The organism is Arthrobacter sp. NPDC093125 (assembly GCF_044754225.1).
In the GTDB taxonomy this organism is placed as follows: Bacteria; Actinomycetota; Actinomycetes; order Actinomycetales; family Micrococcaceae; genus Arthrobacter.
This window is the reverse complement of sequence record NZ_JBIVOQ010000003.1, coordinates 57,395-113,456: the sequence shown is the minus strand read 5'-3', so window position 1 is coordinate 113,456 and position 56,062 is coordinate 57,395. Positions and strand designations below refer to the sequence as shown.

Annotated in this window: 52 protein-coding genes and 1 pseudogene (2 of these 53 cut by a window edge); 23 read left to right on the top strand and 30 right to left on the bottom strand. The window is 65.9% G+C overall.

Going from position 1 to position 56,062, the window contains the following annotated elements:
* Positions 1-156 carry the start of a metal ABC transporter substrate-binding protein gene (locus ACIP9X_RS07780; RefSeq protein WP_400479489.1) on the bottom strand. It extends 726 nt beyond the left edge of the window, so only the first 156 of its 882 coding nucleotides appear in the window; its start codon is at positions 154-156; the stop codon falls past the left edge of the window.
* 317 nt (positions 157-473) lie between these two features.
* Between ACIP9X_RS07780 and ACIP9X_RS07775 the strand changes: the two genes are divergently transcribed.
* The 5 genes from ACIP9X_RS07775 (at position 474) to ACIP9X_RS07755 (ending at position 4,953) form a co-directional block, all read left to right on the top strand.
* Positions 474-1,235, top strand: coding sequence for a lysostaphin resistance A-like protein (locus ACIP9X_RS07775; RefSeq protein WP_400479148.1), 762 nt, complete (start codon positions 474-476; stop codon positions 1,233-1,235).
* Positions 1,236-1,301: 66 nt separating this feature from the next.
* Entirely contained in the window at positions 1,302-1,742 is a 441-nt protein-coding gene (locus ACIP9X_RS07770) for a VOC family protein (RefSeq protein WP_400479147.1), read from the top strand.
* Between the two features lie 22 nt (positions 1,743-1,764).
* Positions 1,765-2,718, top strand: coding sequence for a 1,4-dihydroxy-2-naphthoyl-CoA synthase (locus ACIP9X_RS07765; protein ID WP_400479146.1), 954 nt, complete (start codon positions 1,765-1,767; stop codon positions 2,716-2,718).
* A 45-nt stretch (positions 2,719-2,763) separates the two neighbouring features.
* Positions 2,764-3,966, top strand: coding sequence for an AMP-binding protein (locus ACIP9X_RS07760; RefSeq protein ID WP_400479145.1), 1,203 nt, complete (start codon positions 2,764-2,766; stop codon positions 3,964-3,966).
* 105 nt (positions 3,967-4,071) lie between these two features.
* Positions 4,072-4,953 (top strand): 1,4-dihydroxy-2-naphthoate polyprenyltransferase, encoded by an 882-nt coding sequence (locus tag ACIP9X_RS07755; RefSeq protein WP_400479144.1) that lies wholly within the window; start codon positions 4,072-4,074, stop codon positions 4,951-4,953.
* Positions 4,954-4,977: 24 nt separating this feature from the next.
* On the opposite strand, the gene ACIP9X_RS07750 is transcribed toward ACIP9X_RS07755, so the two are convergent.
* On the bottom strand, positions 4,978-5,346 hold the full coding sequence (locus ACIP9X_RS07750) for a DUF4229 domain-containing protein (RefSeq protein WP_400479143.1): 369 nt from the start codon (positions 5,344-5,346) through the stop codon (positions 4,978-4,980).
* 205 nt (positions 5,347-5,551) lie between these two features.
* On the opposite strand from ACIP9X_RS07750, the gene ACIP9X_RS07745 reads away from it, so the two are divergent.
* Together ACIP9X_RS07745 and ACIP9X_RS07740 are read left to right on the top strand one after the other, a co-directional pair.
* Positions 5,552-5,974 carry a PLD nuclease N-terminal domain-containing protein gene (locus ACIP9X_RS07745; protein WP_400479142.1) on the top strand — a complete coding sequence of 141 codons (423 nt, stop codon included), beginning with the start codon at positions 5,552-5,554 and terminating at the stop codon, positions 5,972-5,974.
* A 670-nt stretch (positions 5,975-6,644) separates the two neighbouring features.
* The gene (locus ACIP9X_RS07740) at positions 6,645-6,872 is read left to right on the top strand and encodes a hypothetical protein (protein WP_400479141.1); all 228 of its coding nucleotides are present in this window, start codon (positions 6,645-6,647) and stop codon (positions 6,870-6,872) included.
* Between the two features lie 170 nt (positions 6,873-7,042).
* Here ACIP9X_RS07740 and ccsB read toward each other — a convergent pair whose 3' ends face one another.
* Genes ccsB through ACIP9X_RS07715 form a run of 5 tightly spaced genes read right to left on the bottom strand, consistent with a single transcriptional unit; the run spans position 7,043 to position 11,983 of the window.
* The gene (gene ccsB / locus ACIP9X_RS07735; RefSeq protein ID WP_400479140.1) at positions 7,043-8,161 is read right to left on the bottom strand and encodes a c-type cytochrome biogenesis protein CcsB; all 1,119 of its coding nucleotides are present in this window, start codon (positions 8,159-8,161) and stop codon (positions 7,043-7,045) included.
* Positions 8,161-9,933 carry a cytochrome c biogenesis protein ResB gene (locus ACIP9X_RS07730; protein WP_400479139.1) on the bottom strand — a complete coding sequence of 591 codons (1,773 nt, stop codon included), beginning with the start codon at positions 9,931-9,933 and terminating at the stop codon, positions 8,161-8,163. Before ACIP9X_RS07730 ends, ccsB begins: the two co-directional genes overlap by 1 nt.
* Positions 9,933-10,688, bottom strand: a complete 756-nt coding sequence (locus tag ACIP9X_RS07725) for a cytochrome c biogenesis CcdA family protein (protein WP_400479138.1) — start codon at positions 10,686-10,688, stop codon at positions 9,933-9,935. Before ACIP9X_RS07725 ends, ACIP9X_RS07730 begins: the two co-directional genes overlap by 1 nt.
* A gap of 15 nt (positions 10,689-10,703) precedes the next feature.
* The gene (locus tag ACIP9X_RS07720) at positions 10,704-11,315 is read right to left on the bottom strand and encodes a TlpA family protein disulfide reductase (RefSeq protein ID WP_400479137.1); all 612 of its coding nucleotides are present in this window, start codon (positions 11,313-11,315) and stop codon (positions 10,704-10,706) included.
* A 2-nt stretch (positions 11,316-11,317) separates the two neighbouring features.
* Positions 11,318-11,983, bottom strand: coding sequence for a histidine phosphatase family protein (locus ACIP9X_RS07715; protein WP_400479136.1), 666 nt, complete (start codon positions 11,981-11,983; stop codon positions 11,318-11,320).
* 202 nt (positions 11,984-12,185) lie between these two features.
* On the opposite strand from ACIP9X_RS07715, the gene ACIP9X_RS07710 reads away from it, so the two are divergent.
* From ACIP9X_RS07710 to ACIP9X_RS07700, 3 genes are all read left to right on the top strand, one after another.
* Positions 12,186-12,734, top strand: coding sequence for a YceI family protein (locus ACIP9X_RS07710; protein WP_400479135.1), 549 nt, complete (start codon positions 12,186-12,188; stop codon positions 12,732-12,734).
* 235 nt (positions 12,735-12,969) lie between these two features.
* Positions 12,970-13,542, top strand: coding sequence for a hypothetical protein (locus ACIP9X_RS07705; protein ID WP_400479134.1), 573 nt, complete (start codon positions 12,970-12,972; stop codon positions 13,540-13,542).
* A 148-nt stretch (positions 13,543-13,690) separates the two neighbouring features.
* Positions 13,691-14,554 carry a hypothetical protein gene (locus ACIP9X_RS07700; RefSeq protein ID WP_400479133.1) on the top strand — a complete coding sequence of 288 codons (864 nt, stop codon included), beginning with the start codon at positions 13,691-13,693 and terminating at the stop codon, positions 14,552-14,554.
* Positions 14,555-14,653: 99 nt separating this feature from the next.
* Here the strand turns inward: ACIP9X_RS07700 and ACIP9X_RS07695 are convergent, their stop codons facing one another.
* Positions 14,654-15,349 (bottom strand): redox-sensing transcriptional repressor Rex, encoded by a 696-nt coding sequence (locus ACIP9X_RS07695; protein WP_400479132.1) that lies wholly within the window; start codon positions 15,347-15,349, stop codon positions 14,654-14,656.
* Between the two features lie 98 nt (positions 15,350-15,447).
* The gene (locus ACIP9X_RS07690; protein ID WP_400479131.1) at positions 15,448-15,702 is read right to left on the bottom strand and encodes a glutaredoxin family protein; all 255 of its coding nucleotides are present in this window, start codon (positions 15,700-15,702) and stop codon (positions 15,448-15,450) included.
* 119 nt (positions 15,703-15,821) lie between these two features.
* Between ACIP9X_RS07690 and ACIP9X_RS07685 the strand changes: the two genes are divergently transcribed.
* Entirely contained in the window at positions 15,822-16,661 is an 840-nt protein-coding gene (locus ACIP9X_RS07685; protein ID WP_400479130.1) for an HAD family hydrolase, read from the top strand.
* A 197-nt stretch (positions 16,662-16,858) separates the two neighbouring features.
* Here ACIP9X_RS07685 and ACIP9X_RS07680 read toward each other — a convergent pair whose 3' ends face one another.
* The 9 genes and pseudogenes from ACIP9X_RS07680 to ACIP9X_RS07640 all read right to left on the bottom strand — a co-directional run bounded on the left by ACIP9X_RS07680 (position 16,859) and on the right by ACIP9X_RS07640 (position 26,516).
* Positions 16,859-16,957: a 30S ribosomal protein bS22 gene (locus ACIP9X_RS07680; protein ID WP_003792170.1), complete on the bottom strand. Its 99-nt coding sequence runs from the start codon at positions 16,955-16,957 to the stop codon at positions 16,859-16,861.
* Between the two features lie 227 nt (positions 16,958-17,184).
* Positions 17,185-17,397 carry a helix-turn-helix domain-containing protein gene (locus ACIP9X_RS07675; protein ID WP_400479129.1) on the bottom strand — a complete coding sequence of 71 codons (213 nt, stop codon included), beginning with the start codon at positions 17,395-17,397 and terminating at the stop codon, positions 17,185-17,187.
* A 101-nt stretch (positions 17,398-17,498) separates the two neighbouring features.
* Positions 17,499-18,638, bottom strand: a complete 1,140-nt coding sequence (locus ACIP9X_RS07670; RefSeq protein ID WP_400479488.1) for a 3-deoxy-7-phosphoheptulonate synthase — start codon at positions 18,636-18,638, stop codon at positions 17,499-17,501.
* A 342-nt stretch (positions 18,639-18,980) separates the two neighbouring features.
* Positions 18,981-20,306 carry a glycoside-pentoside-hexuronide (GPH):cation symporter gene (locus ACIP9X_RS07665; RefSeq protein ID WP_400479128.1) on the bottom strand — a complete coding sequence of 442 codons (1,326 nt, stop codon included), beginning with the start codon at positions 20,304-20,306 and terminating at the stop codon, positions 18,981-18,983.
* Positions 20,307-20,362: 56 nt separating this feature from the next.
* Positions 20,363-21,372 (bottom strand): annotated as a pseudogene (locus ACIP9X_RS07660) (acetylxylan esterase).
* Positions 21,373-21,411: 39 nt separating this feature from the next.
* Entirely contained in the window at positions 21,412-22,866 is a 1,455-nt protein-coding gene (locus tag ACIP9X_RS07655; protein ID WP_400479127.1) for a rhamnulokinase family protein, read from the bottom strand.
* Positions 22,863-24,938 (bottom strand): bifunctional aldolase/short-chain dehydrogenase, encoded by a 2,076-nt coding sequence (locus tag ACIP9X_RS07650; RefSeq protein WP_400479126.1) that lies wholly within the window; start codon positions 24,936-24,938, stop codon positions 22,863-22,865. The genes ACIP9X_RS07655 and ACIP9X_RS07650 overlap by 4 nt, the downstream gene beginning before the upstream one ends.
* Before the next feature lie 4 nt (positions 24,939-24,942).
* Positions 24,943-26,109 carry an L-rhamnose isomerase gene (rhaI, locus tag ACIP9X_RS07645; RefSeq protein ID WP_400479125.1) on the bottom strand — a complete coding sequence of 389 codons (1,167 nt, stop codon included), beginning with the start codon at positions 26,107-26,109 and terminating at the stop codon, positions 24,943-24,945.
* A gap of 59 nt (positions 26,110-26,168) precedes the next feature.
* Positions 26,169-26,516, bottom strand: coding sequence for an L-rhamnose mutarotase (locus tag ACIP9X_RS07640; protein ID WP_400479124.1), 348 nt, complete (start codon positions 26,514-26,516; stop codon positions 26,169-26,171).
* Positions 26,517-26,685: 169 nt separating this feature from the next.
* Here ACIP9X_RS07640 and ACIP9X_RS07635 point away from each other — a divergent pair, with 169 nt between their 5' ends.
* From ACIP9X_RS07635 to ACIP9X_RS07625, 3 genes are all read left to right on the top strand, one after another.
* Positions 26,686-27,741, top strand: a complete 1,056-nt coding sequence (locus tag ACIP9X_RS07635; RefSeq protein WP_400479123.1) for a LacI family DNA-binding transcriptional regulator — start codon at positions 26,686-26,688, stop codon at positions 27,739-27,741.
* 192 nt (positions 27,742-27,933) lie between these two features.
* Positions 27,934-30,072, top strand: coding sequence for a DUF6807 family protein (locus ACIP9X_RS07630; RefSeq protein WP_400479122.1), 2,139 nt, complete (start codon positions 27,934-27,936; stop codon positions 30,070-30,072).
* A 59-nt stretch (positions 30,073-30,131) separates the two neighbouring features.
* Positions 30,132-32,150: a beta-galactosidase gene (locus ACIP9X_RS07625; RefSeq protein WP_400479121.1), complete on the top strand. Its 2,019-nt coding sequence runs from the start codon at positions 30,132-30,134 to the stop codon at positions 32,148-32,150.
* Positions 32,151-32,162: 12 nt separating this feature from the next.
* On the opposite strand, the gene ACIP9X_RS07620 is transcribed toward ACIP9X_RS07625, so the two are convergent.
* On the bottom strand, positions 32,163-33,149 hold the full coding sequence (locus ACIP9X_RS07620) for an EamA family transporter (RefSeq protein WP_400479120.1): 987 nt from the start codon (positions 33,147-33,149) through the stop codon (positions 32,163-32,165).
* A gap of 70 nt (positions 33,150-33,219) precedes the next feature.
* On the opposite strand from ACIP9X_RS07620, the gene ACIP9X_RS07615 reads away from it, so the two are divergent.
* Positions 33,220-34,110 (top strand): LysR family transcriptional regulator, encoded by an 891-nt coding sequence (locus ACIP9X_RS07615; RefSeq protein ID WP_400479119.1) that lies wholly within the window; start codon positions 33,220-33,222, stop codon positions 34,108-34,110.
* A gap of 161 nt (positions 34,111-34,271) precedes the next feature.
* Here ACIP9X_RS07615 and ACIP9X_RS07610 read toward each other — a convergent pair whose 3' ends face one another.
* The 4 genes from ACIP9X_RS07610 to ACIP9X_RS07595 form a co-directional block, all read right to left on the bottom strand.
* Positions 34,272-35,555, bottom strand: a complete 1,284-nt coding sequence (locus ACIP9X_RS07610) for an ABC transporter substrate-binding protein (RefSeq protein ID WP_400479118.1) — start codon at positions 35,553-35,555, stop codon at positions 34,272-34,274.
* 323 nt (positions 35,556-35,878) lie between these two features.
* A complete protein-coding gene (locus tag ACIP9X_RS07605) occupies positions 35,879-36,826 on the bottom strand; it encodes a carbohydrate ABC transporter permease (RefSeq protein ID WP_400479117.1) in 948 nt (315 codons plus the stop codon).
* Positions 36,816-37,760, bottom strand: a complete 945-nt coding sequence (locus tag ACIP9X_RS07600; protein WP_400479116.1) for a carbohydrate ABC transporter permease — start codon at positions 37,758-37,760, stop codon at positions 36,816-36,818. The genes ACIP9X_RS07605 and ACIP9X_RS07600 overlap by 11 nt, the downstream gene beginning before the upstream one ends.
* A 370-nt stretch (positions 37,761-38,130) precedes the next feature.
* Positions 38,131-38,355, bottom strand: a complete 225-nt coding sequence (locus ACIP9X_RS07595) for a hypothetical protein (RefSeq protein ID WP_400479115.1) — start codon at positions 38,353-38,355, stop codon at positions 38,131-38,133.
* Between the two features lie 270 nt (positions 38,356-38,625).
* Between ACIP9X_RS07595 and ACIP9X_RS07590 the strand changes: the two genes are divergently transcribed.
* The 4 genes from ACIP9X_RS07590 (at position 38,626) to ACIP9X_RS07575 (ending at position 44,504) form a co-directional block, all read left to right on the top strand.
* On the top strand, positions 38,626-39,231 hold the full coding sequence (locus ACIP9X_RS07590; RefSeq protein WP_400479114.1) for an acetylxylan esterase: 606 nt from the start codon (positions 38,626-38,628) through the stop codon (positions 39,229-39,231).
* Positions 39,232-39,334: 103 nt separating this feature from the next.
* Complete coding sequence (locus ACIP9X_RS07585; protein ID WP_400479113.1) at positions 39,335-41,383, top strand: DUF6807 family protein; 2,049 nt, start codon at positions 39,335-39,337, stop codon at positions 41,381-41,383.
* The gene (locus tag ACIP9X_RS07580; protein ID WP_400479112.1) at positions 41,380-42,522 is read left to right on the top strand and encodes a M24 family metallopeptidase; all 1,143 of its coding nucleotides are present in this window, start codon (positions 41,380-41,382) and stop codon (positions 42,520-42,522) included. The genes ACIP9X_RS07585 and ACIP9X_RS07580 overlap by 4 nt, the downstream gene beginning before the upstream one ends.
* Before the next feature lie 407 nt (positions 42,523-42,929).
* Positions 42,930-44,504 carry a SulP family inorganic anion transporter gene (locus ACIP9X_RS07575; protein ID WP_400479111.1) on the top strand — a complete coding sequence of 525 codons (1,575 nt, stop codon included), beginning with the start codon at positions 42,930-42,932 and terminating at the stop codon, positions 44,502-44,504.
* Positions 44,505-44,567: 63 nt separating this feature from the next.
* Here the strand turns inward: ACIP9X_RS07575 and ACIP9X_RS07570 are convergent, their stop codons facing one another.
* The 4 genes from ACIP9X_RS07570 to ACIP9X_RS07555 are packed head-to-tail and all read right to left on the bottom strand — an operon-like array spanning position 44,568 to position 49,035.
* A complete protein-coding gene (locus ACIP9X_RS07570; protein WP_400479110.1) occupies positions 44,568-45,695 on the bottom strand; it encodes a mandelate racemase/muconate lactonizing enzyme family protein in 1,128 nt (375 codons plus the stop codon).
* Positions 45,695-46,600, bottom strand: coding sequence for a 5-dehydro-4-deoxyglucarate dehydratase (locus tag ACIP9X_RS07565; protein WP_400479109.1), 906 nt, complete (start codon positions 46,598-46,600; stop codon positions 45,695-45,697). Before ACIP9X_RS07565 ends, ACIP9X_RS07570 begins: the two co-directional genes overlap by 1 nt.
* A complete protein-coding gene (locus tag ACIP9X_RS07560; protein ID WP_400479108.1) occupies positions 46,597-47,568 on the bottom strand; it encodes an NAD-dependent epimerase/dehydratase family protein in 972 nt (323 codons plus the stop codon). Before ACIP9X_RS07560 ends, ACIP9X_RS07565 begins: the two co-directional genes overlap by 4 nt.
* Positions 47,569-47,595: 27 nt before the next feature.
* Positions 47,596-49,035, bottom strand: coding sequence for a Gfo/Idh/MocA family protein (locus ACIP9X_RS07555; protein ID WP_400479107.1), 1,440 nt, complete (start codon positions 49,033-49,035; stop codon positions 47,596-47,598).
* Between the two features lie 182 nt (positions 49,036-49,217).
* Between ACIP9X_RS07555 and ACIP9X_RS07550 the strand changes: the two genes are divergently transcribed.
* Positions 49,218-50,231: a LacI family DNA-binding transcriptional regulator gene (locus ACIP9X_RS07550; protein ID WP_400479106.1), complete on the top strand. Its 1,014-nt coding sequence runs from the start codon at positions 49,218-49,220 to the stop codon at positions 50,229-50,231.
* A gap of 24 nt (positions 50,232-50,255) precedes the next feature.
* Here the strand turns inward: ACIP9X_RS07550 and ACIP9X_RS07545 are convergent, their stop codons facing one another.
* Positions 50,256-50,951 (bottom strand): FadR/GntR family transcriptional regulator, encoded by a 696-nt coding sequence (locus ACIP9X_RS07545; protein WP_400479105.1) that lies wholly within the window; start codon positions 50,949-50,951, stop codon positions 50,256-50,258.
* An 80-nt stretch (positions 50,952-51,031) separates the two neighbouring features.
* Here ACIP9X_RS07545 and ACIP9X_RS07540 point away from each other — a divergent pair, with 80 nt between their 5' ends.
* Positions 51,032-52,360, top strand: coding sequence for an alpha-hydroxy-acid oxidizing protein (locus ACIP9X_RS07540; protein ID WP_400479104.1), 1,329 nt, complete (start codon positions 51,032-51,034; stop codon positions 52,358-52,360).
* A gap of 80 nt (positions 52,361-52,440) precedes the next feature.
* On the opposite strand, the gene ACIP9X_RS07535 is transcribed toward ACIP9X_RS07540, so the two are convergent.
* The gene (locus ACIP9X_RS07535; RefSeq protein WP_400479103.1) at positions 52,441-53,112 is read right to left on the bottom strand and encodes an ArsR/SmtB family transcription factor; all 672 of its coding nucleotides are present in this window, start codon (positions 53,110-53,112) and stop codon (positions 52,441-52,443) included.
* Between the two features lie 56 nt (positions 53,113-53,168).
* A complete protein-coding gene (locus ACIP9X_RS07530; RefSeq protein WP_400479102.1) occupies positions 53,169-54,380 on the bottom strand; it encodes an acetoin utilization protein AcuC in 1,212 nt (403 codons plus the stop codon).
* Between the two features lie 117 nt (positions 54,381-54,497).
* Between ACIP9X_RS07530 and ACIP9X_RS07525 the strand changes: the two genes are divergently transcribed.
* Together ACIP9X_RS07525 and ACIP9X_RS07520 are read left to right on the top strand one after the other, a co-directional pair.
* The gene (locus ACIP9X_RS07525) at positions 54,498-55,931 is read left to right on the top strand and encodes a TrkH family potassium uptake protein (protein WP_400479101.1); all 1,434 of its coding nucleotides are present in this window, start codon (positions 54,498-54,500) and stop codon (positions 55,929-55,931) included.
* On the top strand, positions 55,924-56,062 hold the 5' portion of the coding sequence (locus ACIP9X_RS07520) for a potassium channel family protein (protein ID WP_400479100.1). Its footprint extends 548 nt past the window's final position; only the first 139 of its 687 coding nucleotides appear in the window; it begins with the start codon at positions 55,924-55,926; the stop codon falls past the right edge of the window. The genes ACIP9X_RS07525 and ACIP9X_RS07520 overlap by 8 nt, the downstream gene beginning before the upstream one ends.

The window sequence follows — 56,062 nt, the reverse complement described above, 5'->3', positions numbered from 1 at the left end:
TCCCGCCTTGGTGATCGACTCGACCCGCAGCTTGTCCCCGGCAACATTTTTCGCCACGTCGGCCAGCACCGTGAACGTGGTTAGCACCACCGGCCGCTCGTCGCCTCCGCCGCTGGCGGTGTTGCCCCCGCACCCCACCAGCGCCAAGCAAAAAATTACGACGGCGGCCGCCGCAGTTACGCTCCGGGGGCGCCCGGCGCTGTCGGTTGCCGCACCGGTGCCCGCGAAAGTACGCGCGCTGGAAGCAGGGGGACGGGCGGCATCGGAGTTGCGGCGCAAGGTTGCGCCTCGAAACAGAGTGGATCGGCGGACACCTTTGGCACACCGAAACAGAAAGTTAGGCATACCGAAGATCTTACCCAACGCATTTCAGAGGCTGCAACGACGGCGACCCCTGGTTACAGAGCATTGCCGGCATGGGCCGGTCACCGGTAACCTGTCCGCGGTCCCGCCTGCCGGACTAGGCTGGAGGCATGGTGACAACGCGACGCCCTCTCCCCGCTCAGCGCCCGGACCTCTACCAATTTTCGCCGCTCGACTTCACCACGGTGGCGCTGTACGTGGCGATCGCTGCATTTTTCGCGGTAGCCGGGCAACTGCTCCTGCCGCTGCTCAGGCTGCTCGCGCCCACACCTGCCGCAGCCTCCTATGCCGTGAACCTCGTGTTCTACGGCTGCGTCGGCATCCTGGCGGTGCTTGCGGCCCGTCAGGTTGTGGCGCGCGACCTGAAAGTGCTGGCCACGAGGCCTTGGTTCACGCTTGCCATGATCCCGGCGGCCGTCGTCGCCATGATGATCTTCACCGCGATCCTCGTAGTCGTTGCGGGGACGACGGAAACCTCCGCAAACCAGGCAGGACTGCAGGAACTCATCCAGCAGGTTCCGGCATGGCTCATGGTGCCCCTCATCGTGGTGGTGGGCCCCTTTGTGGAGGAGTACATCTTCCGGCACCTGATGATCGGCAAGCTCAGCCGCCGCTGGAATATCTGGGTCTGCTGTGCCCTGTCCGTGGTGCTCTTCGCCGCCCTGCACATCGTGGGCCAGGAGGCGATCACGCTGCCAGCCCTGATGCCGTACCTCGCCATGGGAGCAACGCTGGTTTTCGTCTACGTATGGACCGGCAACAACCTGATGTTCTCCTACTTCGTCCACGCCGCCAAGAACCTGGTCGCCGCCATCTTCCTGTACACCATCCCGCCGGAGCTGCTTGACCAGATGCAGCAGGTCCAGGGATAACGAGGCCCCGGAAACCGGGCCTGCCCCCTATCCGGTGCGCCCGCCGTCGTCGTAGGGTTTTGTCCCATGGGACTGAACATTCAGATCGCAGTGGACTGCAAGAATCCGCACGACCTCGCCGACTGGTGGGCTGAGACGCTGGACTGGGCCGTGGAGCCGCAGGACGAGGCGTTCATCCGCTCCATGATCGAGAAGGGCTACGCCACCGAGGCGGAAACCACCACCCACCACGGCAAGCTCGTGTGGAAGGCGGGCGCGGCCATCAGGCCCAAGGAGGAACTCGACGTCAAGGCACCCGCCCGGCGACTGCTGTTCCAGACCGTTCCCGAGCAGAAGACCCTTAAGAACAGGGTGCACTGGGATGTGCGCCTCGACGGCCGGGACAAGGACGAGGTCCGCGCCGAACTCGAGGCCCGCGGCGCCACCTTCCTCTGGACCGCCAACCAGGGGCCGCACGAATGGCACACCATGGCGGACCCCGAAGGCAACGAGTTCTGCATCAGCTGACGCCATTACTAGACTTGGGACGGTGAGCAACGAAATCCCCGCCAAGGTATCCGACGTCTTTGACCCGTCGCGTTGGCGCACCGTGTCAGGCTTCGACGACTTCCAGGACATGACCTACCACCGGCAGGTGGAACGGGATGCGTCCGGCGCGGTGATACGGGATCTGCCCACCGTGCGCATCGCTTTCAACCGCCCCGAGGTCCGCAACGCGTTCCGCCCCGGCACGGTCGATGAGCTCTACCGAGCCATGGACCATGCCCGGATGACGCCGGATGTGGCCACCCTACTGCTCACCGGCAACGGCCCCTCCCCCAAGGACGGCGGACACTCCTTCTGCTCCGGCGGGGACCAGCGGATCCGGGGGCGGGACGGGTACCGGTATGCGGACGGCGAGACCAAGGAAACCATCGACCCCGCACGTGCCGGCCGCCTCCACATCCTGGAAGTCCAGCGGCTCATGAGGACCATGCCCAAGGTGGTCATCGCCGTCGTCAACGGCTGGGCCGCCGGCGGAGGCCACTCGCTGCACGTGGTCTCCGACCTGACCATCGCTTCGCGCCAGTACGGCAAGTTCAAGCAGACCGACGCCACCGTGGGCAGCTTCGACGCCGGCTATGGCTCCGCGCTGCTGGCCCGCCAGATCGGCCAGAAGGCTGCCCGCGAAATCTTCTTCCTGGCCCGCGAGTACTCCGCCGAGGACATGGTCCGGGTGGGCGCGGTGAACGAGGCCGTGGACCACGAGCGCCTCGAGGAGGTGGCTCTCGAATACGCCGCGGACATCGCCCGGCAGTCCCCGCAGGCCATCCGCATGCTGAAATTCGCCTTCAACCTCGCCGACGACGGCCTGGCCGGCCAGCAGGTCTTCGCCGGCGAAGCCACCCGCCTGGCCTATATGACCGACGAAGCCGTTGAGGGCAAAGAGGCGTTCCTCGAGAAGCGCGACCCGGACTGGTCCAGGTTCCCGTACTACTTCTAGGCTGCTCCCCATCCAGGCAGCCCCACCACCCCTAAGGCGGACAGCGTGAACATCGAACCAGCCCTGAAGGCCCTGGCAGCCGCCCTCCACGGTGAGGGCCCCGCCGTCGAGCTTTCCGCCGGCCCCAACGGCGAGCCCGTGGTGTCCTTCGTGGAGACGCCCGGGATCGAGGACGCTGCGGTGGTGGTCCGGACGTCGGGCTCCACCGGCACGCCCAAGGCCACCGTCCTCACCGTGGACGCCCTCGCCGCATCGTCCATGGCCACAGCGTTCGCGCTCAAGGGTGAGGGCCAGTGGCTGCTGGCGCTCCCCCTGCAGTACGTCGCAGGCGTCCAGGTGCTGGTGCGGTCGCTCTTCGCCGGCACGCGCCCGTGGGCCATGGACCTCTCCAACGGGTTCACTACCGAAGGGTTCACCGCCGCGGCCCTGGAACTGACCGACAAGATCCGTTTCACGTCCCTGGTCCCGGCACAGCTGAAGCGGCTGCTGGATGACCCCTCGGCGGACACCCTCGCGGTGCTGCGCCGCTTCAACGGCATCCTGCTCGGCGGCGGGCCCGTTTCCCAGGCGCTCCTCGGCGCTGCCCGCGACGCCGGTCTGCGGGTGGTCACCACCTACGGCGCGGCGGAAACCGCCGGCGGCTGCGTGTACGACGGTTTTCCCCTCGAAGGCGTGGCGGTCCGCGTGGCCGAGGACGGCCGGATCCACCTCGGCGGCGCCACCCTCGCGGCGGGTTACCTCGACGCTCCCCGGCTGACCGCCGAGGCCTTCACCGACGACGACGGCATCCGCTGGTACCGCACCAATGACCTCGGAACGCTGGACTCCGACGGCAGGCTGACAGTGCTGGGCCGGGCCGACGACGTGATCATCACCGGGGGCGTCAAGGTCTCGGCCCTGCACGTGCAGGAAGAGCTGGAAAAGTTCGACGGCGTGACGGCGGCTTTTGTTGCCGGCGTGGAGTCGGCGGCGTGGGGACAGGCCGTGGCCGCGTACGTAGCTGTATCCGACGGCGCCTCTTTGGACGGTTCCTCCGGTGCTTCTCCCCTTGCAGCCTCAGGCACGGACCCCGGCGCCGCCCTCGGCGCCGCCCTCGGAGCCGCGCTGGCGGAGCAATGGCACCGCACCCTGGGGCTGCTGGCCCCCAAGACCGTCCTGCCGGCCAGCGGGCTGATCATGCTGCCCAACGGCAAACCCGACAGGCTGGCAATGATTGAACGGCTCAACGCCCTGCATCAGGGAAAATAGATTCGGTCTGCTCCGCCGCGGCCCGTCGTTGCGGAGCGGTTTTTGCAGTTCCGCCGCGCTTCCTGCGCGCGCAATGTTCCACCCGACCAACATGAGGTATTTACCGTGGCTACAGCCGCACAATGGATCCAAGGCGCCCGCCCCCGCACACTTCCGGCCGCGATCGCCCCTGTCCTGATCGGTACCGCGGCCGCATACGAAATGGACGCCTTCCGTCCGCTGAATGCCGTCCTGGCGGCCCTCGTGGCGCTGCTGCTGCAGGTCGGCGTCAACTACGCCAACGACTACTCGGACGGCATCCGCGGCACAGACGAAAACCGCGTGGGACCGCTGCGGCTGGTCGGCTCGGGGGCGGCCGGCGCCGAGCACGTCAAGTACGCGGCGTTCGGCGCCTTCGGGCTGGCCATGCTGCTGGGGCTCGTGCTCGTCGTCATGACCCAGACGTGGTGGCTGCTGCTTGTGGGCGTGGGCTGCATCATGGCGGCATGGGGCTACACCGGGGGCAAGAACCCGTACGGCTACATGGGCCTGGGCGAGGTCTTCGTGTTCGTCTTCTTCGGGCTCGTGGCCACGCTTGGCACCACCTACACGCAGGCCGGCCAGGTCAGCCTCCCCGCCGTTATCGGCGCCATCGGCACCGGCCTCATCGCCTGCGCCCTCCTGATGGCCAACAACGTCCGCGACATCCCCACCGACACCAAGGCCGGCAAGCGGACCCTCGCCGTGCGCCTCGGCGACAAGCATGCGCGGGAAAGCTACGTCCTGATGCTCGCCGTCGCGATCCTGCTGGTGGTGATTCTCGCGCCCACACGGCCCTGGATGCTGATCGTCCTGCTGCTCATCCCGGCCAGCCTGATGCCTGCCTGGCTGATGATCAACGGCCGCAAGCGCAAGAGCCTCATCCCGGTGCTGAAGCAGACGGGCCTGATCAACCTTGGCTACGCCGCCCTGTTCTCCCTGGGCCTGTTCCTGAGCCACGGGCTGTAGGAGTAAGGCGCCCCAGGCCGGGTGTTACGCCTCGGTGCTCCGCGGGTCGGTGCTCCCCGGGCCGGTTTTCCGCGGGCCGTTCTTCGCGATGCCGTTTTTTGGGATGTCGTTGCGGACGGCGACGTCCGGGTGGGTATCCGTCAGGCGGTCCTCAGCCTCGGCGTCGTCCACTTCACTGGCGGTGCGCAGGGGCTTGGCCCGGCCCGAGAACCGCGCGTGGAGGGAAGCGGCTGCCGCATCGCGCTGCTTCTGGAGGAACAGGTAGCTGATGGCGAAGGAAATAAGGCCTGCGCAGACCACGGCGAGGAGCCAGCCCAACTCCAGGAACACGAAGAGCGCAAACAGCGGGACGAAGAGGGCGAGCCGGATCAGGGAGTATTTCACAAAAGCCACTATCCAAGTTTAGCCGTCATCCCTGGACGCGGCCTGCGCAATGAGTTGACGGCACCTGCCCGGGCCTCCAGACTGCCCAGAGTTCATTTCGTCTGCGGGGAATCACCCGTCACAGAAAGTTCGTGTCCGAGTGCCGGAAATCCGTGGCAGCGGTCGTGTGCATACTGTAATCTCCGCCGGGGCACGTGACAGCTAGACTGATTGCATGCTCCGAGTTGCCATTGCAGTCGCCATCCTCGCCATCTACGTCTATGGGCTGGTGGATGTGATCCGGACTGATGCGGCCCTCACCAGGGGCTTCTCCAAAACAACATGGATCATCATCGTTGTCTTCCTGCCCATCATCGGTGCTGCCCTGTGGTTCCTGATCGGCCGGCCCCGCTATGAGGCTCCAGTCCGGCAGGCCTACCCGCACCCCACAGCCCCCGATGATGACCCCGACTTCCTCCGCAACCTGGAGCAACGCCGCCGCAAACAGGCGGAAGCGGAGCGGCTGCGGAAGCTGAAGGACGACCTCGAGGCCAAGAAGCGCCAAGCCGACGGCCCATCCGGCTCGGGGAATTCAGGCGCACCGGGCGCACCGGGCGCCGGAGACGCCAGCGCCGAGGGCAACCCCGAGGTCAAGTAGCACCCGGCGTCAGGTAGCACCCGGGCCCGCGCCCAGGATCTCCAAAGTCCATGCCATGGTGTCCGGATACCTGGCGAGACCGGCATCACGCTGCTGGTGAGGGCGCAGGCCTTGGCTTTGGCCACAGGCGCAGTCGTCAGTCATTCAACAGCTGCCGTGCTCTGGGGTTTCCCTTGCCGCCCAGGCTCGGCCTTAACGGCGGGGCGGGATTCCAGACCAGAGGCCACGCAACCGGCAAGGCTGACATCCATGTGACCTGCCAGCCCGGCGAAAGGTCAGTGAGGCGCAAGAACACAGTCGGACACCAGTCCGTCCTCAAGCCCGATGAAATTACGACTGGTCGTCACCTGCCATGCACCTCTCCACTGCGCACCTGGTTCGACCTTGCCGGCCTCCTGAGCCTGGACGAGCTGGTAATAGCAGGCGACTTCCTTTTTCGGCGGAAGAACGCCCTGTCCGCTCCGGCCGCCTTGGACAGTTACCTCGCCACTAAGGCAGGCCGTCCCGGTTACCGCAAAGCAATACAGGCCCGGGCCCTGATGCGTGCCAACACTGATTCACCCAAGGAGACCGAGCTTCGACTCCTGCTGATCCGTGCCGGCTTGCCCGAGCCGGCCATCAACAGGCCTTTGTTTGATGAAGCCGGGGGCTGGGTCCAGGATCCAGACATGTGTACGAGGAATTCAAGATTGCCTTTCAGTACGACGGCGGCCACCACGCCACTCCCGCCCAGCGCCGCAGCGACATCTTCCGCGATGAGAACGCCCGCGAGCTGGGCTGGCTCGTTGTGGTCCTGACTCAGTGGGACCTTGACCCCTTTGCGCCGGGCATGGCACCGAGGGCTGTCACCAGGGTCCGCGGAGCCCTGACAAGCCGCGGCTGGAAACCTGCGAAATAGTCTTTCCGGAAGCTCCCCCAGCCTTCGCCGGTTCAGCAAAAAGGGCCGCCCAGCAACCGAGCTGAGCGGCCCTATTTGCGGAATCGTCCGGCCGGATCGGGGTACCAGGCAGGCGAATAGAAGCCCGTGCTCCGGGAGTCCCGGGAGAACCCTATAACCCGAGCAAGCCCTTAAAGCCCCGAGTAGGAGTGCAGGCCGTTGAAGAACTGGTTCACGATCGTGAAGTTGAAGACCACGCACAGGTAGCCCACGATCGACAGCCAGGCAGCGCGGGTTCCGGTCCAGCCGCGGGTTGCCCGGGCGTGGAGGTAGCCGGCGTAGACCACCCAGATCACGAACGTCCAGACTTCCTTGGTGTCCCAGCCCCAGAAGCGGCCCCAGGCCTTCTCGGCCCAGATGGCGCCGAACATGAGCGTGAAGGTCCAGCCGATGAAGGCGATCGCATTGATGCGGTAGGAAAGGTTCTCCAGGCTCAGCGCGGTCGGCACCAGGCGCATGAAGCCCAGCTTGTCCGCTCCGCCGGCGGCAATCGCCTTCTGCCGGTGCGACTGCACGAGCTGCAGTGCAGACATGGCGAACGTGAGAGTGAAGAGGGCCGAGGAGAGCACGGCGATGGAGACGTGGATGACCAGCCAGTAGCTCTGCAGCGCCGGAACGAGGTGGCCAACGGGCGTCCAGTACGCCACGGACGCAGCCACCAGCATGATGATCACCAGGCCCACCACGAAAGTGCCGAGGAACCGCAGGTCACGCCGGATCAGCACGACCAGGAAGACGGCGACCGCAACAAACGCACCGGTGGTCAGGAACTCGTACATGTTGCCCCACGGCACCCGCCCCGCACCGATTGCACGGGTGAGCACAGCCGCCGCATGGATTGCGGCGCCCAGCACCGTCAGCGCGACTGCAACGCGGGCCGGTGCACGGCGCTCGCCGCTGTAGTTCATGCTGGCGTCGGCGGTCCGTCCCGCAGCCACGCCGCCCTGGACTTTGGCAGAAACAGACGACGACGGCCGCTCGGCACGGCCGGCCGGCCCGGCAAGGTGCCCCTCGAGGCGGTCTCCGCGGCCCGCGGCGCCGGCCCCTGCAGTTGCGGGAACCTTCGCTGAGGCTTCCGCGCCAGCAGAAGCCTCAGCGGCGGCAGCCGCCTTCAGGTCCACGGCACGCAGGGCCCTGCTGCTCCTGGCCAGGTCCCAGGCAAACGCGATGAACGCCACGGTGTACGTGCCTGCAGCGAGGAGCATGAACAGCTCGCTGTACTGGCCCATGGTTTCGTTGATGGGGTACATTACCGGTCCTTCTTCGGCTCAGCGGAGCCTGCTGGTGAGGGAGTGGAAGATGGTTGGCCGGCTCCGTCAAAGCCGGAAGTGCCGGAACCGCCGTCGGAAGCGTCGGAATCAAGGTTCCACTTGCGCGACAGGAGCCCGCGGACGGCGACGGCTTCGCCGGCGAGGCGGTGGTCCTCACCGCGGGCCAGGAGTCCGTATTCCACCATGGTCCGGCCGTCCACGTGCGTCCCCGTGCGGACCCAGACGCGGCGCCGGTTGACGTACAGGGAGACCACGAGGCCGGCCACGGCAAGCAGCGCGAAGATGAGTGCGGAAAGCTGGCCGGGGTTGTGGTGGATGTCGACGCCGACGTACTTTTTCACGCCGTCGAACGAGATGGACCCCTTGCCGTCCGGGAGCGTGTAGGTGCTTCCGGGCGCCAGCGTGATGCCGCCGGCCTTGAGGTCGCGGGCGTTCAGCGGCGTGAGGTCCTTGACGTCGAGCTCGAACACGTTTTGCGGCGCGCCGCTGTCCAGGCCGAGATCCCCGTAGTAGGAGTTCAGGCTCAGCTGCGGGTTGATGAGCTCGGGGTCTCCGCTGAAGGAAATACCATCGTCGGTCACGAACGCCGTGGGCAGGAAGAACCCGGCGAAGCCGAGCTGGTCCGGCTTCGCGTCGGGAACCTTGATGACCACGGAAGAGTAGTAGTTGTCCCCCTGCAGCTTGGCCACTACGGGACCCTGCATGGCGACGTTTCCGGCGCCATCGCGGACAGTGATCACCGGGGCGTAGCCGTTGCCGGTCAGGTAGATGCTGGTTCCGCCAAGCGTGACCGGCTCGTTGACCTTGAGGACTTCCTTCTGGGCGGGTGCGCCGGGGTTTTCCTTGGTGGTGACCTCCGCCGTGAAGTCGATGGGCTGGCCGAACTTGCCCTGGGATTCACGGTCGAAGGTCGCCTGGAACTTGTCCAGCTGAATGGAGTACGGCTGGAGCTGGCTGCTCTGGAAGTTGGTGCCCGGGTTGAACTGGTCGTAGCCCACCAGGGTGTTGACGAAAGTGTCGCCCTCCACCAAAATCCTCTGGCCGCTGTAGCCGAACAGCCCGCCGACCGCCACGGAGACGAGGACTCCGATCAGCGAGGTGTGGAAGACGAGGTTACCCACTTCCTTGAGGAAGCCGCGCTCGGCCCCCAAAGACGGCCGCGCGCCGTCGTCGTGCCTCACCTCAACGCGGTACCCGCGTTTCTTCAGCAGTGCCGCTGCGTCCTCAATAGCATCCGACGCCGGGATCCCGGCTTCCGCGGGCACCACCAGGGTGCCGTACTCCGGCAGGCGGGAAAGCCGCTTCGGAGTGCGTGGCGGCTGCGACCGCATCGCCTTGTAGTGGGCGATCGCGCGGGGCACGACGCAGCCGATCAGCGAGACGAACAGCAGGATGTAGATGGCGGAGAACCAGGCCGACGAATAAACGTCGTACAGCTGCAGGGCGTCGAGGATCTTGCCGTAGTCCGGGTTGTCCTTGATGTACTGCGTGACGACCGACGGGTTCGCCGGACGCTGCGGAAACAGCGAGCCCGGCACGGCGGCCACGGCCAGCAGCAGCAGGAGGAACAGCGCGGTGCGCATGCTGGTCAGCTGCGTCCAGGCCCAGCGCAGCATGCCACTGATGCCGAGGGCAGGCAGCGCGGCGCCGGCCTTGGCTTCCTTCACGGCGTTCGTGGGGGCGCCTTCCCTGGAGGCATTTTTCGAGTCCTCGGCTGAATGGTTCTTAGGTGACTTCACACGCTCGCTCATCAGATCGGCAACTTCACGTCGGTTTGGAACCAGTACTGCAGCTCGGTGACCCAGGCGCCCCACACGCCGGTGGCCATCAGAAGGCCCAGGACGATCAGCACCCCGCCGCCGGTCCGTTGGATGGCCAGGCGGTGGTTCCGGAAAAAGGACAGGATCCCGGCGCCGCGCCGAACCGCCAGTGCGATCAGCAGGAAGGGTATGCCCAGACCGAGGCTGTACACGAAGGCAAGGAAGGCGCCCTTTGCGGCGGACGAACCGCCCGAAAGGCTCAGGAGCTGCACGGCGGAGTAGGTCGGGCCGATGCAGGGTGCCCAGCCGAGGCCGAAGGTGATGCCCAGCAGCGGGGCGCCCCACAGTCCGGCCGGCGGCTTTGCATGGATTTTGGCGTCACGCTGCAGCCAGCTGAAGCCGCCCATGAACACCACGCCCATGGCGATCACCAGGACACCGAGCAGCTGCGTGATCCAGCCGTTCTGGCCTCCGGAGATGAGCGTCCCCAACTGGCCAAAGGCACCGCCGAGCAGCACGAAGATCACCGAGAAACCGAGCACGAAGAGGCCGATGCCCGCGAGCATGCGGCCGCGCTTCTGCTTCTGGAGGTCGACGCCGGTCAGTCCCGTGACATAGCCCAGATACCCGGGCACCAGTGGCAGGACGCAGGGCGAGAGGAAGGAGACCAAACCGGCGAGAAGCGCCACCGGGATGGCAAGCAGCAGGGAGCCGCTCAGGATGGCTTCGGCGAAGGGGCTGTTCACGGTTCGGCCCGCCCGCTACTCTGCCACGGCGGATTCGATGAGGGCCTTCAGGGTGCCCTTCTGGATCTCCCCCAGGACACGGGAGGCGACGCGGCCCTGCTTGTCCACCACCAGCGTTGTGGGAACCGCTCCGGGCGGCACGAGGCTGGACACGGACAACAGCACGCTGCCGTCCTTGTCGTTGAAACTCGGGTAGGTCAGCCCGAACGTCTTGTCGAACGCCTCCGCGGTTGCCTTCTCATCCCGCAAATTTACGCCGAAGAACTGCACGCCCTTGCTCTTGAAGTCCTGGTGCAGTTCCTCCAGCACCGGCGCCTCGACCCGGCAGGGTGCGCAGGCGGCAAACCAGAAGTTCAGTACGGTGACCTTGCCCTGGAAGTCCTGGGGCGTCACGGTGGTGCCGTTGAAGAGTGTGCCCTGGATGTCGACGGCGGACTTGCGGTCCGCGGCCGCGAATTCCGTGACCGAACCGTCGCCGGCAACGTAGTTCTTGTTATCCCCTGCCTTCGCCTGCTTGGCCAGCGCATCCTCCTGGGCGCAGCCGGACAGGCCGAGCGTGAGCGCGGTCAAGGCGAGACCGCCGGCGGCGAGCAAGCTGCGGCGGGAGCTTATGGGGGCGTTGGTCATAACTAGGCTCCGGGGGTGGTGGAGGCACCGGGAAGTAGGGCGGCGGCCGGCTCGCTGTACTCAACGCGCAGAAGCGTGCCGTCGTCGTCGAACACGAGGGAAGTCAGGGAGGTCAGGGTGCATTCGCGCTTGCGGGGGTCATGCCACAGCGGCTTTCCCTCGGCGCTGAGCCTTGTGGCCCAGATCGGCAGCTGGTGGCTGACCATGATGGCCTCGGCACCCTCCCCGCCAAGTTCGATCGCCTTGAGGCGGGCCTCTTGGACAGCCGCGCCCACCCGGGCCGCCTGGTCCCTGTAGGGCTCGCCCCAGGAAGGCCGCAGGGGGTTAACGAGCTTCGGCCAGTGCTTCGGCTTCCTCAGCTCCGCCTTGGTGACCCTCAGTCCTTCGAAGTGGTTTTCGGCCTCGATGATGCGCTGGTCCGTGTGGATCTCCAAGCCCAGGGCGTTCGACGTCGGAAGTGCAGTCTCCTGGGCGCGCGTCAGCGGGGAAGCCACGAGGTAGACGATCTTTGCCCCCTGGCTTGCACGGTCGCGGAAGTGGTCCGCCAACAGCTGCGCCATCTGCAGGCCGAGCTCGGAAAGGTGGAATTCCGGCAGCCTGCCATAGAGGACGCCCGCTGGATTGTGGACCTCGCCGTGGCGGAGCAAATGAACGGTGGCTTGGGGCATGTCTACCAGTTTCTCAAAGATGCCGGGCGATCTGAAATCTTCTACATCTAGTAGAACTCAAGAAAATGACGAAAAGTTCCGCCGGGGTGGAATAAAAGATGCATATGCATGTTTATACTGGATGCAGCAGTTAGTTGAGGCTTCAACCGATGAAGGTTCAACAGCAAGATCAGTGAACGCTAAGGACACAAGGAGAAACATCATGGCACTGCCCACCAACGTCACCCCCGGCACCTGGACCCTCGACAACTCGCACAGCGAGATCGCATTCACCGTCCGCCACGCGGGCATTAGCAAGGTCCGCGGCCAGTTCAAGGACGCCGCAGCCACCCTGGCTCTGGCCGAGAACGTGACCGACTCCAAGATCGAAGCGACCATCCAGACCGCGAGCTTCGACTCCGGCGACGTCAACCGTGACGGCCATGTCCGCGGCGAAGACTTCTTCGACGTCGAGAAGTTCCCTGAGATCTCCTTCGTCTCCAACGGCCTCGTCCCGACCGGCGACGGCTACGAACTCCAGGGCGATCTCACCATCAAGGGCGTGACCCGGCCGGTCTCCCTCGAGACCGAATTCAACGGTGTGGCCGTTGACCCCTTCGGCAACACCCGCGCCGGCGTCTCCGCTGAAACCACCATCAGCCGCAAGGACTTCGGCCTGACCTGGAACGCTGTTCTGGAAGCCGGCGGAGTTCTGGTCAGCGACAAGGTCGCCATCAACCTCGAACTGGCCTTCATCGCCCCTGCCGCATAAGACCCGGTATGTAAACCCGGAGCGTAGCCTCCCGCCAGATCAGGTATGGCCCGTCCTGCCGGTCTTCGCAGCAACAGCCCCGCCCGTGGTCCCGGCTCAGGCCGCCTCCACGAGCGGGGCTTTTGCGTCGCCTGGAAGCGGGGCTTTTGCGTCTCGGGGAAGCACTGCCATCGGAAATTGTCAGTGCCCTGGAGCATTCTGGAATTAGCCGAACCCCCGATTTACAGTGAGAGCCATGAGCAACCCGAACGACGCCCCGCCGCCGCAGGAACCAAGCGGCGAACAGCCTTCCGGCGACCACCCCCACCAGCGCCGCGCCGGCTGGTTCCCGTTCGAGATGCCGGCAGACCGTCCCCGCAATTTCTATGAGGCCATGCCCCAAGGTGGGTTCACCGGGATTTTCAGCGTGTCCGGACTGCCTACTGAGCTGAAGATCTCCTACTGGATCTGGGTGCTCACCGGCCTACTGGGGCTGCTGGGTGGAGTCATCGGGCTGTTCGGCGCGTTGGTGCTCTTTGCGTTCTTGCCCGGCATCGCCATCCTGGTGCTGCTGCTCGTGCTTTTTGGTGCCGCACTGTCGGGCGCGCAGATTGTCCTGGCAATGAAAATGAAGGAAGGCCGGGAGTGGGCACGGTTCGCACTGACAGCCGTAGCCGGGATCTCCCTGCTTCTCACCCTCATCAGCCTCGGTTTCACCGACGGCCGTGGGGGCAGCGGAATCAATTTTCTAGCAGGCGTGGTCGCAACCGTGCTGATGTGGGTTCCCGGGGCACAGCGATGGTTTGCTGCAGCACGCGGACGGGCCTGACTCCTGTTGGAGAATGCACGAATACCACTTGTGGAATAAGCCTCCCGGCGCCTACCGGGGGGTACGGTGGAAGTAAACCATGCTGGGGGCAGGGCAAGCGTCTGAAACCCGGCGGCCGGTCCCTACGTCACAACGCAAAGGAACGCTCATGAGCACTCCTCCAGTCCCGCCTCGCAACCCTAACGATCCGGATTCCGGCCGCCACGATTCCCATGAGCCGGGTCGGGAAGGCAACGGGCAGCCGCAGTACGGCCAGAACGCACCGCAGTATGGCCAAAACGATCCCCAGTATGGACAGAATGTCCCGCCTGCGCCGCAATACGGTCAGCAGCAGGGCCAGAACCAACCCCAGTACGGCCAGTATGGGCAGAACGCACCGCAGTCCGGGCAGCCACAGCCCGGACAGCCGCAGTACGGGCAGAACCTGCCGCAGTACGGCCAGCAGCCCTCCTACGGCCAGAACCCGCCGCAATACGGTCAGTCCCCATACGGCCAGCAGCCGTACGGGCAGTCCCCGTACGCGCAGTACCCATCCGAGCAGGCCACGGGTGGCACCGCCGGAGTTCCCCAGTCCGTCAACCGGGCGTTCTGGATGATCATCGCGGCCGGGGCCCTGACGCTCCTGTCTACGCTGTTCGGCATCGGAAGCCTGGATGATCCCGCCATGCGCCAGACCTTCGAAGACCAGATCCAGGGCAGCGGCCAAAACATCGCCTTCGAAGACATCAAAGGCTTCCTGATTGGCACGATCATTGTCTTCGCCCTGATTATCGCCGGGCTCTACGCCCTAGTGGCGCTCAACGTCCGCAAGGGCAAGAACTGGGCCCGGATCCTGGGGACGGTATTCGCGGCACTGTCAATCTTCTCCGTGCTGCCGCTCGGCCTTAACACCCTCGCTGTGATCCTCGGGATCGCGGCCATCGTAATGCTTTACATGCCTGCGGCTTCTCCGTACTTCCAGAAGCCGCAGCCGTTCGCGAACCCGTACACGGGCGGCCCGTTCGGCCGCTGATCCCTCTGGCTGCCAGGCTGTTCACGTCACTTGTGGCCCCTCACTCCCCGCGGAGTCAGGGGCCACAACTGTACGTTCGCGCTGACCGGGGCCGGGAGCCTACTCCGGCTGGCCCGGGGTCTGCCCCCGTTGCGCGTGGTACGCGAGGATCTGCAGCTCGGTTGCCATGTCCACCTTGCGGAGGTTCACGCCCTCCGGAACCTGCAGCATCACCGGGGCGAAGCTGAGGATGCTGTGGACGCCGGCCTGCACAACCCTGTCGCAGACGCTCTGGGCCACGGCCGCAGGCAGAGCCAGCACCACCATGTTGGCACCCGTCCGCTCCAGTACGGCTTCCAGGTCGGCCACATCGCTCACGCGGAGCCATCCGACCTCGTTGCCCACCACCATCTGGTCGGCGTCGAAAATGGCCACGACATCGAAACCGCGGGACTCGAACCCGCCGTACCTGGCGAGTGCCTTGCCGAGGTTACCGGCGCCGACAATGGCGACCTTCCAGTCGTGCGTCAAACCAAGCGCGGCGGCTATGTGCCGGCTCAGATACTGCACTTCGTAGCCCACGCCGCGGGTGCCGTAGGAACCGACATGGGAGAGATCCTTGCGGAGGGTCGAGGAACTGACTCCGGAGGCCTCAGCCAGGGACTCGGAGGAAACGCGTTCAATGCCCTCGGCGAGCAGGGAGTTCAGGGCGCGCAAATAGATGGTCAGGCGGGCCACGGCCGCGGGCGGAATCTGCTTTCCGGCAGCTCCCGCGTCCTCAGGCACGGCCTGGGGAGGTGAGTCGAGCGAAGTCACTAATTGCTCCATTGCGTCGCGTTGTGAGTCCACTCTAAATCCCCATCACTTATGTCAACAAAGCCGGTGCCATTGCGCGGAAACGACGGAAACGGCGGCTAGCGTGCCATCGCCTGACGGAGAACCCGTTCCAGCCTGGCCTCGTCAATCTTCCAGAAATCCCGTTGGATGCCGTCCACCAGCACCACGGGAAGCTCCTCGGCGTAACGGTCACGGAGGGATTCGTCGCTGTCCACCGACTGTTCCCGCCACCCAAGTCCCAGCCCGGCAGTAACGCGCCCGACGGCGTCGCGCGCCGCAGCGCACAGGTGACAGTCGGCTTTGGTGAGGAGGACGACGTCGGGAATTGCCATGGCTCAACCGTATCGCCGTTCCCGCCGGTGAGCGATGCCGACGGCGGCAGCCGCCGAACGACGCCGGCAGCGCCTTTGGGGGGACGGCGGGACACTCCACGTTGACTAGACTCAATAACATGCCTGAGGAGAAGTATGCCGCTGTGGTTGAGCGGTCAACTGCGACGCAGCAACGGCCTGCTGCAGCTCAGCAGCAAGGCGAGGCAGCGTTTTTCGACGTCGACAACACCCTCATGAGGGGCGCCAGCATTTTCCACGTCGCCCGGAAGATGCACCAGCGGGGAGCCTTCACCCTTCCCCAGGCCGCAGGCATGGCCTGGAAGCAGTTCAAGTTTGTGCTCCGCGGGGAAAACATGAACGACGTCCACTCGGTACGGGACTCCGCACTGACCCTCGCCTGCGGCATCACGGAAGAAGACGTGAAGGTGCTGGGCGAGGAAGTCTACGACGAAATGATCGCCTCCCGGATCTGGCCCGGCACCAAAGCGCTCGCCCAGCAGCATCTGCGCGTAGGGCGGAAGGTCTGGCTCGTGACGGCCACGCCGATCGAGGTAGCCACGGTGATCTCCACCCGGCTGGGGCTCACCGGAGCGCTGGGCACCGTAGGCGAAATCAGTGAGGGCCTGTATACCGGACGGCTCGTCGGGGACATCCTCCACGGCCCCGCCAAGGCCGTCGCCGTCCAGGCCATCGCCGACGCCGAAGGCCTGGAGCTCAAGCGGTGCTGGGCCTACAGCGACTCCTACAACGACATCCCGCTGCTGAGCCTCGTGGGCCATCCCGTGGCAATCAACCCGGACACCCGGCTGCGCAAGCACGCCCGCGACCACAACTGGCCGGTCTACGACTTCCGCTCAGGCCGCCGCGCCGCCACCCTGGGCCTCAAGGCAGCAACAGCAGGCGGCGCAGTCTACGGCCTATGGAAGGGCTACGCCCGCATCCGCGGCCCCAGGGTCTAGGAGGCGCTCTCGCCCCGCTGACACGCGTCGAACCCTGGGACTCACTTCGAACCCCGGGACACGCAAACGGCCTGGCGACACCCAAATATCCGCGTCCTCAGACCGTTTCCGCGTCCTCAAGCCACTTCCGCGTCGCCAGGACGCAAAAATGCCCGCCACCTTGAGAGGGGGCGGGCATTGATGCGTAGAAAGTGTTTCTACTTCTTATTGCGGCGCTGGTGGCGGGTCTTGCGAAGCAACTTGCGGTGCTTCTTCTTGGCCATACGCTTGCGACGCTTCTTAATAACTGAACCCACGAAAGTTCCTTACAAACTAGATGCAGTACCTGTCTGATGGAGAAGGTCCGTGGACTGAGCAACAGACTGAACAACTGACAGATTCTTACAATGACGTAAAACGTTCCTTAACAGCGTACCGCTTTATCCGGACCCCTACTGACCGCCGCCACGCCCGTGACCTGCAGCGGCCCCCAAGGCGGCTGCAGCCGTCACGAAAACCGGCGCGGAAAGCCGGGCTCCCGGATTCACGCGGTACCCGTCTGACCGTCGACGACAGCACCCTTGAGGTACTGTTCGACGGCGGTCTCCGGAACGCGGTATGAACGGCCAAACCGGACCGCCGGCATTTCGCCGGAATGGACCAGCCGGTACACGGTCATTTTGGAAACGCGCATGACCTGAGCCACTTCGGCCACGGTCAGGAACTTGGCGTTCGAGAAGTTCGACTCTGCGGACATTTCCCATATTCCTTTGCTCTCAGCAACTATGCGGCATCCCCCGTTGTGCGGTGCGCCGATGCTGAGCCATCGAACAACCGTGTCCTAGTTACTCTAGATGCTCACGTGGCCATTGTGAAAGCCCGGCGCTTCCGGGAAGAAGCTGCCAGCTGCTCCAGCACCGAGGCCGTCACGTCCCACTCCATGCAGGCGTCTGTCACGCTCTGGCCGTAGACCAGTTCGGACCGCCCAGCGGCGTGTTCGGCCACGTCCAGGTTCTGCGCTCCACCCACGAGGAAGCTCTCCAGCATCACACCCGCGATGGCTCCGGCGGCGGCTCCCGCATCTTCGAGCTGGGCACCGATCTCCAGTGCTACTTCTGCCTGCCGGTGATGGCTCTTGCCACTGTTGGCATGGCTGGCGTCCACGATGAGCCGGGGGTTCAGATGCTTCCCGGCCAGCTTTGCGGAGGCTGCCTCTACGTCGGCAGCGGAGTAGTTTGGCCCCTTGCGGCCGCCGCGGAGGATCACGTGGGTGTCCGGGTTACCCGCGGTGGCGACCAGGGCGGCCCGTCCGTCGCCGTCGATGCCCAGGAAAGCCTGGGCTGCCGCGGCCGCGCTGCAGGCGTCAACCGCAACCTGGAGGTCGCCGTCTGTGCCGTTCTTGAAGCCGATGGGCATCGAAAGGCCGGACGCGAGCTGGCGGTGGATCTGGCTTTCGGTGGTCCGTGCGCCGATGGCTCCCCAGGACACGAGGTCTGCCATGTACTGGGGGCTGATCGGTTCGAGGAACTCGGTGGCTGTGGGCAGTCCCAGTGCCGTGACCTGCTGCAGGAAGCGGCGGGCTTCCCGGAGGCCCCCTGCGATGTCGTGCGTGCCGTCCAGCCGCGGATCGTTGATCAGGCCCTTCCAGCCCACCGTGGTGCGTGGCTTTTCGAAGTACGCCCGCATGACGATCAGCAGGTCTTCCTTGTGCTTTTCGGCCTGGCTGACGAGGCGGCGCGCGTATTCGAGCCCGGCCTTGGGATCGTGGATGGAGCACGGGCCGACGATCACGAGCAGGCGGTCATCGACGCCGTCCATGATCGCCCGTACTTCGTCCCGGCCGCGTTCGACGACGTCCGCCATCCTCGCGTCCAGCGGCAGTTCGGTGATCATCTCCTGGGGCGTGGGCAGTGCGGTGAGGCCGCTGACCCGCAGGTTGGAGGTGGACTGCCGTGACGGGGACGGCGCCTCTGCCGGCCGCGGCTCTGCCCGCGCCATGGCAGTAGGGACGTTCGACGTCGGCTGCTGGGTTTCGGTGGTTGCTGCGCTCATGTGCTGGGTCCTGTTCCGGGTACGGAGCGGGCCCAGTTCAGAACCCGCCGGAGAAATGGCGAAGGGCAGAGAATAATCTCTGCCCTGTTGGCTCTGAAGGTAGTTGGATGCGTGTCAGTTAGACGCGGGCCCCTCCAGAGCCAACGAAAAATACGCATACCAACGGTTAGTCATGCCCATGACCATAACCGCGGGACTTGCCGCGACGCAAACGGGTTGCGTCACATAGCTGCACAGAAGGCCACCCGGCCAGGCCGCCCAGAACGCTCGCCGCAGCGAGTCCCCTGCCTACCGCGATGCCTGCAGGCCGGCCACCAGCTCTGCGTGCGTTTTATCCGTGAGGCGATACCAGTACATGATGCCGGCGGCGGCGAGCATCAGGACGGCTTGCAGCAGCCCGGCAGCGGCGCGAATCGCCAGGAGCGCTGCGTCTGCCTGCACCGGCGCCGCCGAAGCATATCCGCCCCAGGCCAGGGCAAAGGCAACAAGTCCGCCGCCGAAACCCATGCCAAGCTTCCGGGTGGCAGCCAGGAGCGCATAGTTGATCCCCTGAACCCGCACCCCGGTTCTCCATTCACCGTACTCAACGGTGTCCGCGATCAGGGCCCACGTCAGGATGCTGACGGAAGCAGACGAAAGCAGCGCCAGGATAATTCCCGCCACCGCAAGCCATGGCAGCCCTGCGGGCGCCAGGAAGACCACCGCCCCGCCGGCGGCGCCGATGCCGCCGCCCACGGTGTAGACGGCTTTCTTGCCCCACCGGCCCACAATGCGGGGCATTACGACGGCGAGCGTCAGGGTGATTGCCACCTGCGCCGCAGCCATCACGGGAAACAGGTCCACGCGGGAAAGGACATCGCGAAGGTAGAAGAACTGTGCGGCACCGGTGGCGCTGGTGCCGGTGACGAACAGGACCGAACTGACGCACAGGACCACGAGCGGCGAGTTGGCTTTCAGCGCGGCGGTGCTCTGCTTCAGTGTGATCCTGGGGACGCTGCCTCCTATCTGCTCACGGCAGACAACCCCGGTGAACAGGTACAGGGCAGACCCGGTAACGGCGAAAACCAGCGTCATCACGGAGAAAATCAGCTGCATGTCCCCGCCCGCGCCAAGAAGCGGTGCAACAAAGAAGCCCAGCGTGGCTCCCACGGACAACCCGCCGATGGTCCGGGCTCCGGCCAGGCGGGCCCTGTCCCGGGGGTCCTGTGTCATGGCTCCCACCAGGCAGCCGTAGGGAACATTGACCAGGCTGTAGGCCAGGCAGACCAGGGCGTAGGTGCAGTAGGCGTAAAGCAGCTTCATGGATGCGTCCACGTCCGGTACATGGAACACTGCCGCGCTCAACAGGAGCGGAATGAAGCCGAACATCAGAAAGGGCCGGAACTTGCCCCACCGCTTGCTGTGCATGCGGTCCACAATCCGGCCGGCGGCGATGTCCGTGAAGGCATTGAAAACCCGCGCCACCACCAGCAGGGTGCCGGCCGCAGCCGCCCCGATGCCCGCCACATCCGTGTAGTAGACAAGCAGGAACATGTTGGCGGTGCTGATGATCATGCTGTTGGCGGCATCGCCGGCGCCGTAGCCGAAGATGCTGAGCCTGCTGAGTCGCTTCATAGCTTCCTTGTCCCGGCGGGTCTGGGAAACCGTTTTCTCGAACCCCCAGTAGAAACTTACCCCAGGAGCTTGCGAAGAAACAGCAACTGCCGGATCCAGTGGTGCTCCTGGCCGCCTTCGTGGTTGTTGAACCGGTACACTTCGATGTCCTTTGACACCTCCTCCGGAGCCGACGTTCCGTAGGCGTTGTAGCTGGCAAAGACGGTCGACGGCGGGCAAACGTCGTCCATCTGGGCCACGGAATACAGCGCCGGCACCGCGGCGGAGCGGGCGAGGTTGACGCCGTCGAAATACTTCAGCACGGCAAGCATCGGTTCATACCGTTCACGGTGCCTGCCCAGGAATGCCGCAATTTCCGGGTACGGCCCCCGCGGTGTGCGATGTCGATGGCGCGCGGGAAGTCCTGCAGGAACGGGACGTCGGGCAGGGCGGCGATGACGCCGTCGAGCCTTCCTGCCGCCAGCCCGGCGACCGCGACGGTGATTCCGCCGCCCTGGCTGACGCCGGCCGCGATGATGCGGGACGCGTCGACGTCGGGATGACTCTGCACCGCTTCGACGGCCCGGAACGCGTCCACGTAGACGCGCCGGTAATAGTAGTCTTCCCGGCTCCCCGCTCCGCGGGTCATCAGCCCGGCATAGGCCACCTCGCCGGCGGACGGATGCGGGTCGCCGGTTTCGCCCACCGCTCCGGAATAACCCTGGCCCCTCGTGTCCATGATGAAGTGCGCGTAGCCTGCCTGCGCCCACCGGGTGTCCTGGTTGACCAGACCCCTGCCGCCGGAATAACCGGCGAACTGCACGACGGCGGGCAGCGGCGTTCCGCGTTCCCTGTTCGCCGGAAGGTGCAGCCAGCCTTTGACCGGCGAGCCCCCGTAGCCGGAGAACGTGACGTCGAAGGTGTCGATCACGCTGAGGTAGTTCTCCACCGGTTCGAACACCGCGGCGAGCGGAAAACCGCGGGCGTCGCTGATGGTGCGGTCCCAGAAGGCGTCGAAGTCGCCGGGAGGTGTGACAGCAGAGGTGTATGTCCGCAGTTCCTCAAGCGGCAGATCGAAGAGAGGCATCGGCTTTTCCGTTCTCTTTAATGGGACGCAGGAAGTTGGCTACACCATAGCTGCCTGATGGACCTCCAGCTGCTGGGAACCGCGGACGGCGGCCCGGAGCTCGTGCAGCCCGCCATTGACGGCACCGGCGGCCCTGGCTTGGACCAGGAGGTTGCCGAGCGCTGTTGCCTCGACCGGACCGGCGATGACGGGCTTTCCCGTGGCCTGGGCGGTGAGCTGGCACAGGAGCCTGTTCTGCGAACCGCCCCCGACAACGTGGACGACGTCCACGGGCACGGCAGCGAGTCGTTGCGCGTCGGCGATGGTGCTGGCATAGCCGGCAGCCAGGCTGTCGAGGATGCAGCGGACGATGGCGGCGGGCTTGTCCGGCAGGACCGCTCCCGTGGCCCGGACTGCAGCGCGGATGCGTTCAGGCATGTTGTCCGGCGCGATGAAATAGGGGTCATCGGCATTGATCTGGGGACCACCCTGCGGGAGGGCAGCTGCGGCGTCGAGCAGTTCCCCGATTTCGGGCCGGTAGTTCTGCCCGGCCCAGGTGCGCTGGCATTCGCTGAGCAGCCACAGGCCTCCAACGTTACGCAGGTACCGGGTGGTGCCGTCCACACCTCGTTCGTTGGTGAAGTTCGCCGCGCGGCTGGCCTCGGTCAGCACCGGATGCTGGAGCTCGACTCCCACAAGCGACCAGGTCCCGGACGAGATGTAGGCGAAGTTCGCTGTCTCCGCGGGGACGGCGGCGACAGCGGAGGCGGTGTCGTGCGAGCCGACGGCGACCACCCTTGTCTCCGCAGGCAACCCGGTGCGTTGGGCAATGCCCGGCAGCAGTGTGCCCACCGTTTCGCCGGGCTGGATCAGGGGCGGGAACAGGTCCCTGGGCAGCCCCAGCGCGGCGAAGAATCCGGGGGCCCACTCCCCCGCGACGGCGTCGAACAGGCCCGTGGTGGAGGCGTTGGTCGCCTCGGTGCGTCGCTCTCCCGTGAGAAGGAACGCGATCAGGTCCGGGATCAGCAGGGCCTGGAGGCCCTCGAGGTTCTGTTCGGTGGCCAGCTGGTAAATCGTGTTGAACTGCAGGAACTGCAGGCCGGTGGTGGCATAGAGCCGTGCCGCGTCCAGTTGGTCGTGCACCCGGGCGACGGCGGCACGGCTGCGTTCGTCGCGGTAGCTGAACGGCTGTGCGGTGAGTTTGCCGGCGGCATTGACCAGGCCGTAGTCCACTGCCCACGTGTCGATGCCGATGCTGGTGATGGCTTCCCCGTCTGCGGCCGCCGTGGCCGCAGCAGCGGCCAGGCCGTTGAGCACCTCCGCGAAGAGAGCGTCAAAGTCCCAGCGGAGGCCGCCGTCGGACGGCACCACCCCGTTGCGGAAACGGTGGACCGTCTCCATGGTGGCCCTGCCCGTGCCGCTGATCCGTCCGAGGATGATGCGTCCCGAGGAGGCGCCGATGTCGACGGCGGCGAACAGGCCGCCGTCGACACTGGCCGTGGGCACGGTGCTCACCGCAGGAACGCGGCCGCGACGCCGGCGTCCACGGGGATGTGCAGGCCGGTGGTGTGCGAGAGTTCGTTGCTGGTGAGGACCGCGGCGGCGTTGGCCACGTGCTCGGGCAGGACCTCGCGCTTGAGCAGGGTCCGCTGGGCGTAGTACTTGCCCAGTTCCTGCTCGTCCACGCCGTAGACCGCGGCGCGCTTGGCGCCCCAGCCGCCGGCGAAGATCCCGGAGCCGCGGACCACGCCGTCGGGGTTGATGCCGTTGACGCGGATTCCGTACTCGCCCAGTTCCGCGGCGAGCAGGCGGACCTGGTGGGCCTGGTCTGCCTTGGTGGCGGAGTAGGCGATGTTGTTCGGGCCGGCGAACACGGAGTTCTTGGAGGAGATGTAGATGATGTCTCCGCCCAGGCCCTGTTCGATCATCACCTTGGCGGCGGCCTTGGCCACCAGGAAGGAACCCTTGGCCATGACGTTGTGCTGCAGGTCCCAGTCCTTCCCGGTGGTTTCCAGCAGCGGCTTGGAGATGGACAGGCCGGCGTTGTTGACCACCAGGTCCACGCCGCCGAACGCCAGCACGGCTTCATCGATGGCGGCGGCGACCTGGGCCTCGTTGGTAACGTCGGCCTGGACGCCGACGGCGACGTCCGGGCCGCCAAGCTCGGTGGCAACCTCTTCGGCGTTCTCCAAGTTCAGGTCAGCGATCACAACGCAGGCGCCTTCAGCGGCGAGCCGGGTGGCAATGGCCTTCCCGATCCCGGACGCCGCGCCGGTGACCAACGCGACGCGGGTGGCGTGGGACTTGGGCCTGGGCATCCGGGCCAGCTTGGCTTCCTCCAGGGCCCAGTACTCGATCCGGAACTTTTCGGATTCCTCGATCGGGGCGTAGGTGGAGACGGCCTCGGCGCCGCGCATGACGTTGATGGCGTTGAGGTAGAACTCCCCGGCCACCCGTGCGGTCTGCTTGTTGGCACCGTAGGAGAACATGCCGACGCCGGGAACCAGGACGATGGCCGGGTCCGCCCCCCGCAGCGCGGGGGAGTCTGAAACCGCGTGGCGGTCGTAGTAGGCCTGGTAGTCCTTCCGGTATTCGGCGTGGAGTTCCTTCAGCCGGGCTGCGGAGTCCTCGATGGAGGCGTCCGCGGGCAGGTCCAGGATGAGCGGCTTGACCTTGGTGCGCAGGAAGTGGTCCGGGCAGGAGGTGCCCAGGGCGCCCAGGCGCGGGTGTTCGGCGGCCTCGAGGAATTCCAGCACGGCGGGGTCGTCGCTGAAGTGGCCCAGCTGCGGCTTGTCCGTGGACGTCAGGCCGCGGATCACCGGCGCCAGCGCAGCGGCCTTGGCCCGGCGCTCGGCGTCCGGCAGTGGAGCGTAGCCGGGAAGCTTCGGGCCGAAGGGTTCGGCCTTGCCGTTGGCGGCGATGTACTGCTCGGCCTGGTCGATGATCCACAGCGAGTTTGCTTCGGCTTCGTCGCTGGTGGCGCCCCAGGCGGTGATGCCGTGCCCGCCGAGAATGGTGCCGACGGTCTGCGGGTTTGCCTCCTTGATCGCGGCGATGTCCAGGCCCAGCTGGAAACCGGGGCGGCGCCACGGCACCCAGACCACCTTGTCGCCGAAGATCTTGGCGGTCAGCGCTTCGCCGTCGGCTGCGGTGGCGATCGCGATGCCGGAGTCGGGGTGCAGGTGGTCCACGTGGGCGGCGTCCACCAGCCCGTGCATGGCCGTATCAATCGACGGCGCGGCGCCGCCCTTGCCGTGCAGGCAGTAATCGAAGGCCGCGACCATCTCGTCCTCGCGCCCCACGCCCGGGTAGACGTTTTTCAGCGCCTGCAGCCGGTCCAGCCGAAGCACCGCCAGGTTCCCGGCTTTCAGCGTGCCCAGGTCCCCGCCCGAGCCCTTCACCCAGAGGAGCTCAACATCCTCACCGGTGACGGGGTCCTTTTCTGTGCCCTTCGCGGAGGTGTTGCCGCCGGCGAAGTTCGTGTTCCGCTTGTCCGCGCCGAGGCGGTTGGACCGGGCGATCAGGTCCTCAACGGTCTTGTTGGTTGCCGTCGCACCGGTTGCGGTGTTGTTAGTTGCTGTGCTCATTGCTTTACGCGCCCCATCCGGCTTGCTGGCCGCCCACGCGGTCCTCGTTGATCTGTTTCTGGTAACCGCTGGCCTTGTATGCCGCCAGCGGGTCCGCGGGCAGCCCGCGGGACTCGCGCCACTCGGCCAGCACGGGCCGGACGTCTGTGTAGAAGGCGTCGTTGAAAACGCCGTTCGCGGCCAGCACGTCGCCCGAACGCTGGGCCTCAGCCAGGGCTGCGGTGTCCACCAGCAGGGCGCGGGCAGTCATCTCCTGGACGTTCAGGACCGAGCGGATCTGGCCCGGAATCTTTTCCTCCAGGTTGTGGCACTGGTCCAGCATCAGCGCCACCCCCGACGACCTGCCGAGGCCGCCGCCCCGGATGACCTCGTGCATGATGCGGAACAGCTGGAACGGGTCCGCGGCCCCCACGATCAGGTCATCATCGGCGTAGAAGCGCGAGTTGAAGTCGAACGATCCCAGCTTCCGCAGCCGCAGCAGCTGCATCACGATGAATTCGATGTTGGTGCCCGGCGCGTGGTGGCCCGTGTCGAGGCAAACAAAGGCCTTCTCACCGAGCGTAAGGGTCTGTGCATAGGACGTGCCCCAGTCCGGAACGTCCGTGTGATAGAAGGCCGGCTCGAAGAACTTGTACTCCAGCACCAAGCGCTGGTCCTCGCCCAGTCGGGCATAGATCTCCTGCAGGGACTCGGCCAGGCGGTCCTGGCGGCCGCGCATATCGTCCTGGCCAGGGTAGTTGGTGCCGTCCGCGAGCCAGATCTTCAGGTCCCGGGAGCCGGTCTGGTGCATGATGTCGATGCACTCGAAATGGTGGTCGATCGCCCGGCGCCGAACAGACTCATCAGAGGAGGTCAGGGAGCCAAATTTGTACTCATCGTCCTGGAAGGTGTTCGAGTTGATGGTCCCGAGGCCAACGCCAAGGCCGGCCGCGTACTCCTTCAGAGCAGCGTAGTCGTCCACCTTGTCCCACGGGATGTGCAGCGCCACAGTCGGCGCCAGGCCGGTGAGCTCATGGACCTTGGCGGCGTCTGCCAGCTTTTCCTGAACAGTGCGCGGGGTCCCGGGAGTGCCGAACACCTTGAACCTCGTGCCCGAGTTGCCGTAAGCCCACGAGGGAACCTCAATGGCAAGCTCCGAAAGCCGGCCCAGCGCCGATGCTGTGCTGTTCATGTTTTTTCTTTCGTCGGTGTTTGGCGTGTCAGTCGTTGAAGATGCCAGTTCTGAAGATGTCAGTGGCGGCCGCTGCGCGCAGCGGCCAGCTGTTCGTCGAGGTTGAAGACCTCGTCGAGGATCCGGAAGGCTTCATCCGGTGGAACGTCGCTGTCTTGGAAGAGCGTGGCCATTTCCGCCTGCCAGCGGGCATTGACGTCCGTGAGCGCCATCCGGGCCCGCGCAGCGTCGAAGTCGTCGCATTCGAGGTAGCCGATCAGCAGTCCGTCGTTGTCCAGGTACAGCGAGTAGTTGTTCCAGCCCGCCTCCTTGAGCACCCTCAGCATCTCTGGCCAGACCGCGGCATGGCGCCGTCGGTATTCCCACAGCAGCTCAGGCTGGACGGAGGACCGGAAGCAAACCCTCATTCTGAACTCCTGGATGGACGTAGGTGTGGCTGCGAAAGACGCGGTTTTGGACCGACTCCGATTTCCGCGATCATTTGAATCGTTTCATTGGTACGATTCAAACTACTCTGGAGCTAGAAGGGTGTCAAGCGTTACATCCAGGCAAATGATCTTTCGGAGGACCAGCTAAATGTCGCGGGCAGCCAGCATCAAGGACGTCGCCAACCACGCCCAGGTGGCCGTGGGAACGGTCTCCAACGTCCTCAACAACCCCGACCGCGTCTCTGAGCGCACAAAAGAGAGGGTGCTGAAGGCGATCGATGAGCTCGGCTTCGTCCGCAACGATGCGGCGCGGCAGCTGCGGGCAGGGCACAGCCGGACCATCGGCGTCGTCGTCCTCGACGTCGGCAACCCGTTCTTCACGGCCCTGGTGCGGGCGGCGGAGGACGCGGCGGCGTTGACCGGCAGCGCTGTCCTGCTGGGCGACAGCGGGCACGATGCGGACCGCGAATCGCACTACATCGACCTTTTTCAGGAACAGCGGGTCCAGGGACTGCTCATCTCGCCCGTGGGAGATGTGGCCGACAGGCTGGAGGCACTGCGGCAGCGCGGCGTCCCGACCGTCCTGGTGGACCGCCTCGCTGATGAAAACCGTTTCAGCTCGGTCTCTGTGGATGACGACGCCGGCGGTTACCTTGCCGCACGCCACCTCCTCGACCTCGGGCGCCGGAAGCTTGCTTTTGTGGGCGGCCCGCTGTCGATCCGCCAGGTGGGCGACCGCCTCGTCGGCGCCCGCCGCGCCGTTGCCGAGGTACACGGCGCGACCCTGGAAGTGCTCGACTCCGACGGGCAGTCCGTGCTTGCGGGACGCGTGCTGGGAAACAGCCTCGTGGAACGGCATGCCGCCGAAATGCCGGACGGCATTTTTTGCGCCAACGATCTCTTGGCGCTGGGTGTCATGCAATCACTGACCATGCTCAATAACGTGCGGATTCCGGAAGATGTGGCCCTGATCGGCTACGACGACATCGACTTTGCCGTATCCGCCGTCGTACCGCTGTCCTCCATCCGGCAGCCCACCGAGGCGATTGGCAGGACGGCCATTGAACTGCTGTCGGAGGAACTGAACGCACAGCAACCGCAGCACCGGGCGGTCGTGTTCAAGCCGGAATTGGTGGTGAGGCAAAGCACGGCAGGCTCCGCCGCGCGCGCGCCGGCACAGAACCACGGGCTGGCGCGCGGTTAGCAGTTTCTTCGACGCGGCGTAGGCCAGAGCCCGCTGACAGAATCCGCCTCGAAGCCTTTAAATGGGCCGGCGGAAGGGCGTACACTGGCAAAAGATGAAAATGGGAAAGCGCTTGCCGAACCTAAGACGCAGACGAATCCCGGAACAGTTTGACGATGGCGTCGAGCATCTGCAGCGCCGGACAGGAGCACCATGGACACCGCCTCCGCACAGCCCAGGACGGGTATTTCCAGCACTGCGGCTTCCTCGGAGGCCGCTGCCGCTTCACCCGATACCCGCCGCGGTCCCGCACGGGTGGCACTGATCGGCGTGCACGGCTTCGGGGCCCAGCACCTGAAAAACCTGGACCGGCTGCAGCAGGCGGGGGCGGTGGAACTGGTGGCCGTAGCTGATCCGAATCCGCCGGGCGCGTGTGCGCTGCCGGACAGCACCGCCGTCCATCCGGACCTGGAATCCCTCCTCGCCGGCAATCACAGCCCCGATGTTGTAATCGTCGCCACTCCCATCCAGACCCACGCCCCGCTGGCGCTGGCCACCCTGGCTTCCGGTGCAGACCTCTACCTGGAGAAGCCCCCGGTGGCATCGCTGGCTGACTTCCGGCGGTTGCAGGAGGCCGCGGAGGCATCCGGGCGCAGCGTCCAAGTCGGTTTCCAAAGCCTCGGCTCGCAGGCACTGGCGGCCATCGACAAACTCCTCGAAAGCGGGGCCATCGGCACCCTGCAGGGAATCGGAGCAACGGGGCGCTGGGTGCGGGACCGCGCGTACTACAAGCGCTCACGCTGGGCAGGCAAGCGCAGCCTTGACGGCGTGGACGTGGTGGATGGCGTGGCCACGAATCCCCTGGCCCATGCCATCGCCACTGCCCTGCGTATCGCGGGTGCCCGTACCCTGGAGGATGTGGCTTCGGTGGAGACGGACCTTTACCGCGCGAACTACATCGAGGCGGACGACACTTCCGTCATCCGGATCCGCACCGCCGCCGGACTGCCCATTACGTGTGCCCTGACGCTATGCGCCTCGGAGGCGGTGGAGCCGTACATCACCCTGCAGGGCACGGAGGGAACCGCCGTATTCCACTACACCCAGGACCGCCTGCACGTCAGCACTGCCGACGGCGAACAGTCCCGGGTCTTTGGCCGCGATGACCTCACGGAAAACCTGCTGGACCACCTCGCGGAGGGCACAGGGCTCAGCAGCGCCCTGGATGATTCCGGAGCGTTCATGCGAGTGCTCGAGGCCGTCCGCACTGCCGAGCCACCGGCACTGATTGGCCCCGCCCACGTGTCCTGGGAAGGGACCGGTGACGCTGCCCATGCGGTGGTGCCGGGTATCGAGGACGCGCTGGAGCGGGCCACCCGTGCGCACGCAACATTCAGGGAGCTGGGCTTGCCGTGGGCGCGGCCGGCAGATCCTGCCGACGCCGAAGGGCTGTTCGACGGCGGCCGGCGGCCACTGGCCGTCCAGCGCACCGGCGCCCGTCTCAATCCTGAGCTGTCCCCGCGCCCCTATCTTCACCCCGTCACCACGCTCGACGGGGTCGCAGTCACCGACCATCTGCCCGCCGATCATCCTTGGCATCTCGGCGCTGGGTTTGCCCTCCCGGACGTCAATGGCAACAACTTCTGGGGCGGGAAGACGTACACCAGAGAGGCCGGAACCTACGTTTCCCGGCCGGACCATGGCCGGATTGAGCTGCTTCCTGCAGCCGTGGAGGACGTGAGCGCCGGGACGGACACCGCCTCCGGTGGCCATAGCGCTGTCCGCGCTGGAGCATCCGGCTCCGGACACGACGCCCGGCAGCTCCGGTGGCTCGGCGCCGACGGGCAGCCCCTGCTGACCGAACTGCGGACCCTTGGCAGCGTGATCCTCGGTGAGCGCGTCTGGCGACTGGACCTGCGCACCGAGCTGACCGCCGTCGTCGATGTTTCGCTGGGCAGTCCCGGCTCCAACGGGGCCGCGGGCAGCGGCTACGGCGGTTTTTTCTGGAGGCTTCCGGCCTGCGGCGGGGCCCGCATCTTCACGTCCGACGCCGAAGGGGAACCTGCCGTTCACGGCTCCGTCGCGCCGTGGCTGGCATGGACAGCCGACTTTGGTGAAGTCCCCGGCATCCGCGCCGGACAGACCGCAACGCTGGTGTTCCGCGCTCCGGCCGAGGCAGCCGACCCCTGGTTCGTCCGCTGCTCCGGGTACCCAGCCGTAGGGTCCGCGCTGGCTTGGGATAAACCGGTGGCACTGAAGGCCGGGGAATCTCTCAGCCGCAGCCTGAGCGTGTGGGTATGCGACGGACAGCTGTCCCCGGCCGCCGTCGAATCCCTCGTGGCGTCAGCGTAAGCTCGGCCCCCCTGTCCACTGCGGCCTACCCCCCAGGCCTGTCCCCATCAAGGAGTCCCATGCCCGATCCAGAGCACCCCGTCCCGAGCCCGGCATGGAACAGCGGCCCCGGCCTCGCGTTCGGAGGGGACTACAACCCCGAACAGTGGCCGGCCGACGTCCGGCTGGAGGATCCCAGCCTCATGAAGGAAGCAGGGGTCAACCTGCTCAGCGTCGGGATCTTTTCCTGGGCGCTCCTGGAGCCCCGCGAAGGCGAATACGACTTTGCCTGGCTGGATGAGGTGCTGGACAACCTGACTGGCGCAGGCATCAGGGTGGCCCTGGCCACCGCAACGGCCGCTCCCCCGGCGTGGCTCGTACGGAAGCATCCGGAGGTTTTGCCGGTGACGGCGGAGGGCACCGTCCTGGAACGCGGCTCCCGGCGGCACTACTCGCCGTCGTCCGCTGTTTACCGCCGCTACGCTGCCGGCATTACCCGGAAGCTGGCCGAACGGTACAAGGACCACCCGTCACTGGCGCTGTGGCACGTGGACAACGAGCTGGGGTGCCACGTTTCGGAGTTTTACGGCCCGGAGGACGCCGCGGCGTTCCGGCGCTGGCTCGAGCGGCGCTACGGCAGCATCGAGACGTTGAATGAGGCCTGGGGAACGGCGTTCTGGTCCCAGCACTATGCCTCGTTCGAGGAAATCATTCCGCCGGGTGCCGCCCCGACCACCCTCAATCCCACGCATCTCCTGGATTTCCAGCGGTTCAGCTCCTGGGCGCTGCTGGACTACTACCGGAGCCTGCTGCAGGTGATCCGGGAGGTGACGCCGGATGTTCCCGCCACCACCAACCTCATGGTTTCCAGCGGCACGAAGTCCATGGACTACTTCGACTGGGCAAACGACCTGGACGTGATCGCCAATGACCATTACCTTGCCGCAGCCGATCCGGAGCGGCACATCGAGCTGGCTTTCAGCGCGGACCTGACCAGGGGTATTGCCGGCGGGGAGCCGTGGATCCTCATGGAACATTCGACGTCGGCCGTTAACTGGCAGCCGCGCAACCGGCCGAAGATGCCGGGGGAAATGATCCGGAACTCACTGGCGCATGTTGCCCGGGGTGCCGATGCGGTGATGTTCTTCCAGTGGAGGCAAAGCTTCGCCGGAGCCGAGAAATTCCACTCAGCCATGGTGCCCCACGGCGGCCGCGAGACGCGGGTGTGGCGGGAGGTTTTAGAACTCGGTGCCGCGCTCCGCAGCCTTGGCCCTGTCCGTGGAACCAGGGTGCAGTCCCGGGTGGCGATCGTGTTCGATTACGAGGCATGGTGGGCCAGCGAGCTGGATTCCCACCCCAGCGAGGACGTCAGATACCTTGACCTCCTGAGGGCGCTCCACCGGTCCCTGTACTTCCGCGGAATCACGGTGGATTTTGTGCACCCCTCCGCGCCGCTGGACGGTTACGGGCTGGTGCTGGTCTGCACGCTGTACAACGTCACCGACGCCTCCGCCGGTGCCATTGCCTTGGCAGCTGAGGCCGGAGCGACAGTACTCGTCACATACTTCAGCGGCATCGTGGACGAGAACGACCACATCCGACTCGGCGGCTACCCGGGCGCCTTCCGGGAGCTTCTTGGGATCAGCGTTGAGGAGTTCCATCCGCTGCTGGCCGGGGAATCAGTAAAACTGAACGACGGCGGCACCGGTTCCGTTTGGAGCGAGCACGTGCATCTTGCCGGGGCCGAGGCCTTGAACACCTTCACCGAGTTTCCCCTCGAAGGCGTGCCCTCCCTGACGCGCCGGGCGGTTGGCCAGGGCGCTGCTTATTATCTGGCCACGTTCCCGGATCGGGACGGGATCGAAAGGCTTGTTGACCGGCTTCTGGCGGAATCTGCCATTGAGCCTGTGGCGGATGCTGATTTCGGAGTGGAGCTGACCCGCCGCCGTGCCGCGGATGGGAGCAGTTTCGTTTTCGCCATCAACCATTCGGGGGCGGACGCTTCGGTCCGCCGCGTTGCAGGGACTGAGCTGCTCTCCGGTGCGCCGTTCACGGGGACGGTTTCCGCGGGCCGGGTTGCTGTGATTGCTGAGCAGTGAGGTGGCGACCCCTTACCTCTCGGCCATTTTCTGATCCCCACGCCCAAGGCCGGATGGCTGCTGCGCGACCGCACTTCCGTGCTTCCATGTGGCAGCCTTCGTCCTGCGTCCTGCCACCCATATGGCCGCGGCATTGGTGGCAACGATCAGGACCATGCCCGCCCATTCATGGAGTTCCAGGACCTGGCTTAAGACTACGGTTCCGGAGAGCGCTGCGAAGATGTGGTTGATGCTCATGAAGACACCGAAGAGGCCGGCCGGAACGTGCCGCAATGCCACGAGGTCGGCGGCGTAAGGAACCACCGAGCAAAGGACTCCAGCCGTAACGGCGCAAAGAAGCGCCGAACCGGCCAACAAGCCCTGCAGGATGAGGTGGACGGCCACGGGCAGGTAAAAGACCAGCGAGATCACCGTCGCCGCAGCCGGTGCCTGCAGGCCGGGCAGCCTTTGCCCGGCAACCCTGTTGAGTAAGATGTACGCCGCCCAGCATGCGGCAGCGGCCAGGGCGAAGGCAATGCCTGCGAAGTCGCTGCTGGGCCCCGGCATGACCAGAATGAACACGCCGGCGCCTGCGCTCAGCCCGCACAGCAAGTCCCACCGGCTCCTGGACGCCAGCAACGCCACCGCCAGCGGCCCGAGGAATTCCAGTGTGACGGCCAGGCCCAGCCCGATCCGGTCTATCGCCATATAGAGGCAGATGTTCATCAAGGCGGTGGCCGTTCCCAGCAGGAGGACCGGCCACCACTGCCGCCACGTGAACCGACGGAAGGGTGGCAGCGCAACGGAAAGAAGCACCACGGCGGCCACAAGCTGCCGTACGGCGACAACCCCTGCCGGTCCGATCGTCGGAAATGCGTGGGCGCCAATCCCTGCGCCGATCTGGTTGCTGACCGCGCTGCCCGTCATGGTCAGCACGCCGCGCACTACCGATGTCTTTTCCCGAACGGCGCCGGAGTGGCCGCGGCCCTCGCCCCCACCCTGCACTGAAGAAACTTCCATAAGCCCAAAGTCTCCGGGCAAAACGCTGGACTGAAAAATGCGCCGAATGGTCGTTCTATACGATGGGCGTATGAATATCGAGTTGCGGTATCTACGCGCGCTGGTGGCCGTGGTGGACGCCCAGACATTTACAGACGCAGCCATCGATCTCGGAACATCCCAGGCCGCAGTCTCCCGGTCCGTCGCAGCCCTTGAGCGGGTTCTTGGGCTGCGCATTCTGGAGAGGACAACCCGCAACATCACCCCGACTGCCGCCGGAGAACGAATCATCGAGCACGCACGACGAGTCCTTGACGACGTCGCGCTTCTTGAGAGGGAAGCCCTGGACCAGGGCGTTGAATTCAGGGTGAGCTATGCATGGTCAGCGCTCGGCCGCCGGACTGTGGCGCTGCAACGGAAGTGGGAAGCGACCCACCCGGGCGTCCGTCTGGTCTGGGTGCAGTCGGACGCCCCATCGGGCGGCCTGTCGAACGGCTCTGTCCAGCTTGCCGTGATGAGGCGCCCCCTGAATGACAACCGCTTCGCTTCCGCACTTCTTGGAACGGAAGCGCGCTTCGCTGCCGTAGCCAAGGAGGATGCACTGGCCCGGAAACGCTTTCTCCGCATGGCCGACTTCGCCGGCCGAACGATTGCCGTAGACCACCGCACAGGAACCACGAGCGACGATCTCTGGTCCGCCGGATCCCGGCCAGCCGCGGAGCGGCTCGTGCATGGCGTGGACGAATGGTTGACCCTAATCTCCACCGGTCAAGCCATCGGCATGTCCTCAGAGGCCACGGCAGCACAAAATCCAAGACCTGGAATCACGTACCGGCCCGTCCGGGACGCCCCGCCGATTTCGGTGTTCCTTGCCTTCCAGCGCCACGGTCCTTCCGTCCTCGTCGCAGATTTTATCCGGCTGGCCCGTGAGGCATTTGACGCTGACGCTACGCCGCAGGCGGCAGGACATGGCCCGAGCTAAGGGCAATGTGTCCAAACCGGCACATCAAGCGGGCGCGCAAAGGCGCCCCCAATCCGAACCACATCGGGTCCGGATCGGAGGCGCTGTCTGCCCTGCCGCCGTCGGAAGTCAAAGTCCGAAGCGAATAATGGAAGTCCTTTGCGGACGGGCGGAGCTGACTGCTAACTGCTGATGGCTGCCGACATCTCATCCACGGCTTTCTTGCCGGCTTCGTCAGTCGAGAGCCTGTTGAACAGCACTTCCGACGTGTAGCGCTTGATGATCTCCTGGATTGCACCTGCGCCCTTCGGCGGCGGGGCGGGAGCTTCGCCCAGTTCGTTCTTGATCTGGTCGATGAACTTCACAACCTTGACGTCTGCAGGGGTCAGCTTCGAGGAGATTGCCTCGCGCACATCGGTGTTCGGGTAGACACCGCGGTCGGCGAGGAGCGCTTCGCCGGCCTTGACGTCATTAGCAAGGAAATTGATGAACTTGGCCACTTCCTCCGGGTGCTTGGTCCTGGAAGAGGCCGACCAGAACTGCGAGGCCTTGTACCAGAGCCCGGCGTCCGCGGCGGAACCCGTCTTTGTCGGGAACCTCAGAATCTTGAGTTCAGATCCTGCGGCCTTTTCCAGGGCAGGAAGCTGGTTCGACCACCAGAAGGCGAGTCCATTCTTACCCGTCGCGAGACCGCTCTGGTCCAGGGGTGCTGCTTCTGCTTCAACAACCTCCGACGCCGAAGGAACAGCCTTTCCTTCACTCATCTGCTTGAGGAAGCCCCACCAGTTGGCAATGTCCGCCGGCTCAAAGCCCAGCTTGCCGTCCTCCGTGTAAAGGGACTTTCCGTTCTGCCTGAGCCACACTCCGAGGGATGCCTCATCAGTGCCGTAGGCCGCTGCGCCATAGGTACCCTTCGGGGACTTCGCCGTCACTTCGGCGGAGATCCGTTCGAAGTCTTCCCAGGTCCAGGTGGCGTCGTCCGGGAGCTCCACACCGGCGGCCTTGAACACGGCCGGGTTCGCAAGGATGGTGGCTGCGTTAATGCCGGCCGGGATGCCGGTCAGGCCGTCGTCACTCTGGCCTGCCTTCAAGGTGGCCTCATCGAGTTTGGAGGTATCAATCTCGTACTTCGAGAGATCGAGCAGCGCTCCACGGCTCGAGTATTCGGTAATGTACTTCTCATCCATCTGGATGATGTCGGGGGCGTCGTTCGCAGCCACCTGGGTGGCCAGCTTGTCCCAGTAACCGCTCCAGTCGCCGTACTCCGGCTTGATCTTGATGTTCGGGTTCTCCGCTTCGAAGGCCTTGATGGCTTCCTGCGTCACCTGTGCACGCTTGTCACTGCCCCACCAGGAGAACCGGAGCTCAACCGTTCCATCGGAGCTCTGGGCGGGGGATCCCCCGCCGCAGGCGCTGAGGGCCAGGACGACGGCGGCTGCCGCAGCAACCGCTCCCGCCTTACGCATCCTTCGCGGGGCGGAAGTTTTTGATACCTTGGGCCGGCCGGCATCGGCGTCAGGGGCCGGCTTGGAGAACAGTTGCACAGTTCGCTCCGATCTTCTTTGATCTTAAAAGGTAAGGAAAACGCTTTCCAACTAATTCTACAAGTAGCTATCTTGTGTTACAAGTACTAACTTCGGTTTCTACCCGGAGCCCCTTGGTCCGGGCGCGGGGCCTCAAGTGTCCGTTCGCGCATGGCGCGGGGCCATAAGTGTCCGTTCGCGCCCGGCGCAGGGGCCTCAAGTGCCCGTTCGCGCCCGGCGCGGGGCCATAAGTGTCCGTTCGCGCCCTACTTGATGCCGGTCGTGGCGATTCCCTTGATGAGGAACCTCTGCCCAAATAGGAAGACCAGGAACACAGGCAGGAGGGAAACGATCGACATCGCGAACAGCGAGCCCCAGCTGGTGGCGGACTGCGAATCCACAAAGGCCCTGAGTGCGACCGGAACGGTGAACATGTCAGGATCCGTCAGGTAGATCAGCGCCCCGAAGAAGTCGTTCCAGGTCCAGATGAAGGTAAAGATGGTGGTGGTGGCCAGCGCGGGAACCATCAGCGGCAGAATCACGCGCAGGAAGATCCGCGGGTGGCCGGCGCCGTCGATCCTGGCTGCTTCATCGAGCTCCTTCGGGATGCCGCGGATGAACTGGACCATGAGGAACACGAAGAACGCGTCTGTGGCCAGGAGCTTCGGCACGATGAGCGGCCAGAACGTGTTCACCCATCCAATCTGCGAGAACAGGATGTACTGCGGGACAATCACCACGTGGAACGGAAGCATGATGGTGAGCAGCATGATGCCGAAGAAGATCTTCTGCCCCGTAAACTGCAGCCGGGCGAAGGCGTAAGCAGCCATCGAGCAGGAGATCAGGTTGCCCAGGATCGATCCCAGCACAACCACCGCAGAGTTGATCATGTAGTGGCCGAACGGGTGGGTCAGCGCCGACCATCCGTCCGTGTAGTTGCCCATTTCCAGGGTGTTGAGCCACAGGCCTGGCTCGCGGAAGATGAGCTCGTTGGCGCGCAGCGAGGAAACGACCATCCACAGCAGCGGGTAGATCATGACTCCGCCGGTGACAATCAGGATCGCGTGCTTGATAAGCGCCTTGGTGCGTGCGCTGCGGCTATAGGCAAGGCTGCCGAGTGATTCGCGGTTCTTGCGTGGCCCGCGGGGGTTCGTTGGCTTGCCGGCCGAGGCTTTGTTGCTCGGGGCGGGAAGCGTCTCCAGCTTAGTCGTCATAGAAAACCCAATACTTTGCAGCGATGAAGTTGATGGCAGTGAATGCGCCGATGATGACCAGCAGGAACCAGGCCATGGCCGAGGCGTATCCCATATCAAACTGGCCGAAGCCCTTTTGGTAGAGGTAGAGCGTGAAGAACATGGTCGAATCGGAAGGCCCGCCGTTGCCGCCTGAGACGATGAACGCCTGGGTGAACGACTGGAATGATCCGATGATCTGCAGGACCAGGTTGAAGAAGATGATGGGGCTCAGCAGTGGAAGGGTGATGCGCCAGAACTTCTGGAGCTTGGTGGCCCCGTCTACTTCGGCAGCTTCGTAGTACATGTTCGGGATCTGGCGCAGCCCGGCCAGGAAGATGATCATTGGGGCGCCGAAGGTCCAGACATGGAGCAGGATGATCGAGCCAAGAGCCGTGCTCGGGTCGGAGATCCACCCCGGTCCTTGAATGCCGCCAAGGGCGAGCACCTGGTTCACGAGGCCTGTGGTGCCGAAGATCTGCTTCCACAGGATGGCGATGGCGACCGAACCGCCCAGCAGGGACGGCAAGTAGAAGATGGACCGGTAGAACGGAAGGCCGCGCAGGCCCTTGTCCAGCACCAGTGCGATCAGCAGGGCAACCGCCAGCTGCAGCGGAACGCCCACCAGCACATAGGTGAACGTGACGCCCAGGGAGTTGTGCAGCCTGGCATCGCCGAACATGCGCTGGAAGTTCTCCAGGCCCACCCACTCGGGGGCCTGGATCAGGTTGTAGTCGGTGAACGAAAGGTACAGCGACATAAGCATGGGTCCGACGGTGATGGCCACCAGTCCCACCAGCCACGGCAGCAGGAAGATGTAGGCAGCCTTGTTGTCCCGCCCGTTGGCCTTCTTCTCCTCGGCGGTCATCCGCCCTTTGCGGCGCGAGAGGGACGTGAGTTCGGTGATGGCACTCACAGCGCGCACCTCGCTCGCTGTGGCTTAGGTATGTGTTGAGCGGCCATGTGGTCTCCTTTGGTCATCGTGGCCATTCGCGCGCCGGCACTTCGTCCGGGTAAACCCAGGACCGGCCCTTGCCGCGGTTTCGTGCTTCCTCCGGCGAGGCGGGCTGTGTGCCCTCCATCACTTTCCGAAGCGTTCGGTACTACGGTAAACGCTTTCCAAGGTGATGTACAGATTATTTCGGAGATTTAGGAAAACGCTTTCCATGTCAGGCCAAACCAGGGCAGAGTGATATTGGATTGCGGGATTACCGCGCCGTTTCTTCACCTAGGGGGGCAGCAGTGCGAAGTGCAGCTACAGGCCAGCGGCCCAGCGCTATACCAGGCTACGAGGACTGGCCGGCATACGTCCGGCGTGCAGGGCGCCATGCCTGCCATTCCGGCCCGGCCCAGGAGCTCGCTGAGGTTCTCGGCGTTCCGGCGGTGCCCCCTCCTCCCCAGGTCAGCACCGATTGGGAAAAGGCGGACGACGGCGTCACCACCTCCCAGCTCAGCTGGCAGTTGGGCTTCGGCCCCCGCACGAGGGCGTGGCTGATCCGTCCAGCTGACACGGCCCGTCTCCTGCCGGGCGTGCTGGCGCTGCGTTGCCACGGCGGAAGCAAATTCGGCGGCGCAGACCGGCTGGTGCACCTGCCGGATAATCATCCTTCAGCGGTGGCCTCGCGCACCCGGCACTACGGTGGGCGGCCCCTTGCGACAGACCTCGCCCGCCGCGGCTTCGCCGTCCTGGCCCACGACACTTTCGGCTGGGGAAGCCGCCGCTTCAACCTCACCTCTCCCCCGCGGCGGACTGCGGAAGCGGTAGAGGCAAGACACGCGCAGTGGCGGAGGCCGGCGTCGCTCCTTCCGAAGAGGCAGCCTATGATGCCGCGGCGAACGCCCATGAAGACACCATCGCGGAGGCGGCCGGCCTGATCGGCACGAGCTTCGCCGGAACAGTGGCGCACGACGACCTCGCGGCCCTGGAGATCCTGGCCACCCTGCCCGGCGTCGACCCGGCCCGCCTTGGCTGCCTGGGGTTCTCCGGAGGCGGCGGCCGGTCCTTGGTGCTGGCTGCCCTCAGTCCGCGGGTCCGCAGTTACGTCGTCTCCTGCATGATGACCACGTTCGAAGCGCTCTTTCCCGCCTATCTGGACGAGCACTCCTGGCTGCTCGAGACACCGGGACTGTGGAGCTTGTGCGACTGGCCGGAAATCACGGAAATTCCAGGGGCCGCCAGCTTCCTGGTCCAGTACGCGATGGACGATGAGCTGTTCCCGGAGTCCGGCGTGCTGGGCGCCGACTTGGCACTGCGATCCCTTCACAGGTCCGGCGCCTATCGCGGGTCGTTCTGGCCGGGACGGCATGAATTTACGGCGGAAATGCAGGCGGAGGCCGCAGCCTTCCTCCGCAATTCGCTCGCATCTTCAGCAACAAGCCTGCGATAGGGCATATGTAAGAAAGCGTTTTCTCAGGTACGGTGTTAGTGCCTGCGCTTCCCGCCCAGTCCAGCAGTTTCCTCCTGTTACTCCCTGAAAAGGAGCAGCCCGCATGCCGCAATCTTCCGCTTACGCTTCCTCCCCCGCCGCTGCCGATTCCGGGCGGGCTGAGAGCCCGGTGCCCCGAATTGCACTCGTCGGGGTGCACGGTTTCGGCGAACGGCACCTGGCCAACCTTGCCCGGCTGCAGGCTTCCGGATCCCTCGAACTCGTGGCGGTCTCCGACCCGCGCCCGCCCGGGGAGGGAGTCCTCGGGAACTCCGTGGCTGTCTTCGAGACACTTGATGGCCTCCTTGAGGCCGGCACCGCTCCGGACGTGGTCATCCTGGCCACGCCCATCCAGACCCATGTTCCCCTCGCTTTGGCTGCACTGGCCGCAGGCGCTGACGTTTACGTTGAAAAACCCCCGGCAGCCTCTCTGCGGCAGTTCCAGGAACTTCTGACGGCCGCCGAATCCGCTGGCCGGCTCATCCAGGTGGGCTTCCAGAGCCTGGGATCGGACGCGCTGCCAGCCATCCGCAGGCTCATCGCAGACGGCGAGATCGGAGAGGTGCTTGGATTGAGCGCGACCGGAACCTGGCTCAGGACGCGCGGCTACTTCAAGCGCACGCGCTGGGCTGGCAAGCGCGCCCTCAACGGAATCGATGTGGTGGACGGCGTCGCCACCAACGCCCTGGCACACGCCGTGGTGACGGGTCTCAACATCGCCGGCGCACGCACCCTTGATGACGTGGCCGGCGTGGACACTGACCTCTACCGCGCCCACCCTACCGAAAGCGACGACACCTCTCTGATCCGGGTCCGCACCGCGGGTGGGAGGGTTCTGACCTGCGGACTGACCCTCTGCGCCGCCCAGCAGACACGTCCTTCGATCAGCGTTTTCGGCACGGCGGGCAAGGCCGAGCTCTTCTATACGGAGGACGAACTGGTGATCACCACCGACCAGGGCGAGCGCCGGGAGGTCTTCGGCCGCACCGACCTGTTGGAGAACCTGCTGGAGGTGCGCGTCTCGGGCGGAGAGCTGCTCAGCCCGCTGTCCGGTTCGGGAGCCTTCATGGCTGTGCTCGAAGCGATCCGCACGGCACCGGAGCCGCAGCAGATCGACGCCAGGTACATCACCTGGGAGGGCAGCGGCAACGATGCCCATCCCGTCGTGGAGGGAATCGCTGAGCTGATCCAGCGGGCCGCCCTTGCGCAGGCGACGTTCTCCGAGCTCGCCGCCCCGTGGGCCCGGCCGCTGGAGCCGGCTGCCACCCTCGCGGTAGCCGGGCGTGCAGTAGCCAGCTACCAGGACGGCAGCCACATCCGCCCCACCTCCTCTCCGCGGCCTTACCTGCACCCGGTGCGCACGTTGGCCGGCACCGTGGTGACTGACCACCAGCCCGCCGACCACGTGTGGCACCTTGGCGTTGGAGTGGCATTGCAGGACGTCAACGGCATCAACTTCTGGGGCGGGCGGACCTACACGCGCGACGCCGGCCGCTACGTCTGGCGCCCGGATCACGGCACGATTGTGCGCACCTCAGCAAGCACGGCGTCGCCTGGCGCTGGAACCGGTGGCCTCTCCGAAGAACTGTCCTGGAACGGACCCGACGGCGTTCCGGTGCTGCGGGAGCAGCGGAAGTGGACGTGGGCCGCCGTCGACCGTCAGACCTGGCGCCTGACGCTCGACTTCACCCTGACGCCCGCGGGAGACCGGCCGGTGAGCCTTGGCAGCCCCGGTTCCAACGGGCGGCCGCAGGGCGGATACGGAGGATTCTTCTGGCGCCTGCCTTCCTGCGGCGATGCCCGCGTTTGGTCCCCGGCGGGGTCCGGGGAGGCAGCAGTGCACGGCTCCGTGAGCCGGTGGCTCGCGTGGAGCGGCACCTTCAACGGAGAACCGGCAACTCTCGTATTTACCGCTCCCGGAGACTGCACTGATCCGTGGTTCGTGCGTGTCAGCAGTTATCCAGGGGTCGGGCAGTCGCTCGCTTGGGAGGAGCCGGTGCTCCTGAAGGCGGGTGCAGCGGTGCAGAGGAGCGTCACGGTGTTGATCTCCGATGCGCTGCTCGAAACCGCCGGCATCGAGGCACTCGTGACGAACATGGAGGGCCGCTCATGAACGCCGGGCACGCTGACCTTGCACCTGTGGGGCGGCCAGACACGCTGACCCCCGGTGGCCGGACTGCCCCTGGTGTGCCGGCGGACAGGGCAGAAAAGCGGCGGCGGGTGCTGGACATTCTCGACGGCGCAGGACGCGAGACGCTACTGCTGACGAGCCACACTGCCCTGACCTGGTATCTCGACGGCAGCCGTGTTCACATCAGCCTGGCCGGTGATCCCATTGCCGCCATGCTTGTGGGCCGCGACGGCGACCACCTGGTGACCTTCAACAACGAGGCCGCGAGGATGGCCGCGGAGGAACTGCCGGCAGGTGTCGTTCTGCATGAGGTGCCTTGGTACGGCCACCTGGGCGACAAGGCCGATGCGCTTGCCAGGGATCTCACCGGGCAAGTGCCGCTCCCCGAGGCTGCGGTCGCCGCTGAGCTGCGCGCTGCCCGGCAGCCGTTGTTGCCGGGCGAAAGTGCCCGCTACGCGAATCTGAGCCGTGACCTTGCCTGTGCCATGACGGATGTCCTGTCCGGCGCGCGGCCCGAGGACACCGAGTTCGAACTGGCCGCGGCCCTGGCCTCGCGCGTGGTGGCTGCCGGGGCCGAGCCCGTGGTCCTGCTCTGCAACGGCAGCTCCCGCAGCAGCTTCAGGCACCCACTGCCCACGCAAGCACCGATCGGGCGCAGAGCCATGCTCGTCGCCTGCGCCCGGCGCGACGGAATGGTGGCCAACGTGACCCGCTGGGTCCGCTTCGATGCCTCGATGCTGTCCGAACGCAACGCGGAAACCAGGATCGCGGCCGTCGAAGCAGACATCTTTGATGCCACTGTTCCCGGTACCCGGCTGTCGTCGATCTTCACAGAAATCAAAGGCGCCTACTCCCGGCACGGCTTCGGTGCGGAGCAGTGGGAACTCCACCACCAGGGAGGGCCGGCCGGCTACGCAGGCCGGGATCCCCGGGTGACGGCCGCCGCGGATGACGCCGTGGTGGTCAACCAGGCCTTCACCTGGAACCCGTCCGGTCCCGGGGTGAAGATCGAGGACACGGTACAGCTGACACCCGGCGGGATCACGGTGCTGACGGCGGACCCGCGGTGGCCGGTGGAGCCGGTTAACGGCATCGGGAGGCCGCTCACCCTGCAGCTGTAGACGCACGCAGCAGTGGACCCTAGGCAGCAGCTGGTCTGCCGCGAGCTGTCGGGCAGCGGGGCGGGCTAATTTATTTTTCCCGGCCAGCCGCCGTAACAGCTCAAATTCCTCATGTGACTTGAATCAGGTCAATTCTTCCTGAACAGCGTCTGCCTGTTCCCGCAATTCCGCAGCCTTCCTGGCAGCCCCCGGAATTAGTGGGGAAGCAGCGCCCTGCCATTCCTGCGCGGGGCGCGGTACCACCTCACCGGGAGAACGAACGCGCAGGTCAAGCGCCTGCAATGGCTCTGTTAAGCGGATTTTTACGGCGTAAGCGGGGTGTTTTTTCTCACGACCCATTTCCTTGCGGCCCAATTGGCGGCGTCAATAACGTGAATAAGGAACCGCCAAACGAGCCAAGGACTGAAATGCCCTCTCCAGCCGCCACGGATCCTGTTTCTCCGCCCGCCAATGCAGACCACATTCCATACCGGGCAACACTGACATCCGGACTCCGCTGGGATGTCCCGGCGTCCCTCGTGGTGTTCCTCGTGGCGGTGCCGCTTTCACTTGGAATAGCGGCGGCGTCCGGGGCGCCGGTCATGGCCGGCCTTATTGCCGCTGCAGTGGGGGGCATCGTCGCCGGTTCCCTCGGCGGCTCTCCACTGCAGGTCAGTGGCCCGGCAGCCGGCCTTACCGTAATCGTGGCCGGTCTTATCGAGCAATTCGGCTGGCCCGCCACCTGTGCCATCACTGCCGCGGCGGGTGTGCTGCAGGCGCTCATGGGCTTTGCCCGGGTGGGCCGGGTAGCCCTCGCCATCGCCCCGGTGGTGGTCCACGCCATGCTGGCGGGAATCGGCGTCATTATTGTCCTGCAACAGACCCACGTGATGCTCGGCTCCGAGGCCGGCGAGTCAGCCTGGCACAACGTGAAGGCGCTCCCGGCCAGCGTCGCCTCCCTGGACCACCAAGCAGCGGTCTCGGGGGTCCTGGTGATCGTCATGCTGCTCGGGTGGAAGTACATGCCCGCCGCTGTCCGCCGGATCCCGGCCCCTCTGGCAGCCGTCGTCGCCGCCACGGCGCTTTCGCTGCCGTTCCGGTCCGACGTCGACCGGATCACCTTCGACGGGTCCCTCCTGGACGCGATTGCCCTCCCCAGGCTTCCGGAAGGGCAGTGGGGCGCATTTGCCGTCGGCGTCATCACCATCGCGCTCGTGGCGAGTGTTGAATCCCTGCTCTCGGCCGTGGCGGTTGACCGGATGCACCACGGGGAACGGACAGACTTCAACCGCGAGCTGCTGGGCCAGGGAGCCGCAAACGTCACGTCCGGCATGCTGGGCGGACTCCCCGTCACGGGTGTGATCGTCCGGAGCGCCACCAACCTCGAGGCCGGGGCGCGGACGCGCAAGTCAGCCATCCTTCACGGTGTCTGGGTGCTGGTCTTTTCGCTGCTTCTTGCGGGCGTGATTGAGCTGGTGCCGGTTGCCGTCCTCGCCGGGTTGCTGATCATCATCGGCGTCCGGCTGGTGAAGGTGGCGGACTTCAGGACCGCACGCGTCACCGGTGACCTGACCGTCTACGCCGTGACACTCCTGACTGTGGTGTTCGTGAACCTCCTCGCGGGAGTCCTGACCGGACTGGCCCTGGCCATCGTGCTCGTCCTGTGGCGGGTGGTCCGCGCCGGGATCCATGCGGAACCGCTCGGAAACCCGGAGGACAAGCGGTGGCGGGTGGTGGTGGACGGGTCCTGCAGCTTCCTGTCGCTCCGCCGACTCAGCCAGGTGCTGGCCGCGGTGCCCTCGGGATCACATGTGACAGTGGAGCTGGCGGTCGACTTCCTCGATCATCCTGTCCACGACACCCTTGACGCGTGGCGCCGCCGGCACGTCAGCAACGGCGGCACCGTGGAGATCGAGGAGTCCGGCACTGCCACCCTTGAGGATGCCAAGGCCGGGCCGCCGGCCCGCGGCATCTTCCGGCCTGGGCAACTGCCTGCGCGATGACAGGCACGGTGCACCTCGGTGGACCGGCCATGGTGACAGGCTCGGTGCACCGGCGCCTTGCCGTCAGCCCGTGAAGCTGAAGCCGAGCCCGGGCGTTCCGGCCAGCGTGAGGCGGTTCCCGGAGATGCGGACCGGCGACGGCCCGTCGAGGATGCCGAGCTGACCAAAGCCCGCGTCTTCGACGTCCTCCACAAGGGTTGGCTCGGCAAGTGTGAGGGCAAGCTGTCCGGACAGTTCCGGCAGCAGGTGCGGCATGACCCTGATGCTGTGTGTCCGGGCCAGTTCCACGATGCGCCGGAACGGGGTTATCCCGCCCACCCGGACAATGTTGGGCTGGATGATGTCGACTGCCTCAGCCTCGATGAAGTCCCGGAACCGGTAGACGGTGTGCAGGTTCTCGCCGAGCGCGATGGGCACGAGCGACTGCTTCCGCAGCCGCCGGTACGCCCAAAGGTCATCGGCACGCAGGGGTTCCTCCAGCCATTCCAGGCCGTACTCCCCCAGCACGTCCAGGGCCCGGAAGGTTGCGGGCAGGTCCCAGCGCTGGTTCGCATCAATCATCAGCTTCCGGTCCGGGCCCAACACGGAGCGCACCGCGTCCAGACGCTCGGCGTCTTCCCGGACGTCAGGCTTGCCCACCTTGACCTTCACCGCGCGGTGTCCGGCTGCCACCCACCGTTCCACCTGCGCCACCAGCTCATCAAGGCTGTAGTGCAGGTTGACCCCGGAGCCGTAGGTTTCCACCGCGTCCTGCCGCTGGCCCAGCAGGGCCGTGACGGAGGCACCGGCGCGCCGGGCCTGCAGATCCCACAAGGCCAGGTCGACGCCGGCCATCGCAATGGTTGTCAGGCCTCCGCCGCCGGCTTCATGCAGCCGCTTCCAAAGCAGGTCCCAGACCCCTTCCGGAGACGCTTCCATCCCGGTGATGAAGGGGGCGATGTCGTAGTCCAGCAGCGCCTGGACGGCCTGCGGGCCGATGGTGGGGGTCCAGGAAAAGCCGCGTCCCGCAGCGCCGTCGTCCGTCTGTATCTCCGTGGCTATCACGTGGTTTTCCGGAGCCTCCTGCCCCCAGCTCCGGCGCAGCGGAACCGTCAGCAGTCGGGTGTGGAGGCCCGTGATACGGGGGGTCCGGCCGGGGGCTGCTGCCGGCGGTGCGGGTGCTGTCGCCGGTGCGGGGCTCGCGCCCGGCATCAGCGGGCCGCCAGTTCGTGGCCTTTGGCGAGGATTGCCTTCAGTTCAACGAGCTGTTCCTCGTTGGGATCCACGAGCGGTGGGCGGACGGATCCCACCGGCAGTCCGGCCAGCCGGAGTCCGGCCTTGATCAGCGACACCCGGAAGCCTGGAGTCTGGTCACGAAGTGCGACGAGGGGACCGAAAAAGCCCTCCAGCAGCGCGTCCCTGCGTTCCTCGTCCCCGCTCATGTAGGCGTCGTAGTAGGCCGCCGCGATCTCGGGGGCCATGGCAAACGCTGCAGAGGAGTAGAGAGGAATGCCGAGGCCGCGGTAGGCTCCCTGGCTCAGTTCGGCAGTGAGCAGGCCGTTGAACAGCAGGAAGTCAGTCCGTCCGCTGGCCTTCACTGCGGTGACGATCTCCTGGGCGAGGCCCACATCGCCTACCCCGTCCTTGAACCCGATGACCTTCGGGTTGGCCGCCAGTTGACCGATCGCCTTGGCAGTGAACTTCGCATTGCCGCGGTGGTAGACGATCACGGGCAGGCTGCTGGCATTGGCCACAGCCTCGACGTACGCGACCAGCCCGTCCACCGGGCCGTTGACCAGGTAGGGCGGCAGGACCAGCAGCGCGTCGGCTCCGAGGTCCTCGGCCGCCCGGGCAGCGGCCAGGGCATGCCCGAGCTGTCCGCCCGCTCCGGCGACCACCGGCACCTTTCCGGCAACAACCTCGACGGCGGCCGCCACTACTGTGCGCACCTCATTGATCCCCAGCGCATGGAATTCACCGGTGCCACAGGCGGCGAAGACACCGCCGGGCCCGAAGGGCAACCGGGAGCTGATGTGCTCCTTGAGGACGTCCACGTCCACACTGCCGTCGGGTGCGAACGGTGTGACAGGGAAGAAAAGCACGCCGTCGAACTTCATGATGTCTCCTTGGATCCTGATGCTGCCGCGGCAAATGCCACGGGTGCCTCGTCATTGAGGCGTGAGGGGTCTGTTCGCAGCTCGTTCCTCCAGCTGCGCCGCGGCTCCCAGCCGAGCAGCTTCCTGGCCTTCTCGATCGAAAATGCCGGAGTGGTGCCCGCCAGGTGGGCGGCGAGGGCCGCGCTGCCGGGCAGGAATTGCGGAATGAGTCCTGCCAGCGGTTCAGTCGCGAGGGCGTCCGCAGCTCCCACGAAGAAGGTCTGGCCGTTAGGAATGGAGTCCATTTTCGCGAGGAGCAGGTCCAGGAAATCTGCGACATCCCGGGCGTCGACATAGTTGAACAATGAAGGCGCGGCGAGGGCGGGATCGGCCAGCCGCTCCGCCAGGGTGTGGCCCTGCTGCGTGGGTGCACCCTCCCATTCCTCGGGGGAGATGACGAAACACGGCCGGAAAGCGGCATAGCGGATCCTGCCCCCTTGGGCCGCCGCAAACATCTGCATTGTCTGCTCGGCGATCAGCTTGGACAGCGCATAGGCGTTCCACGGCCTCGGGGTGGTCTCTTCATCCAGGGGAAACGCCCCGGGCAACCAGCCGGCGGGTGATCCGTAGCCGAGCACGGTGGGACTGCTCGCAGTGATGATCTTCGGGACGCCGACCTCGGTCGCGGCACTGAGAACCGCATAGGCCAGCCGGGTGTTGGTGGTGAAGATGACTTCTTCAGGGGCGCTGAAAGGGACGGCGATCGCCGCAAGGTGGATGACGGCGTCGGGGGCTGTTTCCCGCAGGATGCGCAAGGCCTCCCCCGGCGCCAGGAGGTCAACGGTGTGCTGCACAGCGCCCGGGGCGAGCTGGCCTGCCGGCACGGCGTCCCGGTCAACGGAGATGACGCGGTGTCCGCCGTCGGAAAGACCGCCCACCACGCTGCGTCCCAGCCGGCCGGAACCGCCGGTAACTACGATTGTGCTCATGATTGTCCTTTAGCTTTCGGCGCCGGATCAGCGGCCGCGGCGCAGATCGGTGCCAAGTTCGAGGTCTGCAATCCGGACCGGCAGGGACGTGGCCAGGGACTCGTTGCCGGCGATCCCCACCGAAACGGAGCGGAGGCCGTCCAGGTAACCGGAGGGACGCCCAAGCGGATCCTCGCCGGGCCCGTTGAACAGGTCCGAAAGGAGCAGGATGTCGCCGCCGCCGTGGCCGCCTTCGCCGTTGATGATCGGCACCTCGTAGGCCGGCTCCCAGTGGCGCTGCACCACAAGGCGCTCGCCGTTGCGGCGGACTGCGTCGTCCTCCTCGACCGGGGTTGCACTCGGATCCACCACGGTCTTCTTGTCCGTGCTGTGCTGCACCGCGGCGCGCTCCACAACCTCCAGCTCGGCCCGTCCCTCCGTGCCGTTGACCGTCACCCGGTACCCTTCCCAGGGGCTGTGGGCGTTGAGCGAATAGCTCAGCGTCGGCCCGCCGTCGTAATCCACCACCACGGCGAGGTTGTCCTCGATGGTGATGCCCGCGGTGAAAACGTCCTGGTCGCGGCGGTAGCCGTCGTAGCGCTCGTTCTCGTAGTAGAGCGCCCGCAGCTTGTCGTCCTCCCGGAGGTCCAGGACGAACGGGTCCGTGACCGCGTCGGCGTCGGAGCCGGTACCCCGTTCGGGGCGGGCTCCGAGACCGCGTGCGGCTGCGTTTTTGTCACCGTAGAACTTCAGGCCGCCCGAGGCGAAGACGCGGGCCGGGACGTCGTCGATCCACCAGTTCACCAGGTCGAAATGGTGCGAGGCCTTGTGGATCAGCAGGCCCCCGGAGTTGGCCTTCTCGCGGTGCCAGCGGCGGAAATAGTCCGCACCGTGGACCGTGTCCAGCACCCAGGAGAAGTCCACCGAGGTGACCTTGCCGAGGACACCGCTCTGGATGATGTCCTTCAAGGCGGAGTTCCGGGGCGAATAGCGGTAGTTGAAGGTCACCACCACGTTCCGGCCGGTTGCGGCCACCGCCGCGGTGATGCGCCGGCAGCCTTCAACGTCGATGGTGAGCGGTTTCTCGACGACGACGTCGGCCCCGGCCTCCAGCGCGGTGACGATGAAGTCGGCGTGCGTGAAGTCAGGGGTGGTGATGATGACGCGGTCGATGGCGTTTTCAGCGATGAAGCCGGCGAGGTCGGCCGGCTCGAAGGCGACGGGGGGAATCGAAGTCCCGTCCGACAAGCCAGCGGCGAGGTCCTGGTAGTACTGCACCCGGCCGGGGTTGAGGTCGCTGAGGGCTACGAGTTCGGCCACGTCAGCGTGCTGGCCCAGGATGGCGCGGACATACATTTCCGAGCGCGATCCGGTGCCGACCAGGGCATAGCGGGTCCGCGCGTCCCGGTCGCCGGCTGCTTGGCCGGAGGCCTCGGCAATGGATTCGGCATGGGCATGCGTTGCCCCGGCGGTATCGACGTTGACCATTGGTTGCCCCTTTCGGAAGGCAGCAGTGCCGGGCGGTTGTCGGCCGGCAGGTTGTGGGAGAATCAGCTGAGAAAGCGTTTTCTCAAAGCGTTATATGCTTTGTATCAAGTCATCAGCAGGTACGTCAACCAATATCCGCAGTCCCGGCGGGAACCGATGTTGCCAGCCAGGGAAAGGACCACATGGGCCGGAAATCAACCACCCGCCGCATCGGCATTGCCGACGTTGCGGCGAGAGCGGGAGTCTCGCACGCGACTGTTTCGCGGGTCATGAATGGCAACTTTAAGGTGGACCCTGCCATCGCCGAGCGCGTGCGCGAGGCCGCCACGGAGCTGAATTACCAGCCAAATCCGGTGGGCCGCAGCCTGGCCCTCGGTAAGACCGACACGATCGGAATCGTGGTTCCCGACCTTGCCAACCCAAGCTTTCAGGCCATACTCCGCGGCCTCAGCATGGCAGCAGCGCAGGACGGCTACCGGGTGCTGATTGCCGACTCCTCCGAGGTCCCCAGCGAGGAGGCGATCCTGGCGGGAGAAGCACGACGGCGGTGCGACGGCCTGGTGCTTTGTGCACCACGTATGGGCGACGCCGAGCTGGAGGAACTGGCGCCGTCACTGCACCCGATGGTCCTGATCAACCGCACCACCGCCGAGGGCGGTGTTCCCAGCCTGATGGTGGATTACGGGCTGGGGATCCAAGAGCTGGCCGAGCACCTCGTGGGGCTCGGGCATACGCGCATCGTCTTCCTCGCAGGCCCCCCGCGCAGCGCCTCCAACGCGCTGCGCGTGCAGGGACTGGAGAAGTTCAAGGCCGGCCATCCCGAGATCGAACTCCACCTGATTGACGGCGGCTCCAACTTCGAGGCCGGGCACGCTGCCGTGGACGCCGTCCTCGCCAGCGGCGGCACGGCCGTCCTGGCGTTTAACGACCTCGCTGCCATGGGCCTGCTCAGCGGGCTGCATGAGCGCGGGGTCCGGGTCCCTGAAGATATCTCGGTTACGGGCTTCGACGACATCCCCTTCGCCAGGTACACCACTCCACCCCTGACGACGGCGGCCGTTCCGATCACGGAGCTGGGAGGGCAAGCCTGGCATCGGCTGCGGACCCTGATCCGCAACGAGGACATCCCGGACGCCGTCACCACCTTCGAACCCCGGGTGGAAGTCCGCGGAAGCACAGGCCCGGCCGCAGGCTAGGGACAGGACCCGGTTCCGGCAGGCTCAATCAGCGGCCTTCCCGCCCAGACCCGCCTCCTTGTAGTAGCCCTCGATATGGGCGGCCACCAGCTCTGCCGCCTGGCCGCCGTCGCCCTTCCGGATGGCCTCCAGAATCCCCCGGTGCTCGCAGCGCAGGCGGGCGGCGGTGGCGTCCCAGTCGGGAAGGTTGGCCGTCAGCCTTCCGGCGTACCCCTGGATGGCTTCGCGCAGGGAGCCCATCATGGCACTGACCACGGCATTCCCCGCGGCATCTGCCAGGGCAAGGTGGAACCGGACATCGAGTTCCAGGAAGTCGTCCACTTCCGGGCCGGCGTCCATGTCGTCCAGCAGGGCCGCCGCGACGTCAAGCACGGGTGCGTTCGGCTTTGCCCTGGCCGCGGCCCAGGACTCCAGGAGCACCCTGGTCTCCACGACGTCAGCCACGGGCAGGTGCTGGGTTGCGACATGCAGCCGCAGGGCGGAGCCGAGTGCCGCCGTCGGGTCAGAAATCACAACGGTCCCGGCGTCCGGGCCGGATCCTACGCCGGCGCGCACAACGCCCATGGCCTCCAGGACCCGGATAGCTTCACGGACCGAGGTGCGGGAGACGGCGAGTTGTTCCGCGAGGCTGCGTTCCGCCGGCAGGCGGCCGCCTACCGCCAGCTGGCCGTCGGAGAGCCGGTCCTCGATCCATTGCAGGACGAGTTGGTGTGTGCGCATGGATCCATCCTAGTTGATGTGGTCTGACCACATGCATTAGTGTGTGGTCTAACCACATGATTCCGTAATCGGAGGCAGCAATGACGCAGACAATCGGGTCGACCAACCCGGAGGCACCCACCACGCCCGCGGACACCGCTCCGGCCGGCATCCCCCGTACCTCAGCACCCTCCAGGGTTCCGGCGGCATTGAAGCGCCGGATCCCGAAATACTCCGATCTTGCTCCCCTGATGCAGTTCAAAAAGCCTGAGTTCAGCCGGTCCGCCAAGCTGCAGCGCGCGAGCACCATCTGGGAGCTGCGGGACATGGCCAAGCGCCGCACGCCGCAGGCGCCGTTCGACTACACGGACGGCGCGGCGGAGGCAGAGATCACCCTGCGGCGCGCCCGCGAGGCATTCCTGGACATCCAGTTCCGGCCCGGTATCCTCCGCGATGTTTCCAGCGTGGACCTGGGCACCGACATTCTGGGCAAGCCTTCCCGGCTTCCGGTCGGCATTGCCCCCACCGGCTTCACACGGATGATGCAGTCCGAGGGCGAATACGCCGGTTCCCAGGCCGCCGAGGCCGCCGGAATCCCCTACACGCTCTCGACGATGGGCACCGCCTCCATTGAAGACGTTGCGGAGGCCGCACCCAACGGCCGGAACTGGTTCCAGCTTTACCTGTGGACGGACCGGGACCGCTCCCTCGAGCTGATCGAACGGGCGGCCAAAGCCGGAAATGACACCCTGATGGTGACCGTCGACACCGCCGTGGCCGGCGCCCGCTTGCGCGATGTCCGCAACGGCATGACCATCCCGCCGGCGCTGACGCTGAAGACGGTGCTGGATGCCTCCTACCGCCCGGCCTGGTGGTTCAACTTCCTGACCCACGAGCCGCTGACCTTCGCCTCTCTCTCCCGGTACACGGGCACGGTGGCCGACCTGATCAACTCCATGTTCGACCCCACCCTGACTTTCGAGGACCTCGACTGGCTCCGCGAGACCTGGAAGGGCAAGCTGGTGGTCAAGGGCATCCAGACCGTGGAGGACGCCCGGCGGGTGGTGGACCACGGCGCCGACGGAGTGATCCTCTCCAACCACGGCGGACGCCAGCTGGACCGGGCCCCCATCCCGTTCCACCTGCTCCCCGAGGTCAAGCAGGCATTCCAGGCCGACAACACCGACGCGGCCATCATGCTGGACACCGGCATCATGAGCGGGGCGGACATCATCGCCGCCCTCGCCCTCGGGGCGGACTTCACCCTGATCGGCCGCGCCTACCTTTACGGACTCATGGCCGGTGGCCGGGCAGGCGTTGACCGGACCCTGCAGATCCTCGAAAAGGACATGGTGCGGACCATGGCGCTGCTCGGCGTCAGCAAGCTCTCCGAGCTGACCCCGGACCACGTGCGGATCCTCAACAAGTAGCCCCCTCCGCCCAACTGGGTAGCAGCTCAGGCCGTTCCCAGCGCTGGGAACGGCCTGAGCTGCTACTTAGTTGGGCCGGGCTACTTCTTGCGGCCGAACTTGGGCAGGTTGGCCAGCAGGTCCGCCGCCTTCTTCGCGCCGCGCCCCACTGTCCGGCCGATCTGCTGCGGAACAGTGTCGTCCTGGGCAGGGTTTCCAGCCACCTGCCCACCGGGAACCACGACGGCGGGACTCAGCTCCCCGCCGACGGAACGACCGGTTTCGCCTCGGCCCGCAGAGCCTGCAGCGGCGAACGCTTCCGGAAGGTCCGTGCCAGAGGGACGGGAGGCGGGTGTTCCAGAAGCGGGTGTTCCAGATGCAGCTGCGCCCGGCGCGGCGGCAGCTCCGGCGCGGGCGGATGTTCCCGCCTGATGCCGGACATTCGTCCGCTGCTGCTCGTCGCCGGCGGGCGTCCGGGAGGAATCCGGTGAGCCGGCAACGGAAGCCGCGCGGCCGACGTCGAACGTCCCCAGCCAGGTGGCGACGCCCTCCAGCGGCTTGGTGTTCAGCGCGTAGTAGCGCTTCTGACCCTGGGCGCGCATGCTCACGAGGTCGGCTTCACGGAGCACCTTCAGGTGCTTGGAGATGGTGGGCTGACTGGCGGCGAGCTCCTCGACCAGCTCCCCCACTGCCTTGTCCCCCTTTTGGAGGGAAACGAGAATGTCGCGCCGCGTTGCCTCAGCAATGACGGCAAATACGTCGTCTGTCACCATGGGACCAACCCTAGCGACATATACGCCAAATGGCATCTACTATTTGGCGGACCCGATCAGTCGAACCAGGGGTCGAGCCCGTAAATCGGAAATACTTCCTTGCGCGTCGCCATCACCGTACGGTCGACGGCGTCGTTGGGATCGAAGCCGACTTCCCATGACCGCCACCAGATGTCAGCGTCGTCGCCCATGAGCGCAGGCGCAGCCACGCCGTAGCGCTCGTGCACGTGGGCCCGCCACGCTTCGGGAACAGGAGTGCGCAGGGGCACCGGCCGGCCAGCCGCGATGGCAATGAGATGGCTCCAGGCCCTGGGCACCACCCCGGTGATGTGGTAGCCGCCGCCACCTGTGGCGATCCAGCGGTTGTCGCAATGACGGGCGGCGAGATTCCCGACGGCGGTGGCAGCCTCGCGCTGGCCATCCACGCTGACGTTGAGGTGCGTGAGCGGATCCTGCCGGTGGGAGTCGCAGCCGTGCTGGCTCACGATCACCTCCGGATTGAACGCCCCCACCAGCTGCGGGACCACGGCGTGGAAGGCGCGCAGCCAGCCCGCGTCGCCCGTGCCGGCGGGCAGTGCGACATTGACGGCGCTGCCCGGGGCGTCCGGCCCGCCAACCTCGTTGGCGAACCCGCTGCCGGGAAACAGGGTCATGCCGCTCTCATGGAGTGAGATGGTGAGCACCCGGGGGTCGTTCCAGAAGATGCTCTGGGTCCCGTCGCCGTGATGCGCGTCGACGTCGACATATGCCACACGCTGCACGCCGCCGTCGAGGAGCCTTTGAATTGCCAGCGCGGCGTCGTTGTAGATGCAGAAGCCGCTGGCACGGTCCCGCGAGGCATGATGCAGCCCCCCGCCGAAGTTCACGGCACGCACGGCAGAGCCGTCGAGGATGGAACCGGCGGCGAGCAGGGACCCGCCGGCAAGGCGCGCGGCCGCCTCGTGCATGCCCTCGAAGGCGGGGTCGTCCTCGGTGCCGAGTCCATGCGCTTCATCAGGAACCAGGGGATCGTCACTGACCCGGCGGACGGCCGCCACGAACTCGGGGCTGTGGACGGCAGTCAGCTCGTCGTCGTCCGCCACTTCGGGGGCAGCCACCGTGACGTGCCCCAAATCCAGCAGGCCCAGGCTCCGGGCCAGCCGCTCCGTGAGGTCAAGCCGCTGCGGCGCCATGGGGTGTCCCGGACCGAAATTGTAGGCGGTCATGGCGGCATCCCACACCACCGTCGTTGGCAGTGCGGGGAGGCTGTGTCCGGGAAGGAGAGTCATCCCTGACAGGCTACCTGAGGAGCCTTGCCCTCCCGGCAGAAGACGCTGCCCGTTCAAGGAGCCGACTTTAGTGGTTTACTACTGAAGGAAGCAGATTCAACCAAGGAACAGCCACCCATGACGCAGAGCCAGTCGAGGTCAAAGAACCCGGCGAGCTGGCAGCCCAACGCGCCCGAGCGTGAAGGCCTCTGGATTTTCACCCGGCTCCGGGACTTCATCGATGATATCGCCAACACCTCGCCGGCCCGTTTGGCGCTCAGTGCGTTCGTCGTGGTGATCGTTGTCTTCACAGCGTTGCTGTCGCTGCCTGTGTCCTCTGCCTCCGGGGACTTCACGCCGCTGCACCAGTCCCTGTTCACGGCGGTCTCGGCGGTCTGCGTGACGGGCCTGACGGTGGTGTCGACCGCCGTTCACTGGTCCTTCTTCGGCCAGCTGGTCATCCTGGTCGGCATCTTCGTGGGCGGCCTCGGCACCCTGACCCTGGCCTCGTTGCTGGCCCTCATGGTCAGCAAAAAACTGGGTGTCCGCGGCAAACTCATCGCACAGGAGGCGATGAACAACGCCGGCCGCCTGGGTGAGGTGGGTACGCTGCTGCGGATCGTCATCACCACCTCCGTCGTCATCGAAGCCGTGCTTGCGCTGGCCCTGATTCCGCGGTTCCTGATGCTGGGCGAACCATTCTGGCAGTCCGTGTGGCACGGCATCTTTTACTCCATCTCATCCTTTAACAACGCCGGCTTCACCCCGCATTCGGATGGCATAGTGCCTTACGAAACCGACCTCTGGATCCTCATCCCGCTGATGCTAGGCGTGTTCCTGGGCAGCCTCGGCTTCCCGGTGGTCATGGTCCTGCAGCAGAACGGCCTGAACTGGCACAAGTGGAACCTGCACACCAAGCTGACCATCCAGGTGTCGTTCATCCTGCTGGTGGCCGGGACGGTGCTGTGGGGCCTGATGGAATGGGACAACGCCCGTACCATCGGCCGCATGGACCTCGGGGACAAGATCACCCATGCCTTGTTCGCCTCAGTCATGACGCGATCCGGCGGCTTCAACCTCGTGGACCAGAACCAAATGGAATCCACCACTATGCTGCTCACCGATGCGCTGATGTTCGCCGGCGGTGGCTCAGCCTCGACGGCGGGCGGCATCAAGGTGACCACCATCGCCGTGATGTTCCTGGCCATCGTCGCCGAAGCCCGCGGTGACACGGACGTCAAGGTCTACGGCCGGACGATCCCGGAGGGCACCATGCGCGTGGCCATCTCCGTCATCGTCGCCGGCGCAACGCTCGTTTCCGTCTCGGCCTTCATTCTGCTGCAGATCAGCGGGGCGTCGCTGGACCGGGTGCTGTTCGAAACCATCTCGGCCTTCGCCACCGTCGGCCTCAGCACCAACCTCAGTGCCGAGCTCCCGCCGTCGGGCGTCTACGTGCTCTCCGCCCTCATGTTCGCGGGCCGCGTCGGCACCGTTACGCTTGCCGCTGCGCTGGCCCTGCGCCAGCGCAGCCAGTTGTACCACTACCCGGAAGAGAGGCCAATCATTGGCTAGTACATCGGGGGCAGCCGCCCGCCCCGCCCACAATGCTCCCGTTCTGGTGATCGGGCTGGGCCGTTTCGGTTCCTCCACCGCTGAGCAGTTGGTCAAGCAGGGCCGCGAGGTGCTGGCGATCGAGCGCGACC

Bases quoted from the DNA above. Each gene is read 5' to 3' on its own strand.
- ACIP9X_RS07775 (WP_400479148.1), top strand. From the start codon at position 474: ATGGTGACAACGCGACGCCCTCTCCCCGCTCAGCGCCCGGACCTCTAC.
- ACIP9X_RS07770 (WP_400479147.1), top strand. From the start codon at position 1,302: ATGGGACTGAACATTCAGATCGCAGTGGACTGCAAGAATCCGCACGAC.
- ACIP9X_RS07745 (WP_400479142.1), top strand. From the start codon at position 5,552: ATGCTCCGAGTTGCCATTGCAGTCGCCATCCTCGCCATCTACGTCTAT.
- ccsB (WP_400479140.1), bottom strand. From the start codon at position 8,161: ATGTACCCCATCAACGAAACCATGGGCCAGTACAGCGAGCTGTTCATG.
- ACIP9X_RS07730 (WP_400479139.1), bottom strand. From the start codon at position 9,933: ATGAGCGAGCGTGTGAAGTCACCTAAGAACCATTCAGCCGAGGACTCG.
- ACIP9X_RS07720 (WP_400479137.1), bottom strand. From the start codon at position 11,315: ATGACCAACGCCCCCATAAGCTCCCGCCGCAGCTTGCTCGCCGCCGGC.
- ACIP9X_RS07715 (WP_400479136.1), bottom strand. From the start codon at position 11,983: ATGCCCCAAGCCACCGTTCATTTGCTCCGCCACGGCGAGGTCCACAAT.
- ACIP9X_RS07710 (WP_400479135.1), top strand. From the start codon at position 12,186: ATGGCACTGCCCACCAACGTCACCCCCGGCACCTGGACCCTCGACAAC.
- ACIP9X_RS07705 (WP_400479134.1), top strand. From the start codon at position 12,970: ATGAGCAACCCGAACGACGCCCCGCCGCCGCAGGAACCAAGCGGCGAA.
- ACIP9X_RS07700 (WP_400479133.1), top strand. From the start codon at position 13,691: ATGAGCACTCCTCCAGTCCCGCCTCGCAACCCTAACGATCCGGATTCC.
- ACIP9X_RS07690 (WP_400479131.1), bottom strand. From the start codon at position 15,702: ATGGCAATTCCCGACGTCGTCCTCCTCACCAAAGCCGACTGTCACCTG.
- ACIP9X_RS07685 (WP_400479130.1), top strand. From the start codon at position 15,822: ATGCCTGAGGAGAAGTATGCCGCTGTGGTTGAGCGGTCAACTGCGACG.
- ACIP9X_RS07675 (WP_400479129.1), bottom strand. From the start codon at position 17,397: ATGTCCGCAGAGTCGAACTTCTCGAACGCCAAGTTCCTGACCGTGGCC.
- ACIP9X_RS07670 (WP_400479488.1), bottom strand. From the start codon at position 18,638: ATGGCGCGGGCAGAGCCGCGGCCGGCAGAGGCGCCGTCCCCGTCACGG.
- ACIP9X_RS07665 (WP_400479128.1), bottom strand. From the start codon at position 20,306: ATGAAGCGACTCAGCAGGCTCAGCATCTTCGGCTACGGCGCCGGCGAT.
- ACIP9X_RS07650 (WP_400479126.1), bottom strand. From the start codon at position 24,938: ATGAGCACAGCAACTAACAACACCGCAACCGGTGCGACGGCAACCAAC.
- rhaI (WP_400479125.1), bottom strand. From the start codon at position 26,109: ATGAACAGCACAGCATCGGCGCTGGGCCGGCTTTCGGAGCTTGCCATT.
- ACIP9X_RS07640 (WP_400479124.1), bottom strand. From the start codon at position 26,516: ATGAGGGTTTGCTTCCGGTCCTCCGTCCAGCCTGAGCTGCTGTGGGAA.
- ACIP9X_RS07635 (WP_400479123.1), top strand. From the start codon at position 26,686: ATGTCGCGGGCAGCCAGCATCAAGGACGTCGCCAACCACGCCCAGGTG.
- ACIP9X_RS07630 (WP_400479122.1), top strand. From the start codon at position 27,934: ATGGACACCGCCTCCGCACAGCCCAGGACGGGTATTTCCAGCACTGCG.
- ACIP9X_RS07625 (WP_400479121.1), top strand. From the start codon at position 30,132: ATGCCCGATCCAGAGCACCCCGTCCCGAGCCCGGCATGGAACAGCGGC.
- ACIP9X_RS07620 (WP_400479120.1), bottom strand. From the start codon at position 33,149: ATGGAAGTTTCTTCAGTGCAGGGTGGGGGCGAGGGCCGCGGCCACTCC.
- ACIP9X_RS07615 (WP_400479119.1), top strand. From the start codon at position 33,220: ATGAATATCGAGTTGCGGTATCTACGCGCGCTGGTGGCCGTGGTGGAC.
- ACIP9X_RS07610 (WP_400479118.1), bottom strand. From the start codon at position 35,555: ATGCGTAAGGCGGGAGCGGTTGCTGCGGCAGCCGCCGTCGTCCTGGCC.
- ACIP9X_RS07605 (WP_400479117.1), bottom strand. From the start codon at position 36,826: ATGACGACTAAGCTGGAGACGCTTCCCGCCCCGAGCAACAAAGCCTCG.
- ACIP9X_RS07585 (WP_400479113.1), top strand. From the start codon at position 39,335: ATGCCGCAATCTTCCGCTTACGCTTCCTCCCCCGCCGCTGCCGATTCC.
- ACIP9X_RS07580 (WP_400479112.1), top strand. From the start codon at position 41,380: ATGAACGCCGGGCACGCTGACCTTGCACCTGTGGGGCGGCCAGACACG.
- ACIP9X_RS07575 (WP_400479111.1), top strand. From the start codon at position 42,930: ATGCCCTCTCCAGCCGCCACGGATCCTGTTTCTCCGCCCGCCAATGCA.
- ACIP9X_RS07570 (WP_400479110.1), bottom strand. From the start codon at position 45,695: ATGCCGGGCGCGAGCCCCGCACCGGCGACAGCACCCGCACCGCCGGCA.
- ACIP9X_RS07565 (WP_400479109.1), bottom strand. From the start codon at position 46,600: ATGAAGTTCGACGGCGTGCTTTTCTTCCCTGTCACACCGTTCGCACCC.
- ACIP9X_RS07560 (WP_400479108.1), bottom strand. From the start codon at position 47,568: ATGAGCACAATCGTAGTTACCGGCGGTTCCGGCCGGCTGGGACGCAGC.
- ACIP9X_RS07555 (WP_400479107.1), bottom strand. From the start codon at position 49,035: ATGGTCAACGTCGATACCGCCGGGGCAACGCATGCCCATGCCGAATCC.
- ACIP9X_RS07550 (WP_400479106.1), top strand. From the start codon at position 49,218: ATGGGCCGGAAATCAACCACCCGCCGCATCGGCATTGCCGACGTTGCG.
- ACIP9X_RS07545 (WP_400479105.1), bottom strand. From the start codon at position 50,951: ATGCGCACACACCAACTCGTCCTGCAATGGATCGAGGACCGGCTCTCC.
- ACIP9X_RS07540 (WP_400479104.1), top strand. From the start codon at position 51,032: ATGACGCAGACAATCGGGTCGACCAACCCGGAGGCACCCACCACGCCC.
- ACIP9X_RS07535 (WP_400479103.1), bottom strand. From the start codon at position 53,112: ATGGTGACAGACGACGTATTTGCCGTCATTGCTGAGGCAACGCGGCGC.
- ACIP9X_RS07530 (WP_400479102.1), bottom strand. From the start codon at position 54,380: ATGACTCTCCTTCCCGGACACAGCCTCCCCGCACTGCCAACGACGGTG.
- ACIP9X_RS07525 (WP_400479101.1), top strand. From the start codon at position 54,498: ATGACGCAGAGCCAGTCGAGGTCAAAGAACCCGGCGAGCTGGCAGCCC.